The 55,804-nt window shown below is 72.9% G+C and carries 52 protein-coding genes (1 of these 52 running past the window's edge); 21 read left to right on the top strand and 31 right to left on the bottom strand.

Features of this window, described 5'->3' with window-relative positions:
• Nucleotides 1-139: 139 nt before the first annotated feature.
• The 5 genes from ACF061_RS06895 to ACF061_RS06915 form a co-directional block, all read right to left on the bottom strand.
• Complete coding sequence (locus ACF061_RS06895) at nt 140-793, bottom strand: hypothetical protein (protein WP_392265754.1); 654 nt, start codon at nt 791-793, stop codon at nt 140-142.
• 84 nt (nt 794-877) lie between these two features.
• Nucleotides 878-2,353: a GntP family permease gene (locus ACF061_RS06900; protein ID WP_392265755.1), complete on the bottom strand. Its 1,476-nt coding sequence runs from the start codon at nt 2,351-2,353 to the stop codon at nt 878-880.
• Nucleotides 2,354-2,482: 129 nt separating this feature from the next.
• On the bottom strand, nt 2,483-2,893 hold the full coding sequence (locus ACF061_RS06905; RefSeq protein ID WP_392265756.1) for a RidA family protein: 411 nt from the start codon (nt 2,891-2,893) through the stop codon (nt 2,483-2,485).
• Nucleotides 2,890-3,675, bottom strand: coding sequence for an IclR family transcriptional regulator (locus ACF061_RS06910; RefSeq protein ID WP_392265757.1), 786 nt, complete (start codon nt 3,673-3,675; stop codon nt 2,890-2,892). The genes ACF061_RS06905 and ACF061_RS06910 overlap by 4 nt, the downstream gene beginning before the upstream one ends.
• Complete coding sequence (locus ACF061_RS06915) at nt 3,672-4,793, bottom strand: sugar kinase (protein WP_392265758.1); 1,122 nt, start codon at nt 4,791-4,793, stop codon at nt 3,672-3,674. Before ACF061_RS06915 ends, ACF061_RS06910 begins: the two co-directional genes overlap by 4 nt.
• A gap of 133 nt (nt 4,794-4,926) precedes the next feature.
• Between ACF061_RS06915 and ACF061_RS06920 the strand changes: the two genes are divergently transcribed.
• Entirely contained in the window at nt 4,927-6,192 is a 1,266-nt protein-coding gene (locus ACF061_RS06920) for an amino acid deaminase (RefSeq protein WP_392265759.1), read from the top strand.
• A 22-nt stretch (nt 6,193-6,214) separates the two neighbouring features.
• Nucleotides 6,215-7,849, top strand: a complete 1,635-nt coding sequence (locus ACF061_RS06925) for an amidohydrolase family protein (protein ID WP_392265760.1) — start codon at nt 6,215-6,217, stop codon at nt 7,847-7,849.
• Between the two features lie 28 nt (nt 7,850-7,877).
• Here ACF061_RS06925 and ACF061_RS06930 read toward each other — a convergent pair whose 3' ends face one another.
• Nucleotides 7,878-8,750, bottom strand: a complete 873-nt coding sequence (locus ACF061_RS06930) for a serine protease (protein WP_392265761.1) — start codon at nt 8,748-8,750, stop codon at nt 7,878-7,880.
• Nucleotides 8,751-8,940: 190 nt separating this feature from the next.
• The gene (locus ACF061_RS06935) at nt 8,941-9,756 is read right to left on the bottom strand and encodes a hypothetical protein (RefSeq protein WP_392265762.1); all 816 of its coding nucleotides are present in this window, start codon (nt 9,754-9,756) and stop codon (nt 8,941-8,943) included.
• Between the two features lie 127 nt (nt 9,757-9,883).
• On the opposite strand from ACF061_RS06935, the gene ACF061_RS06940 reads away from it, so the two are divergent.
• Together ACF061_RS06940 and ACF061_RS06945 are read left to right on the top strand one after the other, a co-directional pair.
• The gene (locus ACF061_RS06940; protein ID WP_392265763.1) at nt 9,884-11,095 is read left to right on the top strand and encodes a pyridoxal phosphate-dependent aminotransferase; all 1,212 of its coding nucleotides are present in this window, start codon (nt 9,884-9,886) and stop codon (nt 11,093-11,095) included.
• 102 nt (nt 11,096-11,197) lie between these two features.
• A complete protein-coding gene (locus tag ACF061_RS06945; protein WP_392265764.1) occupies nt 11,198-11,638 on the top strand; it encodes a hypothetical protein in 441 nt (146 codons plus the stop codon).
• A 534-nt stretch (nt 11,639-12,172) separates the two neighbouring features.
• Here ACF061_RS06945 and ACF061_RS06950 read toward each other — a convergent pair.
• Nucleotides 12,173-12,349 carry a hypothetical protein gene (locus ACF061_RS06950; protein ID WP_392265765.1) on the bottom strand — a complete coding sequence of 59 codons (177 nt, stop codon included), beginning with the start codon at nt 12,347-12,349 and terminating at the stop codon, nt 12,173-12,175.
• A 228-nt stretch (nt 12,350-12,577) separates the two neighbouring features.
• On the bottom strand, nt 12,578-14,410 hold the full coding sequence (locus ACF061_RS06955; protein WP_392265766.1) for a phosphoenolpyruvate carboxykinase (GTP): 1,833 nt from the start codon (nt 14,408-14,410) through the stop codon (nt 12,578-12,580).
• Between the two features lie 297 nt (nt 14,411-14,707).
• Between ACF061_RS06955 and ACF061_RS06960 the strand changes: the two genes are divergently transcribed.
• The 3 genes from ACF061_RS06960 (at nt 14,708) to ACF061_RS06970 (ending at nt 17,070) form a co-directional block, all read left to right on the top strand.
• Nucleotides 14,708-15,421 carry a hemolysin III family protein gene (locus ACF061_RS06960; protein WP_392265767.1) on the top strand — a complete coding sequence of 238 codons (714 nt, stop codon included), beginning with the start codon at nt 14,708-14,710 and terminating at the stop codon, nt 15,419-15,421.
• Nucleotides 15,422-15,647: 226 nt separating this feature from the next.
• Entirely contained in the window at nt 15,648-16,334 is a 687-nt protein-coding gene (locus ACF061_RS06965; protein ID WP_392265768.1) for a TetR/AcrR family transcriptional regulator, read from the top strand.
• A 4-nt stretch (nt 16,335-16,338) separates the two neighbouring features.
• Nucleotides 16,339-17,070: a Mut7-C RNAse domain-containing protein gene (locus tag ACF061_RS06970; RefSeq protein WP_392265769.1), complete on the top strand. Its 732-nt coding sequence runs from the start codon at nt 16,339-16,341 to the stop codon at nt 17,068-17,070.
• A 26-nt stretch (nt 17,071-17,096) separates the two neighbouring features.
• Here the strand turns inward: ACF061_RS06970 and ACF061_RS06975 are convergent, their stop codons facing one another.
• From ACF061_RS06975 to mca, 3 genes are all read right to left on the bottom strand, one after another.
• A complete protein-coding gene (locus ACF061_RS06975) occupies nt 17,097-19,130 on the bottom strand; it encodes a thioredoxin domain-containing protein (RefSeq protein WP_392265770.1) in 2,034 nt (677 codons plus the stop codon).
• A gap of 530 nt (nt 19,131-19,660) precedes the next feature.
• Nucleotides 19,661-19,918: a hypothetical protein gene (locus tag ACF061_RS06980; RefSeq protein ID WP_392265771.1), complete on the bottom strand. Its 258-nt coding sequence runs from the start codon at nt 19,916-19,918 to the stop codon at nt 19,661-19,663.
• A 12-nt stretch (nt 19,919-19,930) separates the two neighbouring features.
• A complete protein-coding gene (gene mca, locus ACF061_RS06985; RefSeq protein WP_392266168.1) occupies nt 19,931-20,782 on the bottom strand; it encodes a mycothiol conjugate amidase Mca in 852 nt (283 codons plus the stop codon).
• A gap of 224 nt (nt 20,783-21,006) precedes the next feature.
• Here mca and ACF061_RS06990 point away from each other — a divergent pair, with 224 nt between their 5' ends.
• Nucleotides 21,007-21,405 (top strand): DUF4307 domain-containing protein, encoded by a 399-nt coding sequence (locus ACF061_RS06990; protein ID WP_392265772.1) that lies wholly within the window; start codon nt 21,007-21,009, stop codon nt 21,403-21,405.
• 177 nt (nt 21,406-21,582) lie between these two features.
• Nucleotides 21,583-22,083, top strand: a complete 501-nt coding sequence (gene greA / locus ACF061_RS06995; RefSeq protein ID WP_392265773.1) for a transcription elongation factor GreA — start codon at nt 21,583-21,585, stop codon at nt 22,081-22,083.
• Between the two features lie 89 nt (nt 22,084-22,172).
• On the opposite strand, the gene ACF061_RS07000 is transcribed toward greA, so the two are convergent.
• The 3 genes from ACF061_RS07000 to ilvA all read right to left on the bottom strand — a co-directional run bounded on the left by ACF061_RS07000 (nt 22,173) and on the right by ilvA (nt 25,685).
• The gene (locus ACF061_RS07000) at nt 22,173-23,054 is read right to left on the bottom strand and encodes an ABC transporter permease (protein WP_392265774.1); all 882 of its coding nucleotides are present in this window, start codon (nt 23,052-23,054) and stop codon (nt 22,173-22,175) included.
• Nucleotides 23,051-24,061: an ATP-binding cassette domain-containing protein gene (locus ACF061_RS07005; protein WP_392265775.1), complete on the bottom strand. Its 1,011-nt coding sequence runs from the start codon at nt 24,059-24,061 to the stop codon at nt 23,051-23,053. The genes ACF061_RS07000 and ACF061_RS07005 overlap by 4 nt, the downstream gene beginning before the upstream one ends.
• 394 nt (nt 24,062-24,455) lie before the next feature.
• A complete protein-coding gene (gene ilvA, locus ACF061_RS07010; RefSeq protein WP_392265776.1) occupies nt 24,456-25,685 on the bottom strand; it encodes a threonine ammonia-lyase in 1,230 nt (409 codons plus the stop codon).
• Between the two features lie 167 nt (nt 25,686-25,852).
• On the opposite strand from ilvA, the gene ACF061_RS07015 reads away from it, so the two are divergent.
• The 3 genes from ACF061_RS07015 to ACF061_RS07025 all read left to right on the top strand — a co-directional run bounded on the left by ACF061_RS07015 (nt 25,853) and on the right by ACF061_RS07025 (nt 27,377).
• Complete coding sequence (locus tag ACF061_RS07015) at nt 25,853-26,383, top strand: MarR family winged helix-turn-helix transcriptional regulator (protein ID WP_392266169.1); 531 nt, start codon at nt 25,853-25,855, stop codon at nt 26,381-26,383.
• Between the two features lie 134 nt (nt 26,384-26,517).
• Nucleotides 26,518-27,066, top strand: a complete 549-nt coding sequence (locus tag ACF061_RS07020; RefSeq protein WP_392265777.1) for a sigma factor-like helix-turn-helix DNA-binding protein — start codon at nt 26,518-26,520, stop codon at nt 27,064-27,066.
• Between the two features lie 62 nt (nt 27,067-27,128).
• Nucleotides 27,129-27,377 (top strand): hypothetical protein, encoded by a 249-nt coding sequence (locus tag ACF061_RS07025; RefSeq protein ID WP_392265778.1) that lies wholly within the window; start codon nt 27,129-27,131, stop codon nt 27,375-27,377.
• Nucleotides 27,378-27,420: 43 nt separating this feature from the next.
• Here the strand turns inward: ACF061_RS07025 and ACF061_RS07030 are convergent, their stop codons facing one another.
• Nucleotides 27,421-28,575: a cystathionine gamma-synthase gene (locus tag ACF061_RS07030; protein WP_392265779.1), complete on the bottom strand. Its 1,155-nt coding sequence runs from the start codon at nt 28,573-28,575 to the stop codon at nt 27,421-27,423.
• Between the two features lie 277 nt (nt 28,576-28,852).
• Here ACF061_RS07030 and ACF061_RS07035 point away from each other — a divergent pair, with 277 nt between their 5' ends.
• The gene (locus tag ACF061_RS07035; protein ID WP_392265780.1) at nt 28,853-29,971 is read left to right on the top strand and encodes a hypothetical protein; all 1,119 of its coding nucleotides are present in this window, start codon (nt 28,853-28,855) and stop codon (nt 29,969-29,971) included.
• Between the two features lie 201 nt (nt 29,972-30,172).
• On the opposite strand, the gene msrA is transcribed toward ACF061_RS07035, so the two are convergent.
• From msrA to ACF061_RS07050, 3 genes are all read right to left on the bottom strand, one after another.
• Nucleotides 30,173-30,685, bottom strand: a complete 513-nt coding sequence (msrA, locus tag ACF061_RS07040) for a peptide-methionine (S)-S-oxide reductase MsrA (protein WP_392265781.1) — start codon at nt 30,683-30,685, stop codon at nt 30,173-30,175.
• A gap of 613 nt (nt 30,686-31,298) precedes the next feature.
• A complete protein-coding gene (locus ACF061_RS07045) occupies nt 31,299-33,827 on the bottom strand; it encodes an FtsX-like permease family protein (RefSeq protein WP_392265782.1) in 2,529 nt (842 codons plus the stop codon).
• Complete coding sequence (locus tag ACF061_RS07050; protein WP_392265783.1) at nt 33,824-34,543, bottom strand: ArsR/SmtB family transcription factor; 720 nt, start codon at nt 34,541-34,543, stop codon at nt 33,824-33,826. The genes ACF061_RS07045 and ACF061_RS07050 overlap by 4 nt, the downstream gene beginning before the upstream one ends.
• Nucleotides 34,544-34,735: 192 nt before the next feature.
• On the opposite strand from ACF061_RS07050, the gene ACF061_RS07055 reads away from it, so the two are divergent.
• Complete coding sequence (locus ACF061_RS07055) at nt 34,736-35,230, top strand: hypothetical protein (RefSeq protein ID WP_392265784.1); 495 nt, start codon at nt 34,736-34,738, stop codon at nt 35,228-35,230.
• Here the strand turns inward: ACF061_RS07055 and ACF061_RS07060 are convergent.
• From ACF061_RS07060 to ACF061_RS07070, 3 genes are all read right to left on the bottom strand, one after another.
• The gene (locus ACF061_RS07060) at nt 35,209-36,084 is read right to left on the bottom strand and encodes a hypothetical protein (RefSeq protein WP_392265785.1); all 876 of its coding nucleotides are present in this window, start codon (nt 36,082-36,084) and stop codon (nt 35,209-35,211) included. The genes ACF061_RS07055 and ACF061_RS07060 overlap by 22 nt on opposite strands.
• Before the next feature lie 246 nt (nt 36,085-36,330).
• Nucleotides 36,331-36,831, bottom strand: a complete 501-nt coding sequence (locus ACF061_RS07065) for an SRPBCC family protein (RefSeq protein ID WP_392265786.1) — start codon at nt 36,829-36,831, stop codon at nt 36,331-36,333.
• Nucleotides 36,832-37,172: 341 nt separating this feature from the next.
• Nucleotides 37,173-38,213: an NAD(P)-dependent alcohol dehydrogenase gene (locus ACF061_RS07070; RefSeq protein ID WP_392265787.1), complete on the bottom strand. Its 1,041-nt coding sequence runs from the start codon at nt 38,211-38,213 to the stop codon at nt 37,173-37,175.
• Nucleotides 38,214-38,382: 169 nt separating this feature from the next.
• Between ACF061_RS07070 and ACF061_RS07075 the strand changes: the two genes are divergently transcribed.
• Nucleotides 38,383-39,300 (top strand): helix-turn-helix domain-containing protein, encoded by a 918-nt coding sequence (locus ACF061_RS07075; protein WP_392265788.1) that lies wholly within the window; start codon nt 38,383-38,385, stop codon nt 39,298-39,300.
• Between the two features lie 412 nt (nt 39,301-39,712).
• Here the strand turns inward: ACF061_RS07075 and ACF061_RS07080 are convergent, their stop codons facing one another.
• From ACF061_RS07080 to ACF061_RS07090, 3 genes are all read right to left on the bottom strand, one after another.
• Nucleotides 39,713-40,396, bottom strand: coding sequence for an ABC transporter ATP-binding protein (locus tag ACF061_RS07080; RefSeq protein ID WP_392265789.1), 684 nt, complete (start codon nt 40,394-40,396; stop codon nt 39,713-39,715).
• A 115-nt stretch (nt 40,397-40,511) separates the two neighbouring features.
• Nucleotides 40,512-41,981, bottom strand: a complete 1,470-nt coding sequence (locus tag ACF061_RS07085; protein ID WP_392265790.1) for an ABC transporter permease — start codon at nt 41,979-41,981, stop codon at nt 40,512-40,514.
• A 162-nt stretch (nt 41,982-42,143) separates the two neighbouring features.
• Nucleotides 42,144-43,391, bottom strand: coding sequence for an Ig-like domain-containing protein (locus ACF061_RS07090; protein WP_392265791.1), 1,248 nt, complete (start codon nt 43,389-43,391; stop codon nt 42,144-42,146).
• A 474-nt stretch (nt 43,392-43,865) separates the two neighbouring features.
• Here ACF061_RS07090 and ACF061_RS07095 point away from each other — a divergent pair, with 474 nt between their 5' ends.
• Nucleotides 43,866-44,261 carry a cell wall protein gene (locus tag ACF061_RS07095; protein WP_392265792.1) on the top strand — a complete coding sequence of 132 codons (396 nt, stop codon included), beginning with the start codon at nt 43,866-43,868 and terminating at the stop codon, nt 44,259-44,261.
• A 211-nt stretch (nt 44,262-44,472) separates the two neighbouring features.
• On the opposite strand, the gene hutH is transcribed toward ACF061_RS07095, so the two are convergent.
• The 5 genes from hutH to ACF061_RS07120 all read right to left on the bottom strand — a co-directional run bounded on the left by hutH (nt 44,473) and on the right by ACF061_RS07120 (nt 51,405).
• Complete coding sequence (hutH, locus tag ACF061_RS07100) at nt 44,473-46,011, bottom strand: histidine ammonia-lyase (protein WP_392266170.1); 1,539 nt, start codon at nt 46,009-46,011, stop codon at nt 44,473-44,475.
• 108 nt (nt 46,012-46,119) lie between these two features.
• Nucleotides 46,120-47,277, bottom strand: coding sequence for a diguanylate cyclase domain-containing protein (locus ACF061_RS07105; RefSeq protein WP_392265793.1), 1,158 nt, complete (start codon nt 47,275-47,277; stop codon nt 46,120-46,122).
• 59 nt (nt 47,278-47,336) lie between these two features.
• Nucleotides 47,337-48,131: an enoyl-CoA hydratase/isomerase family protein gene (locus tag ACF061_RS07110; protein ID WP_392265794.1), complete on the bottom strand. Its 795-nt coding sequence runs from the start codon at nt 48,129-48,131 to the stop codon at nt 47,337-47,339.
• Nucleotides 48,132-49,047: 916 nt separating this feature from the next.
• Nucleotides 49,048-50,178, bottom strand: a complete 1,131-nt coding sequence (locus ACF061_RS07115; protein ID WP_392265795.1) for an adenylate/guanylate cyclase domain-containing protein — start codon at nt 50,176-50,178, stop codon at nt 49,048-49,050.
• 333 nt (nt 50,179-50,511) lie between these two features.
• Nucleotides 50,512-51,405, bottom strand: coding sequence for a biotin--[acetyl-CoA-carboxylase] ligase (locus tag ACF061_RS07120; RefSeq protein WP_392265796.1), 894 nt, complete (start codon nt 51,403-51,405; stop codon nt 50,512-50,514).
• Between the two features lie 110 nt (nt 51,406-51,515).
• Between ACF061_RS07120 and ACF061_RS07125 the strand changes: the two genes are divergently transcribed.
• The 4 genes from ACF061_RS07125 to ACF061_RS07140 all read left to right on the top strand — a co-directional run bounded on the left by ACF061_RS07125 (nt 51,516) and on the right by ACF061_RS07140 (nt 54,278).
• A complete protein-coding gene (locus ACF061_RS07125) occupies nt 51,516-53,120 on the top strand; it encodes an acyl-CoA carboxylase subunit beta (RefSeq protein WP_392265797.1) in 1,605 nt (534 codons plus the stop codon).
• Between the two features lie 16 nt (nt 53,121-53,136).
• On the top strand, nt 53,137-53,346 hold the full coding sequence (locus ACF061_RS07130; protein WP_392265798.1) for an acyl-CoA carboxylase epsilon subunit: 210 nt from the start codon (nt 53,137-53,139) through the stop codon (nt 53,344-53,346).
• 95 nt (nt 53,347-53,441) lie between these two features.
• The gene (gene mmpB / locus ACF061_RS07135; RefSeq protein WP_392265799.1) at nt 53,442-53,570 is read left to right on the top strand and encodes a morphogenic membrane protein MmpB; all 129 of its coding nucleotides are present in this window, start codon (nt 53,442-53,444) and stop codon (nt 53,568-53,570) included.
• Between the two features lie 87 nt (nt 53,571-53,657).
• On the top strand, nt 53,658-54,278 hold the full coding sequence (locus ACF061_RS07140) for a Maf family protein (protein ID WP_392265800.1): 621 nt from the start codon (nt 53,658-53,660) through the stop codon (nt 54,276-54,278).
• 16 nt (nt 54,279-54,294) lie between these two features.
• Here the strand turns inward: ACF061_RS07140 and ACF061_RS07145 are convergent, their stop codons facing one another.
• On the bottom strand, nt 54,295-54,834 hold the full coding sequence (locus ACF061_RS07145) for a hypothetical protein (protein ID WP_392265801.1): 540 nt from the start codon (nt 54,832-54,834) through the stop codon (nt 54,295-54,297).
• A gap of 376 nt (nt 54,835-55,210) precedes the next feature.
• Between ACF061_RS07145 and ACF061_RS07150 the strand changes: the two genes are divergently transcribed.
• On the top strand, nt 55,211-55,804 hold the 5' portion of the coding sequence (locus ACF061_RS07150; RefSeq protein ID WP_392265802.1) for an acetyl/propionyl/methylcrotonyl-CoA carboxylase subunit alpha. Its footprint extends 1,182 nt past the window's final position; only the first 594 of its 1,776 coding nucleotides appear in the window; it begins with the start codon at nt 55,211-55,213; its stop codon lies off the right edge, out of view.

The following is a 55,804-nucleotide window of genomic DNA, read 5'->3' on the forward strand; positions in this document are numbered from 1 at the left end:
CGGGCGCCCCCCCCCCCCCCCCCCCCCCCCCCCCCCGGGGCGCCCCGGGGGGGCCCCCCCCCCCCCCCCCCCCCCCCGGCGGCGGGGCGACCTGGGCAAGCGGCCGTGCGGTCCGCTCGCGCGGCCGGCGGCGGCCGGGTCACTTCTCCGTAGACGGCTCTTCCCCGGCGGCCGGCTCGGCCTCGCCGGACGGAGACTCGGTGGCGGAGGCGTCGTCCGCCTCGTCCACGCCGTCGTCGCCGTCCGCCCCGTCGTCGAAGTAGGCGTCCAGGACCGCGTCCAGCCGTGTCTCCCACTCGCTGAAGCGGGACCGGGCCGGAGCCTCGATCTCGATGGGGTACCAGCGGCGGTCGGGGGTGTGGACGGTGACCGTGAACCGCTTGCCGAAGCGGGGGGTCTCCGTCTCCAGCGCGCCGATCTCGTCCCAGCGGAACTCGCATTCCTGGTCGTCGAGGGCGAGGCGTACGCCCCGGTGGTCGGCGACGATGCGGGCGCGGCGGTCGGCGGCCTCGAAGACCGGGCCGTCGGGGGCCCCGCCGTCCTCCCCGTCCCCGGTGGCCTGCTCGGGCGCGGCGGCCGGGACCGCGTCCTCGGCCGGGGCCGTCCTCGCCGGCTCCGCCCCGCTCCTCCCGCTCGCTGCGGCTTCCCCGGCCACCGGCGTCCTGGGCCCCGCGTCCGCCGGACCGGCCGGCGCGGGCGAGGTGAGGCCGGGGATGAAGGCCGGGTCGGACCCGGCCCCCTTCACGGGCTCGCTCTTCAGGGGCCGGCTGCTCGAACCTATGCGCTGCTCCACAGCGGGCAGTATGGTCGACGAACCTGTGCCGGGCACCGTCGGCCCCAACTTCGTTATCAGACGCCTACAATGCCCGTCCGGCGCCTATACGAACAGACTCACCACCGCCGCCACCGCGAACCCAGCCAGCGACAGCACGCTCTCCAGCACCGTCCAGGTCTTCAGCGTGTCCCGTTCGCTGATGCCGAAGTACTTCGCCACCATCCAGAAGCCGCCGTCGTTGACGTGCGAGGCGAAGATCGAGCCCGCGGAGATCGCCATGATGACCAGGGCGACGAATGCCTGGGAGTGGTGGCCCTCGGACAGGAGCGGGGCGACGATGCCCGCCGTCGTCACGATCGCCACCGTCGCCGAGCCCTGCGCCACGCGCAGTACCAGCGAGATCAGGTAGGACAGGACGATCACGGGCAGGCCGACGCCGTTGAACGTGTCGGACAGGGCCTGCGCGACCCCGCTCGCCTTCAGCACCGCGCCGAAGACCCCGCCCGCGCCGACCACCAGCAGGATGTTGCCGACCGGCTTCAGCGACGCCGTGGACACCGTCTCCAGCGACTTGCGGGACCAGCCCCGGCGGATGCCCAGCAGGTAGTACGCCAGCAGCAGCGCGATCGTCAGTGCGACGAACGGGTGGCCGAAGAATTCGATCACCGAGCGGCCGGTGGAGGGGTCCAGCGCGATGGAGGAGAAGGTGGCCGCCAGGATCAGCAGCAGCGGCGTGCCGATGATGCCCAGGACCGTGCCGAGCGCCACCGGCGTCTCCCGCGGCCGCACGCCCGAGGCCCGCTGCTCCTCCAGCACCGCGCGCTTGGCCTCGGCCGCCGCCTCGACCATGTCCTGCGGCACCTCGACGAAGATCCGCCTGCCGATCCACGCGGCGTACGCCCAGGCCGCCAGCACCGCCGGGACGCCGCACACCACGCCCATGAGGATGATCCAGCCGAGCTGCACGTGCAGCAGGCCGGCGGCGGCCACCGGGCCCGGGTGCGGCGGCAGGAAGGCGTGCGTCATGGACAGGCCCGCCAGCAGCGGCAGGCAGTACAGGACGATCGACTTGCCGCCGCGCTTGGCGGCGGCGTAGACGAGGGGCGCGAGCACGAAGATGCCCACGTCGAAGAAGACCGGGATGCCGAAGATCAGGCCGGTCAGGCCCATGGCCAAGGGCGCCCGCCGCTCGCCGAACAGGCCGAGCAGACGGCTCGCCAGCACCTCCGCGCCGCCGCTCACCTCGAGGATCGCGCCGAGCATGGTGCCCAGGCCGATGATGATGGCGACATGGCCGAGGATGCCGCCCATGCCGGACTCGATGGTGGAGACGGCGTCCGAGCGCTGGACGGTGCCGAAGAGTTCGGTGACCGACAGGCCGGCCAGCAGGCCGACGGCTATGGAGACGGCGAGCAGGGCCACGAACGGCTGGAGTCTGGCCTTGATGATCAGGAAGAGCAGTAGCGCGATGCCGATGCCGGCCACCAGGAGGAGTCCGGTGGTGCCGTCGACGAGGAGGAGCAGTCCGCCGGTGTGCGGTGGCGCGGCCGGGGCGGTGGCCGCGAGCGGGTGGGACATAGGGGGGTCCTCTGCGTGAGTACCGTAAGAACATGGAGCTTTCGGGCAGGCCGGATCGCGGCACGGCGCCCGAGGGGGTGGTGGGCGCCGTGCCGTGCGGTTTCGCGGGGTGTGGAGGGCGGGAGGACGTCAGCCGAGTACGGCGAGGGCGTCGATCTCGATGAGGAGTCCGGCCGGCAGACCGACGTAGACGGTCGTGCGGGCGGCGGGCGGCTGGGTGAGGCCCTGCTCCTCGAAGTACTGGTTGTAGATGTCGTTCATCTCGGCGAAGTGGTCCACGTCGGTGAGGTAGACGCGGATCATCATCACGTCGTCCCAGCCCGCGTCGCCCTCTTCCAGGATCGCCTTGACGTTGGCGAGGGTCTGCAGGGTCTGCTCTCGCAGGCCGGGGCCGACGGGCGTGGGGGGCTTGCCGTCCTCGGCGGGCAGGAAGCCGACCTGGCCGGCGACCTGGAGGATGTTGCCCTTCTTCACCCCGTGGGAGAACTTCGCGGGCGGGACGGTGTGGGTCTTGGGGGTGAGCGCGGTCTTCTCGGTCATTCGGTGTCCCTGTCTGGGGTGGTCGTGGGGGTGGCTACGGGGGTTCTCCCGGAGTACTCGCCGCTGATGGCGTCCGCGGTACGGCGCACCAGCGGGAGCAGGGTGAGGAGTTCGTCGGCGGTGACGACGACGTTCGGCGCGGAGACCGACATCGCGGCGACCACCCGGCCGTCGGCGCCGCGGATGGGCGCGGCGACGCAGTTGATGGACTCCTCGTGGCCACCGAGGTCGGTGGCCCAGCCCTGTTCGCGCACGGTCGCCAACTCCTTCAGGAAGGCGGCGGGGCCGGCTGTGGAACGGGCCGTGTACATGGGGTACTCGAGCTTCTCGGCGACCGCGCGCCGCTCGGCCTCGGGCAGATCGGCGAGCAGCAGTTTGGCCACGGCGGCGACGGTGATGGCGACCGGCTTGCCGATCCGGGAGTACATGCGCACCGGATAGCGGCTCTCCACCTTGTCGATGTAGAGCACCTCGCCCTCCTCGTGGACGGCGAGGTGGACGGTGTGGCCGCAGTTCTCGTTCAGCCGTGCCAGGTGCGGGTGGGCGATCTCGCGGATGTCGAGGTTCTCCATCGCCTCCTGGGCGAGGGCGAAGAGGCGGGCGCCGAGGCGGTAGCGCTGGTCGGACTGGCGGTAGACCAGGCCGTGCTCGTGGAGGGTGCGCAGCAGGCGCAGCGCGGTGGACTTGTGGACGCCGAGGCGGTCGGCGACCCGTCCGAGGTCGGCGGGTCCCTCCGCGAGCAGCGGCAGGATGCTCAGCGCGCGGTCGACGGTCTGGCTCATGGCGTGGGTTCCTCCTCCTCGGCCCCCTGGGCGGTGCGCGTCCAGCCGGGGCCGAGTCGAAGTGTCCCCCACTCCGCCTCGCCGAGGGCGGCGAGCCGGTCGGCGTGGCCGATCCAGGAGGGGCGCGGCGAGGTCTCGCCTTCGGGGGCGGTGGCCTGGCGGCGGACGGGCGGTGCGGCGAGGTCGCCCGGGACGGTGAGCGCGGCGGCGGCCATGAGGTGGCCGTGCCGGAGCCGGTCGCGGACGGGCAGGCCGCGCAGGGTGGCGGAGAGGAAGCCGGCGGCGAAGGCGTCGCCGGCGCCGACATGGGCGACGACGTCGACCTCGGGGGCCCGGACCGGCGTGGCGCGGCCGTCGCCGTCCGCCGGGTCCTCGGTGTTCCGCTCGAAGGCGGTCGCGCCCTCCGGCCCCTGCTTGACGACGACGGTCGCCGGCTCGGGCAGCGCCTGCCTGATGGCCCGGCCGCCGTCCAGGCCCCACGCCTCGCGGGCCTCGTCCTCGCCGACGAACACGAGGTCGGCGCGCCGCGCGAGTTCCAGCAGCACGCGCGCTCCGTCGGCGTCCCGCCACAGCGCGGGCCGGAAGTTGACGTCGAAGGAGACCAGCGGGCGTCCGGGGCGCGGCGCGGTCAGCTCGCGCATCAGCTCCAGGCAGTCGGCGGAGAGCGCCGCCGTGATGCCCGACAGGTGCAGTACGCGCCCGGCGTGCAGCGCGGCGGCGTCGACGTTGCCGACGGCCATGGCGGAGGCCGCCGAGCCGGCCCGGTAGTACGCCACCTCGTGGGCGTCGGTGGCCCGGTCGCCGGCGGTGCGGAAGTAGATGCCGGTGGGCCGGGCGGGGTCGCGCCGTACGGCGCTCACGTCGACGCCGTAGGACGCGATCGCCCCGACCAGGTGGTCGCCGAAGCCGTCCGCGCCGACCCGGCTCACCCAGCGCGTGGAGTGTCCGGCGGCGGCGAGCACGCAGAGCACGTTGGACTCGGCGCCGCCGATGCCGCGGACGAAGGACGGTACGTCGGCGAGGCGGCCGGGGCGGGTGGGCAGGAAGGTGACCATGGACTCGCCGAGCGCCACGACGTCCACGACGCCGGTGTCATTGCAGGGTCCGGTGGCGGTCACGATGCTCGTAGCTCCTCGGTGCGCTGGGGGGCGGGGTTTCGTTGACCTCGCGTGGCCGAGATGTTAGACAGCAGTGAGCGAAATATGCAATGAGCGTTGCAATATATGCAACGCCTCAGATCAGGGAGGTTCCGTGAGCAACGAGGCGCTCGCCCGCCTGGCCGAGGAACGCGTCGACCACCGCTTCAAGGGGCTCCCGCCGGACGCGGACGGGCTGACCGTCGGCGAGCTGGCCGCCCAGCGCCGCAACCTGTTCACCGGCGGCTTCACCACGCCCGTGCTGGCGCTGTCCGCCGAGCGGCTGGAGCACAACCTGAGGCTGATGGAGACGTACGCCGCCCGCCACGGCCTCGCCTTCGCCCCGCACGGCAAGACCTCCATGGCGCCCCAGCTCTTCCAGCGGCAGATCGAGCACGGCGCCTGGGGCATCACCCTCGCCGTGCCGCACCAGGTGCGGGTGGCGCGGGCGTTCGGCGTCCGGCGGATCTTCCTGGCCAACGAGGTGGTGGACCCGGCCGCGCTGCGCTGGTTCGCCGCCGAACTCGCCGCCGACGCCTCCTTCCGCCTCGTCTGCTACGTCGACTCGGTGCGCGCGGTGGAGCTGATGGACGCGGCGCTGCGCGGCGCCGCGCGTCCGCTCGACGTCGTGGTCGAACTGGCGGCCGGGGACGGCGCCCGCACCGGTGCGCGCACCGAGGCGGAGTGCGCCGCGGTCGCGGACGCGGTGGCCGCCGCCCCGGCCCTGCGGCTCGTCGGCGTCGCCGGGTACGAGGGCGAGGTCCCGCGGGCGGACCCGGAACGGGTGCGGGACTACCTGCGGCGGCTGGTGGGCCTGGCCGTGGACCTCGACCGGGCGGGACGGTTCGCCGAGGCGGAGGAGATCGTGGTGAGCGCGGGCGGCAGCGCCTGGTTCGACGCGGTGGCCGACGTCTTCGCCGGCATCCCCGAACTTTCCCTCCCGGTGCTGAAGCTGCTGCGCTCGGGCGCCTACGTCTCGCACGACGACGGCCACTACCGCGAGCTCACCCCGTTCAACCGCGTCCCCGAGGAGGGCGCCCTGGAGCCCGCCTTCCGGCTGTGGGCGCAGGTCGTCTCCCGGCCCTGCGGGGACCAGGCCTTCGCCAACGCGGGCAAGCGGGACGCGGCCCACGACCTGGATCTGCCGTTCGCGCAGGTGGTGCGCCGGGACGGCGCCGAGCGGCCGGCGACCGGGGTCACGGTCACCGCGCTGTCCGACCAGCACGCGTGGCTGCGCACCGGCCCCGAGGCGGACCTGCGGGTCGGCGACTGGGTCGGCCTCGGGCTGTCCCACCCGTGCACGTCCTTCGACAAGTGGCCGCTGATCCCGGTCGCCGAGGCCGACGGCACGGTCGTCGACTACATCCGTACGTTCTTCTAGGAACCGGCAGAAGGAGTCACCCATGGATCCGGTCGAGCTCGCCGACTTCGCCGATCTCGTCATCCGGGACGCGGACGTCGTGGACGGCACCGGCGCTCCCGCCTACCGCGCGGACGTGGCGGTCCGGGACGGCCGGATCGTCTCGATCGTCAAGGAGGCCGCCGCGGCGGGCTGCGCCCGTCCCCGTGCCCGCCGCCAACTGGACGCGGAGGGCCTGGTCCTGGCCCCCGGTTTCATCGACATGCACGCCCACAGCGACCTGGCGCTGCTGCGCGACCCGGACCACAGCGCGAAGGCCGCCCAGGGCGTCACCCTGGAGGTGATCGGCCAGGACGGCCTGTCGTACGCGCCGGTCGACGACCGCACGCTCGCGGAGGTGCGCCGGGCGATCACCGGCTGGAACGGGGACGGCGGCGACATCGACTTCACCTGGCGGTCGGTGGGCGAGTACCTGGACCGGCTGGACGAGGGCATCGCGGTGAACGCCGCGTACCTCGTCCCGCAGGGCACGGTCCGCGCGCTCGCCGTCGGCTGGGAGGACCGGCCGGCCACCGCCGGGGAGCTGAACCGGATGCGGCGGCTGGTCGCCGAGGGCCTGGAGCAGGGCGCCGTCGGCATGTCCTCCGGGCTCACCTACACGCCCGGGATGTACGCGCCGGACTCCGAACTCACCGAACTGTGCCGCGTGGTGGCCCGCTACGGTGGCTACTACTGCCCGCACCACCGCAGTTACGGGGCGGGCGCGCTCCGGGCGTACGAGGAGATGGTGGCGCTGACCCGTGCGGCCGGCTGTCCGCTGCACCTGGCGCACGCCACCATGAACTTCGGCCCGAACAAGGGCCGGGCGCCCGAGCTGCTGGCGCTGCTGGACGACGCGCTCGCCGCGGGCGCCGACATCACCCTCGACACCTACCCCTACACCCCCGGCTGCACCACCCTGGTCGCGCTGCTGCCGAGCTGGGCGAGCGAGGGCGGCCCGGAACGGATCCTGGAGCGGCTCGCCGACCCGGCCACCGCCGAACGGATCCGCCACCACCTGGAGGTCACCGGCTCGGACGGCTGCCACGGCGTGCCGGTGGAGTGGGAGACGATCGAGATCTCCGGGGTGACCGGGTCCGGGCTCGGCGAGTACGTCGGGCGTACGGTCCGGGAGTCGGCGGCCCGGCGCGGCGAGAGCCCGTGGACGGTCGCCCGCCGGCTGCTGGTGGAGGACCGGCTGGGCACGACGATCCTCCAGCACGTGGGCCACGAGGAGAACGTCCGGACGATCATGCGCCACCGGGTGCACACCGGCGGCTCCGACGGCATCCTCCAGGGCGCCAAGCCGCACCCGCGCGCCTACGGCACCTTCCCGCAGTATCTCGGACGGTACGTAAGGGAGTTGGGGGTGCTGTCGCTGGAGGAGTGCGTGGCGCACCTCACCGGGCGGCCGGCGGCCCGGCTGCGCCTGCCGGACCGGGGCGTCGTGCGCGAGGGGTACCGGGCCGACCTGGTCCTCTTCGACCCGGCCACGGTGGCGCCGGGCTCGACCTTCGAGCAGCCGCGCGCGCTGCCGACCGGGATCCCGTACGTCCTGATCGACGGCCGGTTCGTGATCGAGGACGGGCGGCGCACCGACGTGCTGGCGGGGCGGTCGGTCCGCCGCACCGCGGTGTGACCGCCCGCCCCGCCCCGCGCGCCCCGGGTTACGGCTTGGGCAGGACGCAGCCGCTCCGGCTCAGGTCCAGCCGGTTGCCGGTGGTGAAGCAGGCCGGTATCTGGTACGTCTCCTCGGCGTAGTTGATGCCCTGCCGGACGGTGACGTTGCCGTTCGCGTCGACCTCGCACGGGTTGTTCTCCGTGCAGCGCTGGCCGTCCTCGTTGCCGGTGTTGTTGACGGCGACGACCTTGCCGGTGGCGTTGTCGACGACGGGCGAGCCCGAGGTGCCGCCGATGGTGTTGCAGGCGGAGGTGTAGCGGACGGAGTCCTTCCAGGTCCAGTCGCCCTCCTTGAGGCGGTAGACGAAGCCGTCGATGTTGCAGCTGTAGATCCGCTTCCAGTACCCGGAGACCACCTTGATGGCGGTGCCGGCGACCGGGTGGGTGTCGCTCAGGGTCAGCGCGCCGATGCCGTACGAGCTCTTGATCTGGGCGTAGGTGCTGGTGAGCTGGTAGAGCGTGACGTCGGTGTCGGTCATGGTCGAGTAGACGACCTTGCTCGCGCGCAGCGTGGCGACGCGGGTGCCGGCCGAGTTGAGCAGGCCGAAGGTGCGGCTGGAGGCCTGGTTGACGATGACCTGGCCGGGTGACGGGAAGCCGGTCTCCAGGCAGTGGCCGTTGCTGAGCACGAGCGCCGGGTCGGAGTCCGCGGAGGCCGGCAGGCGGACGACCGAACCGGAGCAGTTGCTCAGCGCGACGGTGCCGGCGAAGTCGACGGCCTGGAGCGCGGGGGCCGCACCGGTCGTCTTCGTCGCGGGCGCGGGCGCCGCACCGCCGGTCTGCGTGGCGGCGGCCGCGGGTGCCATGCCCGCCCCAGTGATCACCAGGGTGGCGAGCGCGGCAAGGAGAGGCTTGTTCATGTGGGGGTCCCCTCTTCAGACGTGAGCGACCGGAGATCTTCCGGTCGCCCGTCTTGTCATGCGCATTGTGATGGTGCGCGGGGGGCTCCCACAAGAACGCGACGGGAACGGCCGGGGAAGCGGTCACCCGGCCCGGCCGTGCGGTCCGGGCCGTCCGCCGCGCCCGGCCGTCATCCGCGACCCCCGGCCGTCACCCGCCGTGCCAGTGACCGCCCCCGCCGTGCCGTCCGTGGCCCCAGCCGCCCGGACCGCCCGTGGCCGTGGGGGATCCGCTCGGAGCAGGCGTGGGAGCGGTGGCCTGCGGGGCGGAGGCGGAGGCCGGAGCCGAGGGGCGCGCACTGGTCCTGTCCGGGGCCGGGGCCGCGGGCGGGGCGGCGGTCGTGCTCGGCGCGGTGGAGGGGGACGCCGGGCCGGTGGGGACGGCCGACGGGGAGCCCGGGGGGCCGGCCGCCGGCCGGCGTGGGGCCGCGGGTGCCTCGGGTGCCACGGGGGCGGCCGTGGCACCGCCGGCCGTCGGGTCGGTGTCCGCGTCGGCGACTCCGGCCGTCGGCTCCGTACGCCCCTGTTCACCACGCGAGCCGTCCGCCGACGAGTCCAGGGCGGTGAGACCGGCGATCACGGCGGCCAGGGACACCACTCCCACCGCCCCGGCGGCGGCCACCGCGCGCCGGGAGCGACGGGCGCCCGGCCGCTCCCGGGACCGCCGCGCTCGCCGCCCGGCACCGCCCCCGCCGACGGCCTCGGCGACGCCCGATCCCCCGCCGGGTCCTCCGTCCCGCCCCGCGCCGTACCCCTGCGCGACCTGCGCCGGGAACCCGCAGGCGGCCGGCACCGGAGGCAGTTCACGCGTCTCGTCGTACGCGCTCTGCCACCCGTGGGCGGCGGCCGGGTCGGCGTACCCCTCGTACACCGGGGCCGCCGGGGCCTGCGGGTGGTACACGTTCGGCGGCTCCTGGGGCACATCACCCGGACGGGGGGCAGCGGGAACGTCGGAAGACATGGACATGGCCGGAAATCATAGGTATCGGAGCGACCGGTGGGACAGCCGCCGCCGTCAACACGGCGCGAGCGGCGTGTCCCACGTGGCGGAAAACACGAGCCATCGGGCGTTACCCGGCCGTAAGCTCGCGGATATGCAGGTGATCCAGTCGACCAAGCTCGCCAACGTCTGTTACGAGATCCGGGGGCCGGTGCTCGAGGAGGCGATGCGGCTGGAGGCTGCCGGTCACCGCATCCTGAAGCTGAACACCGGCAACCCGGCCGCGTTCGGCTTCGAGTGCCCCCCGGAGATCCTCGAGGACATCCTCCGCAACGTCTCGACGGCGCACGGCTACGGTGACGCCAAGGGCCTGCTGGCCGCCCGCCGCGCGGTGGTCATGCACAACCAGACCCTCGGCATCGAGACCGACGTCGAGCACGTCTTCATCGGCAACGGCGTCTCCGAGCTGATCGTGATGGCGATGCAGGGGCTGCTGGACGACGGCGACGAGGTGCTGGTGCCCGCGCCGGACTACCCGCTGTGGACCGCCGCCGTCTCCCTTTCCGGCGGCACGGCCGTCCACTACCGGTGCGACGAGCAGTCCGACTGGATGCCCGACCTCGCCGACGTGGAGCGCAAGGTCACCGACCGCACCAAGGCGATCGTCATCATCAACCCCAACAACCCCACCGGCGCCGTCTACGACCGGGCCGTGCTCAAGGGGCTGACCGACATCGCCCGCCGGCACAACCTGCTGGTCTGCTCCGACGAGATCTACGACAAGATCCTCTACGACGGCGCCACGCACACCCCGACCGCCTCGGTCGCGCCGGACCTGCTGACCCTGACGTTCAACGGCATGTCCAAGGCGTACCGGGTGGCCGGCTACCGGGTCGGCTGGATGTCGATCTCCGGTCCGCGCGCCCACGCCGACTCCTACATCGAGGGCCTGACCATCCTGGCGAACATGCGGCTGTGCGCCAACATGCCGGGACAGCACGGCGTGGTCGCGGCGCTCAGCGGACGGCAGACCATCAACGACCTGGTGCTGCCCGGCGGACGGCTCAAGGAGCAGATGGAGGTCGCCCACGAACTGCTCACCCGGATCCCGGGCGTCACCTGCGTACGCCCCAAGGGGGCGCTGTACCTCTTCCCGCGGCTGGACCCCAAGGTCTTCAAGATCAAGGACGACCGGCGGTTGGTCCTGGACCTGCTGCGCCGGGAGAAGATCATGGTCGTCCAGGGCACGGGCTTCAACTGGCCCGAACCGGACCACTTCCGGGTCGTGACCCTGCCCACGGTCGGGGACCTGCGCGACGCGGTGACCCGGATCGGTCACTTCCTGGACGGCTACGGACAGCTCTGACGCTCGCCCTCGGCACGGTCGTGGTCCAGCTCCGCGAACAGACTCAACTTTAGACGGATTCTAAGCTAGGATGTCTTCTGTCAAGGCACAGGAGGCCATCCCATGTACGAACCGATCCGCACCAAGTCGGTCCACACGATGGCCGGCACCACCTCCGACTTCCCCCACCGTTCCCGCGAGGAGGAGCTGGACATCCAGCTCGCCGGCCACCTCGCCGCGCTGCTCGCCGTCACGGACGAACTGCGCGCACTGGTCCCGTCCTCGGCCGATCTGGACGCGGCGGCCGAGCGGCTCGCCGGACAGGTGGCCAGGCTGCGCGACGGCCACCCGCCCGTCCGCGTCCCGGTGGCGGCCGCCCAGGTGACCGGCGAGGCTCCGGCGCTGCACGAGCGGGCGCACGCGCTCGCCGGGCGCGCGCTGGTCGTCGCCGCGTCCCGGGCCGACACGACGGCGGCGATCCTGGCGGCCGAGCGGATGGACGCGCACGCCGCCGCGCGGGGCGAGACCCGGAACTCCCCGGAGCTGAGCGGCGCCGCCCACTAGCCCGTCGCGCCCGCCCCCGGCCCTCGCACCCGCCGAGGGCTTCCCGCCCTCGCGTACGGCGAGGGCCCCCGTACGGCCCCGGTCCGCGTGCACCCGCAGCGACGCGCGGACCGGGCGCCACGCACTGCGTGGACTGCCTCCCCGCCGGTGGAACGACCGCCGTCCCCGTAGGCGGGAGGAGACGTGACCGCTCCCACCGCGGCCGTCCGGCCGCCTGGCCGGACGGCAGGCCGGTAGACCGGCAGGCCGCATCCCTCCCGCCGAAGTCGCCGCGCTCCACGAGCACCGCGTCCCGGACAGCGTCGCCGCCGCCGACGAGACGCCGTGCCCCCTCGCGGACCGGAAGCCGAACTCCGACGGCCTCGCACTCCGCCGGCCTCGCCGGGCACGGGCAGCCGTTCCTCGTGGTCGAGGAGGGCGGGCCTGGTCACCGGCTTCGCGAGGAGGTGGCGGACCCCCGCCGACGCGGCGGGCGCGGTGTGCCGCCGCTCCGGCGGGCACGGCCGGCGCGGCGGGCACAGTGACGAGTTCGCGTCAACCGAAGATCACAACGAACAGCACGAACAGGACCAGGATCACCAGGACGACCATCCAGACCGGCCAGTTGCCCCGGCCCTGCGGCTCCTCGGGACCACCGCCGCGCGGACGGTCCTCGGCCAGGTCCGGGTTCTCCGGGCGGTCGTGCTTGTAGAAGTCACCGTCTCCAGCCATGCCCTCATCACACTCCTTCAACGGGAGGGTCCCCGAGTACCCGGAGCGGGGCCGGCCATACGGCCGTGTGGGCCGGACGGGTGACCGCCCGGTGACCCGCGCACGCCGAGGAGGCCAGGTGCGCACGCCGTTGTGCGCCCCCGGCCTCCTGGGGTCGACGCCGCGGCCGGCCGGAGCGACGTCGCAGGTCAGGGCAAGTCGCGGCCGGCCGCGGAGTTCAGGCGGGAATCAGCCCAGGCGCTCGACGAGGGCGCGGTACTGGTCCCACAGCTCCTTGGGCGTGTGGTCACCGAAGGTGTCGAGGTGCTCGGGCACCAGGGCGGCCTCCTCACGCCACACGTCCTTGTCGACCGTGAGCAGGAACTCCAGGTCGGACTCCGGCAGGTCCAGGCCCTCGGTGTCCAGCGCGCCCTTGGCCGGCAGAATGCCGATCGGGGTCTCCACGCCCTCCGCCCGGCCGTCCAGTCGCTCGACGATCCACTTCAGCACACGGCTGTTCTCGCCGAAGCCGGGCCAGACGAACCGGCCCTCGTCGTTCTTGCGGAACCAGTTGACGTAGTAGATCTTCGGCAGCTTCGACTGGTCCTTGTCCTTGCCGACCTCGATCCAGTGGCCCATGTAGTCGCCCATGTTGTAGCCGCAGAACGGCAGCATGGCGAACGGGTCGCGGCGCAGCTCGCCGACCTTGCCCTCGGCCGCGGCGGTCTTCTCGGAGGCGACGTTCGCGCCGAGGAAGACGCCGTGGTTCCAGTCGAAGGACTCGGTCACCAGCGGCACCGCGCTGGCCCGGCGGCCGCCGAACAGGATCGCCGAGATCGGCACGCCCTTGGGGTCCTCCCACTCCGGCGCGATGATCGGGCACTGGGCGGCGGGGGTGGTGAAGCGGGCGTTGGGGTGGGCGGCGGGCGTACCGGACTCGGGGGTCCAGGAGTTGCCCTTCCAGTCGGTGAGGTGGGCCGGGGTCTCCTGCGTCATGCCCTCCCACCAGACGTCGTTGTCGTCGGTGAGGGCGACGTTGGTGAAGACCGAGTTGCCCCACAGCGTCTTCATCGCGTTGGCGTTGGTGTGCTCACCGGTGCCGGGCGCGACGCCGAAGAAGCCGGCCTCGGGGTTGATCGCGTAGAGCCGGCCGTCCTCGCCGAACCGCATCCAGGCGATGTCGTCGCCGATGGTCTCGACGGTCCAGCCGGAGATCGTCGGCTCCAGCATGGCGAGGTTGGTCTTGCCGCAGGCGCTGGGGAAGGCCGCGGCGACGTACTTGGACTCGCCGGTGGGCGGGGTGAGCTTGAGGATCAGCATGTGCTCGGCGAGCCAGCCCTCGTCGCGGGCCATGACGGAGGCGATGCGCAGGGCGTAGCACTTCTTGCCGAGCAGCGCGTTGCCGCCGTAGCCGGAGCCGTAGGACCAGATCTCGCGGTCCTCGGGGAAGTGCGAGATGTACTTGGTGGAGTTGCACGGCCAGGGGACGTCCTCCTGGCCCTGCTCCAGCGGGGCGCCGACGGTGTGCACGGCCTTGACGAAGAAGCCGTCGTCGCCGAGTTCGTCGAGGACCGGCCGTCCCATGCGGGTCATGGTGCGCATGGACACGGCGACGTAGGCGGAGTCGGTGATCTCGACGCCGATCGCGGACAGCGGCGAGCCGAGCGGGCCCATGCAGAACGGGACGACGTACATCGTCCGGCCCTTCATCGAGCCGCGGAAGATGCCGCCCTTTCCGTCCGTGCCCCGGAAGATCTCCCGCATCTCGGCGGGGGCCTTCCAGTGGTTGGTGGGGCCGGCGTCCTGCTCCTCGCGGGAGCAGATGAACGTCCGGTCCTCCACGCGGGCCACGTCGGACGGGTCGGAGGCCGCGTAGTAGGAGTTGGGGCGCTTGATCGGGTCGAGTTTCCGGAAGGTGCCCTTCCGGACGAGCTCCTCGCACAGTCGCTCGTACTCGGCCTCGGATCCGTCACACCAGACCACGTTGTCCGGCTGGGTCAGTTCTGCGATCTCGTCGACCCACGAGATCAGGTCCTGGTGGTTGGTGGGGATGACGGGGGGAGCCGCGATGTCGCGCGCCACGATTGCTCCTAAATGAGGGATTTTTGTCTGTGTCGCCCCGTGGGGGCCGCGACCCGGATGCTTCGTAGCCGCTCATCCGGTGCCGACCGCACTCATTTGATCATCCGAGTTTAGTGCCCATCTGTCCAGAGGGCATCACAGGTGAGCGACGTGAGGAACCCCACGGTTACCGCGGATTTTTGCGTCCGCATGGAGTTCGGCTGGAGGACTTTTTGCGTTCGGCCCCGCGCACGCGATCACTGTTCAAGAGTGTGCGCACTGACGTACGACTTACGATGTCGTCGGTACCATGCGCGCATGACTGCGTCCGCCTCCGACGCGCCCCTGGACACGCCGGCCGGTGGCCGCGGTCCGGCAGCGCTCTCCCTGCCGCATCCGGTCAAGCCCAAGCTGCGCGGCTGGCTGCACCTCGGCATGTTCCCGGCCGTGCTCATAGCGGGCCTGGTGCTCACCGCGCTCGCCGACTCCGCGCGCGGGCGCGTCGCCTGCGGGATCTACGTCCTCAGCGCCTGCCTGCTCTTCGGCGTCAGCGCCCTCTACCACCGGGGCAACTGGGGCCCCCGGATGGGCGGAGTGCTGCGCCGCCTCGACCACGCGAACATCTTCCTGATCATCGCGGGCACGTACACGCCGCTGACCCTGCTGCTCCTGCCCGGCGCCAAGGGCCAGTGGCTGCTGTGGGGCATCTGGGCCGCCGCACTGGCCGGCATCGCCTTCCGCGTCTTCTGGGTCGGCGCCCCGCGCTGGCTCTACACCCCGTGCTACCTCGCGATGGGCTGGGCGGCGGTCTTCTACCTGCCGGACTTCCTGCGCACCGGCGGCATCGCGGTCCTGGTCCTGGTGGTCGTCGGCGGACTGCTCTACAGCGCGGGCGGCGTCGTCTACGGCATCAAGCGGCCGAACCCCTCCCCGCGCTGGTTCGGCTTCCACGAGGTCTTCCACTCCTTCACGCTGGCCGCCTTCGTGGTGCACTACGTGGGGATCTCCCTGGTGGCGTACCAGCACGCCTGATTCGCGCCCGCCCCTCCCCCGTCCGTCCACATCCGGCCACGGCTCCCGCGAGCCGTGGCCGCTGTCGTCGGCCCGCCTGAGCCCGCGGCCGCTCCCGCCGGTCGCCGCCCGCCCCGCCGCGACCAGGGCGCACGACGCGCGCCCGGCCGCCGCCTCCGGGAGACGGGGCGGCGGGCGGAGCCCCCGGCCTTGGCCGCTCCGGGGGCGGATACCGGACAATGACCGCATGACGGCCGCACGCACCACGCCCCCCGCCGACCACCCCCGGCTGGGCCTCAGGGAACGGAAGAAGATAAAGACCCGGGAGGCGATCCGCGCGGCGACGTACGCGCTGGTCGAGGAGCAGGGGTACGACGCCACCACGATCGAGCAGATCGCCGAGCGGGCCGAGGTGTCGCCGTCGACCGTCTTCCGCTACTTCCCGGCCAAGGAGGACATCGTCCTCACCGACGAGTACGGCCCGGTCCTGGTGGCGGAGTTGCGGGCCCGGCCCGCCGACGAGCCGTGGCCGAAGTCCGTCCGTCAGGTGATGCGCAAGGCCATCGGCACGGGCGTGGAGGACCACCTGGAGGTGTCGCGGCTGCGCACCCGGCTGATGGTCGAGGTGCCCGCGGTGCGCTCGCGGATGATGGAGGGCATGTCGGCCACCGGCCGCATGCTGTGCTCCGTCATCGCCGAGCGCACCGGCCGCGACCCGGGGAGCCTGGAGGTGCGGGTCCAGGCCATGTCCCTGGTCGGCGGCCTGATGGAGACCACCCTGTTCTGGGCCGAGAACGGCCACCGGGACGACCTCGCGGACCTCGTCGACCGCACCCTCACCGTCCTCGAGCACGGCCTGCCTCCCGAAGAGCGCCCGAACCACGGCGGCCGTGGAAAACCCCCGCGGCACGAGCGGCCGTCCATGCCATCCTGACCGGGTGAACGGTCCCGAGATCCACGTCGACTTCGCCCCCGGCCTGCGCCTGTTCGTCCCGCACACCCGGCGCCGCGGCGCCACCCCCGTGGTCACCGACGGCGTCTCGACCCTCGGCCACGTCGTGGAATCCCTCGGCGTGCCGCTGACCGAGGTCGGCGCGCTGCTGGTCGACGGCCGCGAGGTGCCGGTCTCCCACGTCCCGCGTGCCGCGGAGACGGTGCAGGTGCGCGCCGTCGAACGCCCCCAGCAGGTCCCCGGCGCCCCGCTGCGGTTCCTGCTCGACGTGCACCTCGGCACCCTCGCCCGCCGGCTGCGCCTGCTCGGCGTCGACACCGCCTACGAGTCCACCGACATCGGCGACCCCGCCCTCGCCGCCCGCTCGGCCGCCGAGAAGCGGGTGCTGCTCAGCCGCGACCGGGGCCTGCTGCGCCGCCGCGAGCTGTGGGCGGGGGCGTTCGTCTACAGCACCCGCCCCGACGACCAGCTCCACGACGTCCTCGACCGCTTCCGCCCCGAGCTGCGCCCCTGGACCCGCTGCACCGCCTGCAACGGCCTGCTGAAGGAGGCCACCAAGGACGAGGTCGCCGGCCGGCTCCAGCACGGCACCCGGCGCACGTACGACGTCTTCGCCCAGTGCCCCGACTGCGGGCGCGCCTACTGGAAGGGCGCCCACCACGAGCAGCTGGAGGCGATCGTGGAACGCGCCCTGAGCATGCGCACGGGCGGCGGCTGAGCGCGTACCGCCCGCCGCGGCCGCCCCTACCCGCCCAGCGACGCGCGCAGCCGTTCCGGGTCGGTCGTCGGCGCGTCGCAGGTGAAGTTCCGGCAGACGTACGCGGTCGGCTCACCGCCCACCAGGGGCCGGTCGGCGAGCAGCGGGAACTCGTCGCCGCCCGGCGTGCCGTAGGCGACCACCGCGCCGGGTGCCGAGCTCAGCAGCGCCGTGCGGTACAGGGCCCTCGCCGTCTCGTCGGCGGGCGACGGTGCGACGACGGCGACCTCGCGCGGCCCGTCGAGGACGGCCTCGGCGACGGACAGCCCCCAGCCGACGAAGCGCGGAACGCGCGGGCCGAGCGCCCGGACGACGCCCAGCGCCTTCTCCGCGGCGGTGCGGTGGGCTTGGGAACCGGTGTGGGCGGCGTAGCCGAGCAGCGCGCCGGCCGCCGCCGACCAGCCGGAGGGAGTGGCGTTGTCGGTGGGGTCCTGCGGCCGGCGGATCAGCTTCTCGGCGTCCACGGCGGTGTCGTACAGCGCACCGGACTCCGGATCGGTGAACCGGGTGAGGACGTGGTCCAGGAGCAGCCCGGCGAAGTCGAGCCAGACCCCCTCCCCGGTGACGGACGCCAGCGCGAGGAAGCCCTCGGCGACGTCGGCGTAGTCCTCCAGTACCCCGGCGTTCGCCCCGGCGTGACCGTCCTTGCTGGTGCGCCACAGCCCGGCGTGCTCGTCCATGTGCAGGCGCACCAGGAGGTCGGCGGCGCCGAGCGCGGCCTCGACCAGGTCCGGGCGCTCGAAGTAGGCCCCGGTCTCGGCGAGGGCGGCGATCGCCAGGCCGTTCCAGGCGGCGACGACCTTGTCGTCGCGGCCGAGGGCGGGCCGCTCGGATCGCACGGCGAGCAGGCGGCGCCGGACGGAGGCGATCCGCTCCGCGTCGAACACACCCTCCTGCTGCGGCAGTTGGAGAACGGACGAGCCCTGCTCGAAGGTGCCCTCCTCGGTCACGCCGTAGTACTGGGCGGCGAGTTCGGCGTCCTCGGCGCCGAGGGCCTCGCGCAGCTGGTCCGGGGTCCAGACGTAGTACGCGCCCTCGACGTGCCGTCCACTGCCGTCGTCGCTGTCCGCGTCCAGCGCGGAGGCGAACCCGCCCTCGTCGGTGCGCAGTTCGCGGACCATGAAGTCGGCGGTCTCCAGGGCGACCCGGCGGGCGAGTTCGGAGCCGGTGCTGCGCCACAGATGGGCGTAGACGCGGCACAGCAGGGCGTTGTCGTACAGCATCTTCTCGAAGTGCGGCACCACCCAGTCACGGTCGACGGAGTAGCGGGCGAAGCCGCCGCCGAGCTGGTCGTAGATGCCGCCGCGGGCCATCCGCTCGCAGGTGTCCCGGGCCATCTGCAGGGCGCCCTCGGAGCCGGTGCGGGCCTGGTGGCGCAGCAGGAACTCCAGCACCATGGACGGAGGGAACTTGGGCGCCGCGCCGAATCCGCCGCGCTGCGGATCGTACTCACGGGTCAGCCCGAGCAGCGCCTGCGCGAGTTCCTCCTCGCCGGGGGTCTGCGTGCCGCCGTAGCCGATCTCCCGGTGGGCCAGGTCCCGCACGATCTTTCCGGCGACGTCGGTGACCTCTTCCCGCCGGGTGGCCCACGCCTGCTGGACGCCCTCCAGCACCTGCCGGAAGGACGGCATGCCGTGTCGGGGCGCGGGCGGGAAGTACGTGCCGAAGTAGAACGGCTCGGCGTCGGGTGTGAGGAACACGGTCATCGGCCAGCCGCCCTGCCCGGTGGCCGCCTGCACGGCCTCCATGTAGACGGCGTCGACGTCGGGCCGCTCCTCACGGTCGACCTTCACGCTGACGAAGTGCTCGTTGAGGTAGTCGGCGGTGGCCTGGTCCTCGAACGACTCGTGCGCCATGACATGGCACCAGTGGCAACTGCTGTAGCCGACGCTCAGCACCACCGGCACGTCCCGCTCACGGGCCTCCTCGAAGGCCCCGCCCGACCAGGGCCACCAGTCGACCGGGTTGTCGGAGTGCTGGAGCAGATACGGGGACGTCTCATGGGCCAGTCGGTTCGGCATACCCCCATCCTGCCTCACCCGCTCCGGGCGGGCACGGAACGTGACCACCGGACCACCGCTCCGCCCGTGTCCGCCCGCGTCCGGACGCTCATGCTCATGGGCACGGGCGGCGGTGGCGGACCAGGCGGCTCGTGGAACGGACCACGGGACGGTCACCCCCTGACCCGGTCCACGGGCCGGTCGCCCCAGGCCGGTCCACACAGCCCGCGGGCCGGACGGCCGGTCCACACAGCCGCGGCCGACCCGGGAGTCACGCCGCCGACCGCCGTCGAGCCGCCGACCGCCGCCAGGGTACGGACGCCGGCCGGGACGTCGGGCACGGACGCGGAGTGACGCCACCGGGCGCGACGGCAGGGTGCGGGTGCTGGTGCCAGGCCGCGGGTGCTGGTGCCAGGGTGCGGGTGCGGGTGCTGGTGCCAGGGTGCGGGTGCTGGTGCCAGGCCGCGGGTGCTGGTGCCAGGCCGCGGGTGCGGGCGCCGGCACCAGGCCGCAGGCGCGGGCGCTGGGCCAGGCCTGGGGTGCGGGGCCGGTCAGCCCTTGGAGGGCTGGACCTTGCCCGTTCCCGCGGCGCCCTTCCCGGGCGTGTTCGCCTCCGAGTCCGGGGCCTCCTTGAAGTCGACCTTGCCCATGTGGCGGCTCATGGACTTCATCAGTGCCCACACCGCCAGGGCCATCGCCGCGAAGACGACGAAGCCGAGGACGCCGGGGGTGACCTTGTTCTTGTCGAACTCGGCCAGGGTGACCAAGTGCGTCGTTGCCAGGCTCACGCTTGCGCTCATGTCAGGCATTGTCCCTCAGGGCTACCGGACGCCCGCAAAGAGGTCGTCCTCGGGGAGCGAGGTGTCCACGAGGGACTTCGCGAGCTCGTACTCCTCCGTGGGCCAGACCTCCTTCTGGACCTGCATCGGAACACGGAACCAGCCGCCGTCGGGGTCGATCTGCGTGGCGTGCGCGATCAGCGCCTTGTCCCGGATCTCGAAGAAGTCGGCGCACGGGACGTGCGTGGTGAGCGTGCGCTCCTTGTGGCCCGACTTCTCCCAGCGCTCGAGCCACTCGCCGTAGGGGGACTCCAGCCCGCGGTCCAGCAGGGCCCGGTGCAGCGCCTCGGTGCGCGGGCGGTTGAAGCCCTGGTTGTAGTACAGCTTCAGCGGCTGGTACGCGGAGCCGTACTCACCCTCCGGGTACTTCTCGGTGTCCGCCGCGCCCTCGAACGCCACCATCGAGATCTTGTGGGTCATGATGTGGTCGGGGTGCGGGTAGCCGCCGTTCTCGTCATAGGTGGTGATCACCTGGGGACGGAAGGCGCGGATCTGGCGCACCAGCTCGCCGGCCGCCTTGTCGACGTCCTCGAGGGCGAAACAGCCCTCGGGCAGCGGCGGCAGCGGGTCGCCCTCGGGCAGGCCGGAGTCGACGAAGCCGAGCCACTCCTGCTTGACGCCGAGGATCTCCCGGGCCTCGTCCATCTCCTTGCGGCGCACCTCGTGGATGTTCTCCTCGATGAACTTGTCGCCCTGGAGCTTGGGGTTGAGGATGGAGCCGCGCTCTCCGCCCGTGCAGGTCACCACCAGCACGTCCACCCCCTCGGACACGTACTTCGCCATGGTGGCCGCGCCCTTGCTCGACTCGTCGTCGGGATGCGCGTGCACGGCCATCAGTCGCAGCTGGTCAGTCAAGGCTCAATCCTCAAGGTCAAGTCGGTGCCCGCCGTCGGCGAGCGGTCAACGGGTGCCGCCCCGGTGGATCCTCGTTCCGGGGTGGCGGTCGGGCGGCGTGCCGCGGGCTTCTATAGTGACCGAATCGGGAGGCGAATAATTCCGGAGTACGGCTGCGGAAGCCCCCCGCGGGACCCCGTCCCGCCCCTGCCGAGAGGACGATCATGAGTACGGCGAGCACCAGGCTGCCCGAGGGCCGCTACGGCCGCTCCTCGGACGAGCGTGCCGACCGCAAGCTCAAGATCGCGGGTGTCGTCCTGGGCGCGGTCCTGCTGGCGCTGATCGGCTACTTCGCCTACCACTACGTCGCCAAGAGCGAGATCAGCGGTCAGGTCGTCTCGTTCCAGACCTCGGACAACGCCGTGCAGGTCCATCTGGAGGTCCACAAGGACGCCGACGCCCGCGGTTACTGCACCCTGCGTTCGCAGGCGGCCGACGGCGACGAGGTGGGCCGCGCGGACTTCCGGTTCGACGAGCGGACCAAGCGGATCGACAAGGTCGTCACGCTGCGCACGACGTCCCGGGGCACTACGGGCGAGCTGCTGGGCTGCCACACCGACTGACGCGCGGGCGTCCTCCGGAATAGGTAGACGCTGACCTGCGTTGACGTGAATTACATGGCTTATGTCCTCCCCCTTCGGCCCACGAATTGTTAGGCTCGTGGTTTCGCCCATCCAAGAGGGAACAGTCTTCTGGGTAGGGCGATGCTTTTGTATTCCCAGTACCGACGAGGAGCACCTGTGACCCAGACCAGCGAGAACGTCACCTGGCTGACCCAGGAGGCGTACAACAAGCTCAAGGACGAGCTTGAGTACCTTACTGGTCCTGCGCGCACGGAAATCGCCGCCAAGATCGCGGCCGCGCGCGAGGAGGGCGACCTGCGCGAGAACGGCGGGTACCACGCGGCCAAGGAGGAGCAGGGCAAGCAGGAGCTCCGGGTGCGCCAGCTGACCCAGCTCCTCGAGAACGCCAAGGTCGGCGAGGCTCCGGCCTCCACGGACGGCGCCGTCGCGCCGGGCATGGTCGTCACGATCGCCTTCGACGGTGACGAGGACGACACGCTGACCTTCCTGCTGGCCTCGCGCGAGTACGCGAGCGCCGACGTCGAGACCTACTCGCCGCAGTCTCCGCTGGGCTCCGGTGTGATCGGCCACAAGGTGGGCGAGGACGCCGAGTACGAGCTGCCGAACGGCAAGAAGGCCTCGGTGAAGATCCTGAAGGCCGAACCGTACACGGGCTGAGTGCCCGTACCGGCCCTTCCGTACGGCCGAGCCCCCGGCGCCCGCAGTCGAGCGCCGGGGGCTTCGTCATGCCCGTGCCTGTCGGTCGCTCATGCCGTGGCCGAGCGGTACTTCCGTACCGCCAGGGTGCGGAATATGAGGATGATCAGGGCCGAGTAGATCAGTGAGGCCCAGACCGGGTGCTGCATGGGCCAGGCCGCCGAGTGCGACTGGCCGGGGTTGCCGAACAGCACCCGGCACGCCTGGACGGTGGCGCTGAACGGATTCCACTCCGCGATGTGCCGCAGCCACGGCGTCATCCTGCCGGAGTCCACGAAGGCGTTCGAGATGAACGTCACAGGGAACAGCCAGACCAGTCCGCCGGAGGTGGCTGCCTCCGGCGTGCGCACCGACAGGCCGATCAGGGCGCCGATCCAGGTGAACGCGTAGCCGAGCAGGAGCAGCAGCCCGAAGCCGGCGGCCACCCGGCCGACGTTCGTGTCGTAGTCCGAGCCGACGCGCCAGCCGACCAGCAGGGCGACGACGGCGAGGACGAGCAGGGTCAGCGCCGTCTGCACCAGGTCGGCGAAGGTGCGGCCGGTCAGCACCGCGCCGCGCGCCATGGGCAGCGAGCGGAAACGGTCGATGAGGCCCTTGTGCATGTCGTCGGCGATACCGGCGCCGGAGCCGGCGGTGGCGAACGTGACGGTCTGCGCGAAGATGCCGGCCATCAGGAAGTTCTTGTACGTGGTGGAGTCGGTGGTGCCGCCGATCTGCATGGACCCGCCGAACACGTAGGTGAACAGCACCACGAACATGATGGGCTGGATCAGCCCGAAGATCACCATCTCGGGGATCCGGGTCATGCGGATCAGGTTGCGCTGGGCGACGACCAGGGAGTCGCGGAGGGACTGGGCCAGGGCGTTGCCGGGCGGGGCGGGCAGGGCGCCGCCGGGCGGGGTGGTCGAAGCGGTGTCGCTGGTGGCACTCACTTGGCGGTCTCCTTCTCGCGCCCGCTGTCCTCGGCGGCGCCGGACGCGCCACCCCTGTCGCTCCCGCCCTCGGCCGTGTGGCCCGTCAGGGAGAGGAAGACGTCGTCGAGGGTGGGACGGCGCAGCCCGACGTCGTCGATCTCGATGCCACGGGTGTCCAGTTCGCGGATGACCTCGGCCAGCAGCTTGGCTCCGCCGGTGACGGGCACCGTGAGCTTGCGGGTGTGCTCCTCGACGGTGGTGTCGCCCTTGCCGAAACCGCGCAGCACCTGCGAGGCGGTGGCGATGTGTTCCCGCTCGTGCACCACGACCTCGACCCGCTCGCCGCCGGTGCGGGCCTTGAGCTCGTCGGAGGTGCCGCGTGCGATGACCCGTCCCTGGTCGACGACCGCTATCTCGTGCGCGAGGTGGTCGGCCTCCTCCAGGTACTGCGTGGTCAGCAGCAGTGTCGTACCGCTGGACACCAGTTGTTTGATGACCTCCCACAACTGCTGGCGGTTGCGCGGGTCGAGGCCGGTCGTCGGCTCGTCCATGAACATCACCGGCGGGGCGACCACGAGCGCTGCCGCCAGGTCGAGCCGGCGGCGCATGCCTCCGGAGTAGGTCTTCGCGGGCCGGTCGGCGGCGTCGGCGAGGTTGAACTGCTCCAGCAGTTCCTGCGCCCGGGCCTTCGCCGCCCTGGCCCGCATCTGGTAGAGCCGGCCGACCATCCGGAGGTTCTCACGGCCGGTCAGGTACTCGTCGACCGCGGCGAACTGGCCGGACAGGCCGATGGAGCGGCGCACCTCGTTGGGCTGCCTGAGCACGTCGATGCCGGCGACGACGGCCTTGCCGCTGTCGGGCCGCAGCAGGGTGGTCAGACAGCGCACGGTGGTGGTCTTGCCCGCGCCGTTCGGCCCGAGCAGTCCCAGCACCGTGCCCTCGGGGACGTCGAGGTCGACGCCGTCCAGGGCCCTTACGTCGCCGAAGGTCTTCACCAGGCCTTCGGCATGGATGGCGCCTGGCATGTGAGTCTCCCGTCGTCGGGGGATTGTCGGAAAAGCCTAGGTTCGTGGTGGTGATTCGCCTGGACTTTCCCTGCGCGGACCGCGTCCGCCCAGGGATCGGCACGCGACACACCATAACGCGATGTATCGCGTTCGTCGACGGGTTTCCCCGAACGAGTGACGAAGAGCAACCGACCACCGTCGGGCCGGAGTTCGGGAGGCGAGCGCCGGCCGACGGCCGAAGTGCCGCGGGCGGCTCCGTGCCGACCGGCCGGAGCCCCGGAGGCGTCTTCGCACCGACGGCCCCGACGGCCCGGGTGCCACGGCCGGCTGCGCGCCGACGCGCTCGGGTCCCGGACGGACGGCCCCGAGTCGTCGGACGGCCGCGGGTTCCCGGCGAACCGCCCCGGCCGGCTCAGTCGATGACGGTGTACCCGGCGTCCCGCAGGGCCCGGCCGACCTCGGCGCAGTGCGCCGGGCCCTTCGTCTCCAGGTGCAGCTCCACCTCCGCCTCCGTGAGCCCGAGCCGCGGGTCGGTCCGTACGTGGCTCACGTCGAGAACGTTGGCGTCGGCCGCCGACAGCACCCCGAGCAGCGTGGCCAGCGCGCCCGGCCGGTCCGTCAGCCGCAGGCTGACCGCCAGATAGCGGCCCTGCGCCGCCATCCCGTGCCGCAGGACGCGTTGCAGCAGCACCGGGTCGACGTTGCCGCCGGACAGCACCGCCACGACCGGGCCCTCGAGACCGGCGCCCCCGTCCAGCAGCGCGGCGACGGGGCTCGCCCCGGCCGGCTCCACGACCAGCTTGGCCCGTTCGAGGCACAGCAGCAGCGCGGCGGACAGCGCGTCCTCGCCGACCGTGCGCACCTCGTCCACCAGCTCGCCGACGATGTCGAACGGCATGTCCCCGGGCCGGCCCACCCTGATCCCGTCGGCCATCGTGGTCGGGTTCTCGATCGCCACCGGGTGCCCGGCCGCCAGCGAGGGCGGATAAGCCGCCGAACCCTCCGCCTGCACCCCGATGATCCGCACCTCGGGCCGCGACGCCTTCACCGCGACCGCGATGCCGGCCGCGAGTCCGCCGCCGCCGACGCCGACGACGATCGTGCGCACCTCCGGGCACTGCTCCAGGATCTCCAGCCCGACCGTGCCCTGACCCGCGATGACGTCGGGATGGTCGAACGGGTGGATGAACACCGCGCCGGTCCGCGCCGCGTACTCCTGCGCGGCGGCCAGCGTCTCGTCGACCACCTGGCCGTACAGGCGCACCTCGGCGCCGTAGTCCTCGGTCGCGCTGATCTTCGGCAGTGGGGCGCCCTTCGGCATGAACACCGTGGCGTGCACCCCGAGCAGCGCCGACGCCAGCGCGACGCCCTGCGCGTGATTGCCCGCGCTCGCGGCCACCACACCGGCGGCGCGCTCCTCGGGCAGCAGGCCGGCGATGCGGACGTAGGCGCCGCGCAGCTTGAACGAACCGGTCCGCTGGAGGTTCTCGCACTTCAGGAGCACCGGCGCGCCCACCAGCTGGGACAGGTGCCTGCTGCTCTCCATCGCGGTCATCCGCGCCACCCCCGAGAGCATCTTCTGGGCGCCGCGCACGTCGTCCGGGGTGACGTGCGGGAAGAGGTCGGCCGTGCGGTGGTTCATGTCTCAAGTGTCGCAGTCCACGGGTCCGCGGCGCTTGTGTGACCAAGCTCTGGGACCGGTTCGCGAAGCGCCGGTACGACCTGCCGCCCGGCCGCGTACCCTGTCCCCCAACCCAGCACCCCTTCAGAAGTGAGCCCCCGGCCATGCCCACAACACCTGAAATGTCGATGGACATGACGACCGTCGGTGACCCCGGTCTTCTCGACACGCTCCAGCACGAGGTGGCCCTGTTCGCCCGCCGTGCGGAACAGACCCGTCTCGGCGGGGTCGGGCAGGTGCGCAACTCCATGGACCGTGCCGCGTACCTGCTGCTCAACCGGCTGGACCAGGAGGGACCGATGGGCGTGAAGGCGCTCGCCGCGAGCATGGGCATCGACTCCTCCACCGTCACCCGGCAGGTGGCCCCGCTGGTCGACACCGGGCTCGTCAAGCGCACCTCGCACCCCGAGGACGGGCGGGCCGTGGTACTCCAACTGTCCCCGCGCGGACTGTCGAGGCTGGCGGAGGTGCGCTCGTCCAGGCGCCGGCTGATGGCCGAACTGACGCACGACTGGGCGCCGGCCGAGCGGGAGGCCTTCTGCTCCCTCCTGACCCGCTTCAACCACGCCTTGTCGGCCCGCCAGACGTCCCCGGGCGGGCCGGTGGCGGAGACCGGACCGGGGACGGAGCCGGCGACCGGGACGGGCCGGGCGTCCTGAGCCGCGTACCCGACCCTTGACCGGCGGGCCGCCGCTGCCCTGATATGGGAGCGGGCCCGCGCCGCACTCGGCTCCGCACCGCGTACGCGGTGCGGGTCCCGCTCCCTCAACGATCGCCCCCGGCGGGAGGCGCGGTGCGAGAACGGCAGGCGTCCGAAGGCGCCCGCCGGGCCCCGGAGTTCGAGTCGTTCGTCGCGGGCGCGGCCGGGCGGCTGCTGCACGCCGCGACACTGCTCACCGCTGAGGCACCGGACGACAACCCGCGCGCGCGGCGCCTGCTGACCCTGGCCCTCGCGCACACCTACGCCTGCTGGGACCGGCTGCGCGGCGACGACCCCTACGAGCGGGCACGGCGGCACCTGGCCGTCCGCTTCGCCCGCGAGGCCTGGCGCAGCCGCGCGGTCCCGGGCCGCGCCCGACCCCTGCTTCCCGGCGCCCTGGCCGCCCTCACCCCCCAGGAGCGTCTGATCGTCGTCCTCGGGTTGTACGAGGGAGTGGCCGAGGAACAGGCGGCGGCCCTGCTCGGACTGCCCGCGGAACGCGTCCGCGTCATCAGCGACCGCGCGGTCGCCGCGCTCACGCACCATCCGCCGCGAGGACCGGCCCGGACGACGTCCGCCGCGATCGGCCGCGGCGGGGACGGCCGGACGAGCGGAGACGCTGATGGACGGGGCGGGGCGTGAGTCGGCCGGGCGGAGACGCTGATGGACGGGGCGGGGCGTGAGTCGGCCGGGCGGAGGCGCGGATGAACAGGGCGGCACGTGAGTCGGCGGCGCGGCGGCTCCTGGCGCAGCCGCCGCCGCGGGTGCCCGCCGAGCTGTACGGCGACGCGGTGCGCCACGGGAACCGGATGCGGCGCCGCCGCGCGCTGGCCCGCCGCACGCTGTGGCTGGTGCTGCTCACCGCGGTCGCCGCGTTCGCCGTGTGGGCACTGACCGTACGGCCCTGGGCGGAGCCGCCGTCGCAGACGACTCCGCCCGTGAGCGGCTGGTGAGGCCGCCCTCGCCCCGCGGGACCAAGGGCCCCGGACAGAACAGCTAGCCGAGGGCCTGCTTCAGGTCCTCCAGCAGGTCGTCGACGTTCTCGATGCCGACGGAGAGGCGGACCAGGTCGGCGGGGACCTCCAGGGCGGAACCCGCCGCGGAGGCGTGCGTCATGCGGCCGGGGTGCTCGATCAGGGACTCGACGCCGCCCAGCGACTCACCGAGCGTGAACACCTTGGCGCGGTTGCAGACCTCGACGGCCGCCTCCTCGCCGCCCTCGACGCGGAAGGAGACCATGCCGCCGAACGCCTTCATCTGCTTGGCCGCGACCTCGTGTCCGGGGTGGTCCGGCAGCCCCGGGTAGAGCACGCTCGTCACACGCGCGTGCCGGGTCAGCATGTCGGCGACCTTCGTGGCGTTCTCGCTGTGCCGGTCCATGCGCACCGCGAGGGTCTTGCTGCCGCGCAGCACCAGCCAGGAGTCGAAGGGGCCGGCGACGGCGCCCATGGCGTTCTGGTGGTACGCCAGTTCGTCGCCCAGCGCGGCGTCGCTCACGATCAGCGCGCCGCCGACGACGTCCGAGTGGCCGCCCATGTACTTGGTCAGCGAGTGCACGACGATGTCGGCGCCGAGCGCGAGCGGCTGCTGCAGGTACGGCGTGGCGAAGGTGTTGTCGACGACGAGCCGTGCGCCGGCGTCCCGGGCGACCTGGGCGACGGCGGCGATGTCGGTGATGCCGAGCAGCGGGTTGGAGGGGGTCTCCACCCACACCAGCTTGGTCTTGGGCGTGATCGCGTCCCGTACGGCGGACGGGTCGGCGGTGTCGGCGACCGACCAGTCCACGCCCCACCGGGAGACGACCTTGGCGAACAGGCGGAACGTGCCGCCGTAGGCGTCGTTGGGGATGACGACGTGGTCGCCGGGAACGAGCAGCGTACGCAACAGGCAGTCCTCGGCCGCCAGTCCGGACGCGAACGCGAGCCCGCGGCGGCCGCCCTCCAGGGCGGCGAGGTTCTCTTCCAGTGCGGTCCGGGTCGGGTTGGCGCTGCGGCTGTACTCGTAGCCGCCGCGCAGACCGCCCACGCCGTCCTGCTTGTAGGTCGAGACCTGGTAGATCGGCGGGACGACCGCGCCGGTGAGCGGATCGGCGGTGTTGCCCGCGTGGATCGCGAGGGTCTCGAAGTGCTGACTGATATGCCTGTCACTCATGCGCCCGAGCGTAGTGCGCCGAGGGGGCCCGCGGCGGACGACTGACCGTGCCGATCCGGTGGCAGCGGTTCCGGTGCCGGTGCGGTCGCCGACGCCGGTGCGGTCGCCGGCCACGAGCGCCCGCCGCGGTCGCGGGCGGGTGCGGACCGCGGCGCGGGCGCCGGGGTGGGTGCCCGCGCCTGCCGACGCGGTGGCCGAGCCGCCCGCGGTGCCGGGTTGTCCACAGGCCGGCGGCACGGGTTGGCCAATTGTCGGCGCGGTCTGGTTCGCTTGAGGCATGGAGATTCTCTGGGTCCTGATGGCGCTGGTCATGCTGGGCTTCGTGCTGCTTCCGTTCCTGAGGCGCAGGCGTGGTGCCATCGAGCAGGTACCGCCCGGGCACCCGGACGCCGCGGACCCGGCGGACTACGGATTCGCCCAGGAGGAAGAGCTGGACGTCCGCATGCCCGGCCCCGACCAGGACCTGCTGGATGTGCTCGACCTGGTGCAGCGCACGCAGGACTACCGCGCGGCCTCGCAACTGCTGGCGGGCACCGAGACGAAGGGTGAGCTGCGCTGGCAGCGCGTGCAGGCCTTCGCCGGCGCCGCGTCGCTGGAGCTCCAGCAGCGGCCGGGCGGCATACACGAGACACCCGGTGGCCAGTGGCTGCGGGTGTGGCGGGCCGAGGCGCCCAAGGACCCGGGCGGCGCGGCGGTGCACGCCGAGTTCCTGGTCCAGCAGGCGTGGCGGACGTCGACGCCGGGGACGGACGAGTTCCGGATCATCATGGAGGAGGCCAGGGAGACGTGCGGCCAGGCCGCCCTGCTGGCGCCCGGCGACCCGATCCCGTACATCGTCGAACTGTCGGTGGCACGCGGACTGGCGTACTCGCGGGAGGAGTTCGAGCAGCTCTGGCTGAAGGTCCTCGACCGGGCGCCGGCCCACATGGGGGCGCACCTGGCGGCCCTGCACTACTGGTGCGAGAAGTGGCACGGCTCGCGTGAGCTCGCGATGGCCTTCGCGGAGGCCGCGGCCGCCCGGGGGCCCCGGGGCTCGCTGCTGGCGGCCATGCCGCTGTTCGCGGTCTTCGAGCACCTTCCCGAGGTCAACCTGGTCCGCGGCTTCTACCAGAGCGAGGTCGTCTCCAAGGCGGTGCACGGCGCGCTCTTCGCGGTGCACTCGGCCCGCCCCGGCGACCCGATGCTGGCGCACGTCCGCCACCTGCTGGTCTTCTTCCTGGTCCGCTCCGAGCGCTGGGCCGAGGCGATGAACCAGCTCGTGCACGTCGACGGCCACGTGGGTGCCCTGCCCTGGACGCTGGCCGCTGACCCGGCGGCGGAGTTCGCCGTCTACCGGGCCCTGGCGGTGGCGGGCTACGAGGCGAACGGCGGCAGCCCGGCGACCCTGCCGCACTGACGATTCCGGCCGACGGGGGTCGGCGAGGGCTCCGGGGGGCCGGGGAGACGACCGGAATCGAACGCGGCCTCCGGGCCGGGGGCACGGCGCCGTCGGCCGAGGCGCACGCTTCCCGACGTCGTCTTCGCCCCGCGGCGAGGACGCCGGGACCGCCGGGCACCTCGGCTAACCGGCTCCACCTTCCGCCGGCCCGCCTCGTGGTCAGCCCTCCGTACGGGCGGGCAGCCGCCATCCCGGACGCGGGAAGTGGCAGGTGTAGCCGTTCGGGTAGCGCTGGAGGTAGTCCTGGTGCTCGGGCTCGGCCTCCCAGAAGGGGCCGACCGGCTCCACCTCGGTGACGACCTTGCCGGGCCACAGTCCGGAGGCGTCCACATCGGCGATCGTGTCCTCGGCGATCCGCTTCTGCTCGTCGTCCACGTAGTAGATCGCCGAGCGGTAGCTGAGGCCGATGTCATTGCCCTGGCGGTTCTTGGTGCTCGGGTCGTGGATCTGGAAGAAGAACTCCAGGATCGCGCGGAAGTCCGTCTTCGTGGGGTCGAAGAGGATCTCGATGGCCTCCGCGTGCGTGCCGTGGTTACGGTACGTCGCGTTGGGCACGTCACCCCCCGTGTATCCGACCCGGGTCGCCGTCACGCCCGGGAGTCGGCGGATCAGCTCCTCCATCCCCCAGAAGCATCCCCCAGCCAGCACGGCCCTCTGCGTCTGCGCAGCCATTACGGCCCCTCCAATTCTGTCAGCTCGGCCATTCGGGCTGCTCGGCTCACACACCACCGGCATCCCATGCCCAGTGTCCTCAACACGGGAGGGCGCCGGACGATTCCGCGCCGCCCGGCCCGCCCCGCGGTCGATACTCCCTGCCACCACGAGGAACGGCACCCCTGTGAGACGACCCCCAGGGGGCGTCCTGGCCCGCCGGGTACCGCCGCGGCACCGGAGGCCACGGGCAGGCAGGCCGTGGGTACGCCTGAGGAGGAGGGCGGGCCGCTACCCGAGCGGAACCTGAAGATCCGGGGCGTCCTGAGAGACGCACTCCACGGGGTCGGTCGAACGCCACGACCGGGTGGACACCGTCATCAACCGAGCGGCCCGCCAGAGCCTCCACCAGAAGCTGACCGCGGATGTTCTCCGACTCCAGCCGATGACCGAGGGTGAGAACGTGCCGCTCGCCGGAAGCGAGCGTGGCCACGGGAGGCGACCGCGCTCGTAGGGGATCCCTCCGACTCGCGAGCCGACCATGCGTGTGCGCCGACGAGCACCCCTCGGCGTACCACCTCGTGGCACGCCGAGGACCATGCGTGCGCGGTGTCCGCCCGTCAGCTTCCCGGCGCTAGTCCTTGGCGGTGGCCACCGTCACCGCGCGTACCCGGAGTGCCGCGCGTCCTGGCAGGGCGGTGGCGACGAGGGCGAGGAGTCCGGCGACGGCCACGACGGCGACGTACAGCAGCGGAGTGACGGCCGGGGCAGCGCGGCCGGTCATGCCGACGCTGAACGCGGTCAGGACCGCGAGGGCGATGCCGCTGCCGAGCACGGTGGCGAGGAGCAGCACCGACAGCGCCTCGGTGCGCAGCATGCGCAGCACCTGTCGGCGTGTGGCCCCCGCGAGTCGGAGCAGCGCGAACTCACGGACTCGTTCGGAGACCGACATGGCGAGCGTGTTGACGACGGCGATGGCGGTGAAGGCCAGGACCAGTCCCATGGCGAGGTAGTTGACCTCCGCGTTCGCCTGCTGCTGCTCTGCCTGGAGGTGGTCGGCGGTCTGCGGGGAGACGACACGGACGCCGGGGACGTCACGGAGCGCCATCGCGATCTGCGTCCGCGTACGGGTCGTGCTGAGGAGGACGGAGGTGGCGAGGGGATTGTCGACGTGGCGGGCGACCAGGTCGTGCGTGAGGGTGAGGTCTCCGAAGCCGAGCCCCTTGGCGTAGACGGCGGCGACGGTCAGCGTGGCCGGCGTGCCGTCGCCGAGCGTGAGCTTCAGGGTGCTGCCGGGCTTCAGGTGGAGCTGGTCGGCGGCCAGTTCGCTCACGGCCACGGTGCGGTCGGTGAGCCGGTCGAGCGAGCCCGCGGTGACGCCCGGGTCCCAGGTGCGGGTGAGCCCGACGGGGGTGACGCCCTGCGCCGCGTACTTGTCGAGGCCGACCCGGACGGTCGTGCGCACCACCTCGGTGGCCACGTCGTGGTGCGCGCGGAGCTCCCGGGCAGCCTCGGCCGGGACGCCCGGTCCGGCCGGGACGACGACCCAGTCGGCGCGCACGCCCTCGCGGGCCTGGGCGCGGGCGGCGTCGCCGAGGGTGGGCTGGACGAACAGGACGGTGCAGGTCATGCCGACGAGGAGGGTGAGAGGGGTGACGACGGAAGCCATACGGGCGGCGTTGCCGCGCAGGTTGGCCGTGGCCAGCCGGCTGCCCGGTCCGGTGAGTCGCAGCGGACCGCCGAGCAGCAGCATGGCCGCCTTCACCAGGAGCGGCCCCAGCAGGGCGACGGAGGTGGAAAGGACGACGACAGCCAGGAAGGTGACGGGGGTCGAGGCCGGCTCGGTACGCAGGGAGGTGAGTACGAGGACGAGGACCGTGCCGCCGGCCAGCAGGAGGAGCCCCGCGAGGACACGTCCCCACGGAGGCCGCGCGGGCTCGGTGTGGGACTCGGCGAGCGCCTCGGCCGGACGTATCCGGGCGACCCGGCGGGAAGCGACCCGGGCGGAGGCCCAGGCTCCGGCCAGGGTCGCGATGACGCCGGCGAACGCGGGGAAGACGCCGACGCTGTGCTGGAGTGTCGCGGGGACGGCTCCCATGGAGACGAACCTGCTGTGCAGCCAGCCGCCCAGGGGCAGACCGAGCAGGGCGCCCGCGATGCCGGCGACCGCGCCGACGATCAGCGCCTCACGGCCCAGGAGACCACGGATCTGTCCTGAGTCGGCGGCGATGGCGCGGAGCAGGGCGAGTTCACGGTACCGCTGCCGCGCGGTCAGGGCGAAGGTGCCGACGACCACGAGCACCGCCACGAGCAGCGAGGTGCCGCCCATGGCACCGCCGATGCTGACCAGCTTGGTGCGGGCCGCGGCGGCGTCCGGGAACTCCGCGGTCCCGCGGGCGTCCCCGCTGCCGACCTGCGCGTCGGTGCCACGCAGCGCCTCCGCCACGGCTTGGCGCAGCCGTCCGGTGTCCGTGCCCCGCTCGGGGAGCACGCCGAACGCGGTGACCTTGCCGGGGTGCGCGGCCAGCCTGCGTGCTTCCGCCGTGGAGAAGAACAGCGACGTCTGGTGCCGTACGTCCGCGGGAGGCGTGGCGATCCCGGAGATGCGGTAGCCGCGCGGTGCCTGCGTCGACTGGACGGTGAGCCGATCGCCGACCTCCAGGTGCGCCCGCCCGGCGAGCCAGGAGTCCACGACGAGGTCGGTCGCGGCCTTCGGTGCGCTGCCCGCGGTCAGCCTGTAGGGCGTGAGGGCGGCGGAGTCCCAGGCATGCCCGTAGGCGGTACGGTCGCCCGTCCCACCCGGCGCCAACGGCTGTGCGAGGAAGGTAAGTTCGGGCACGACCCGGGCGACGCCCGGGACGTGCGCGAGGGTGCCTCGCAGACTCCGCGGGAGCCAGGCGCGCTCGGCGAGGGGCTTCGCCTTGTGCTTGGTCTTGGTCTTGCCCTTCTTGTGTTCGACGGTGGTCCGGTGGACGCTCTGGTCGGCCGAGACCACGACGGGGGCGGCGGCGTAGCGCTCGGTGCGGATGGTCCCGCGCAGGCCCGTCTCCAAGAGGGTGCCGCAGGCGGTGATCAGCGCCGCCGCGCACATCAGAGCGAGGAAGGCACCGAGGAATCCGGCCTTGCGGGCACGGACCGACTTCAGGGCGTAGCGCAGCATCATGAGGGTTCGGTCCTCTTCGCGGTGGGCGGATTCGTGGTGTGCGCGGCACGGGGGTCTCGGCCGTCGCGGCCGTCGACGGCGGGCGCGGGGAAGGCGAGCATTCGGGTGAGCACGGTGCGCGCGCCGGACGGGGTGTCGTCCTCGGGGCGCTTGTAGCGGTTGAGCAGGGCGATGTACTCCTCGAAGAACGCGCGCAGTTCGGGCAGCGTCAGCCGCATGCTGCCGCGTGAGTACGGGAAGGCGTCCGCCCAGGGATCGTCGTCGGCGGTGTCCCGCTGAACCTGCTCGAAGAGTTGCAGGTCGGCCGCGTAGGCGTGGCGGGTGAGCTCGTCCATGACGAGCCGAGTCCCAGGGCTCTGCCGGCTGCGCGGCGGGAACCGCCGGTCACCCGGGACCGCCCGCCACCACCGCTCCCGGCCGGTGGCCCCGCCCGCCTCCTTCGTACCCCGCGCCTCCGCCGTCTCCTCGACGAAGCCGTGTCGCGCGAGTTCCCGCAGGTGGTAGCTGGTGGAGCCGGTGTTCAGCCCCAGCGCCCGGGCGAGCGTCGCGGAGGTCGCGGGGCCTCGCAGGGTGAGGTGCTGCAGCACGCGCTGCCGACGCGGATGCGCGAGCGCCTTCAGGGTGGCGAGGTCGGAGAGTTCGACCGGGTCGGGCGGCAGCGCCGGGGCCTGCCCGGCGGGCGCGTGTGGTCCGGGAGTGCCGGGTTCCTGTGGCATGCGTACACAGTCGTCTGTGCACAGGGGCCTGTGCACTGCGGTGGACCGGCGTCTTCGACGGGGGTTGGCCCCACCTGGCGTCGGCCGCGGCCGCGGTAGTGGGCGGCCGGCGGCTTGGTGCATCCTGGCGACGGCCACGGAAGCGCGGGAGGCGGGCACAGGCGTCGTGCCGCCGGGGAGGGGTGCTCGCCGATGGATCTCGAAGACTTCGCCGCGCGGTTCCGTGCGGACATCCGGGCGCGGCTCGACTGGAGGCGCCTGGCCGAAGTCCGGGCGGGCGTCCGGGTGGAGACCCTGAGCCGGGACACGGCCGGGCAGCGGCTGGCGGAGCTGTTCACCGTCTGGTACGTCGACCCCGCGGGCGGCGAGGGCAGTTGGGGTGCTCCCGGCAGCCGGCCGTTGCGGGTCGAAGCGGCGGACCGGGCGCTGCCCGACTGGCCCGGGGAGCGCGAGGGCGCCGTCTCCGCGCTGGCTCGGGCCTTCGCGGAAGGAGCCGGCCCCTTGCCGCTCACGCTCCCCGCCTACAGGGTGGACGAGGCCCGGTACCTCCTGCTCGACGGGAACCACCGCGCGGTGGCCGCCCACCGGGCCGGCCGGGCCCTCCGCCTGACGCTGTGGTCACTGGCCGGGCCGGTGTGCGAGGGCATCCTGCCCGATCTGCGGCACTACGCCGCGCCGCTCGCCTGAGCCTCGCCGGACCCCGGGGAATCCCCGGGGCCACCGGCGCCGGCGGTGAAGGGGGTGACCGGCAGACGCGCGACGGCCAGGCGCATCTCGTGGTCCTCCAGGAGGTTGCGCAGCGCCTCCCAGCATTCGGTCCGGCGCAGGCGTACCACCTGGGCGAAGGTCAGGACCGAGACGGCCGCCGCGACGATCGCCGTCACTGTCGCGGCCACGGTGCCCAGGGGTGCGACGGCGATCAGGGCCCAGGTGCCGAGGATGCCGGGCAGGAGCGTGGACAGCAGGACGTTGATCTCCGCCTCGGTCGCGTCCGGGGCGAGTGAGGGGCTGTGCTCGCGCAGCCAGAACTTGGCGTACACGAACGCCTCGTAGGCGTTGCCGGCACGCAGCGCGCCGCCCGGCTGCCGCATGGTCTGGAAGCGCCTGGAGGCGTTGCCGGCCGTGCCCAGGAGGCGTCCCAGCAGGGGATGCGTGGCGAGGCAGCGGCCCAGCGCCTCCGGCCCGTAGGCGGCCTCCAGTTCTCTGTACAACGTGTCCGGCGAGGACCGGCGCGCGCCGAGCCACTCGACCAGGCCGAGCAGACGGAACGCCAGTTCCCGGCCGACGTATCCGAGTACGTAGGCGGCGGCCAGCCAGGAGACGTCGACGACGATCAAGGCCGGACCGTGCAGGGCACGCGCCGCGTCGCCGAGGGCCGGGCCGAGGTCGCGGGGGTGCCGGGCGTGCAGCATGAGCACGGCCAGGCTGGTCACGGCGACGAGGCCGGGCACCATGACCGAGCACAGCTGTACGGAGATGTAGAAGGCGAACCGCCTTCCGGCCGCGGCTCTGCCCGCGCCGACCACTGCCAACGGATCCATGGTCCCCCCGGAAGATCCGAAATACCGGCTCTCCAGTCGCCGAGCCCGTGCGCAACGGTATCCGGCAGCCGTGCGGGCTGCCAGAGCACTCTGGCAGCCAGAGCACTCGTGGGACCCGTCGACAGCGAGGTCCCCGACGGGTCGTCCACCGACTGCCGTCGGCGCGCCGGGCACCGCGGAACCGCGCGGTGCTCGGCGGACCGGTCACGGCATGGCCGACGCGGGCACCGCGGAACTACGCCGGGATCACTCCTCCGCCAGGGTCCTGATCCCCTTCAGGGTGGCCTCGATGTTGGTACGGAGTTCGCCGACCCGGAAGGCGACGATCGCCTCCTCCCGGTCGGGCATCCGGTCGATCACCAGGCTGAGCCCGGAGCGGCCGGGCCCGATCCGGACGGACTGCCGCAGCCGGGTCCCGGTCCGCTCCGGATCCAGTTCGAAACGCCAGGTGGCCAGCGGCCTGGCGGGGTCCGGGGCGTCGTCCCCGTACCGGCCGTCCGGATCGACGACGGCCCATCCGAAGACCCGCCGTTCCTCCAGTTCGACGATGTGCGAGACGGTGCGCCACTCGCCGTTCATCGGATGGCTGTTGTAGCCGACGAAGCTCGCGCCCAGCGCGGGCGCGACCGCGCCGGCGAGCCACTCCGCGCGCTGGAGTTCGGGGCTGAGCCGAGCGGGCAGGCCGATGTCGGTGACCAGGTCCCAGACCAGTGCCGGAGCCGCCTCGACGTACACGTCACAGCTCACCCGCGGTCCTTCGGCATAGCGCACGGCGCCCCCATGGTTGCTCGCCCGTCGCTCTCGCCCCTCGGCGGTCGCGCGTCGACGGGCGTACGTCGTGCGCCCGCGTCGCCGGGGCCGGACGGATACGGTCCTGCTCGGCCACGTGTGATCGTAGGTCCAGGACGGTGACCGGTCGTGTGACGGTAGTCACGCCCGCCGGGCGCCGGCGGCCGGGCCGGGGCCCGTGGGCGGACCGGGTCGGGGCGGACCCGGGCCGTGGGCGAGGGCCGGGGCCGTGGGCGAGGGCCGGGGCCGTGGTCGGCGCCGGCCGACGAGGGCGGGCCGGGGCGGGCCGTCTGGCGGGGTCAGATCGTCGCCGCGTCGATCACGAAGCGGTAGCGCACGTCGCTGGCCAGGACCCGCTCGTACGCCTCGTTGATCCGGTCCGCGTCGATCAGCTCGATCTCGGCGCCGAGGCCGTGCTCGGCGCAGAAGTCCAGCATCTCCTGCGTCTCGGCGATACCGCCGATGTTGGAGCTGGTCAGGCTGCGGCGGTTGCCGAACACCGAGGAGAGCGGGATCTGGATCGGCTCCTCGGGGAGGCCGACGTTCACCATCGCTCCGCCCGTGCGCAGCAGGGACAGGAACGCGGTGAAGTCGAGCGGGGCGGAGACCGTGTTGAGGATGATGTCGAAGGTGTCCCGCAGGTCCTCGAAGGTCTTCGGGTCGCTGGTCGCGTAGTAGTGGTCGGCGCCCAGGCGCAGGCCGTCGTCGCGCTTGCGAAGGGACTGGGAGAGAACGGTCACCTCCGCGCCGAGCGCGTGCGCGATCTTGACGCCCATGTGGCCGAGGCCGCCGAAGCCCACGACGGCGACCTTCTTGCCGGGGCCGGCGTTCCAGTACTTGAGCGGGGAGTAGGTGGTGATGCCGGCGCAGAGCAGCGGGGCGGCCACGTCCAGGGCCAGGCCGTCGGGGATGCGGACGACGTAGTTCTCGTCGACGACGATCTTCTGGGAGTAGCCGCCGTGGGTCGGCTCGCCGTCCTTGCCGACGGAGTTGTACGTCCAGGTCGGACGCCGTTCGCAGTACTGCTCCAGGCCGTCCTTGCAGTTGCCGCACTCGCGGCAGGAGTCGACCATGCAGCCGACGCCCACCCGGTCGCCGACGGCGTACTTGGTGACGCCGGCGCCGACCTCGGAGACGACACCCGCGATCTCGTGGCCGGGGACCATCGGGAACATCGCCCGCCCCCAGCCCTCGCGGGCCTGGTGGATGTCGGAGTGGCAGATGCCGGCGTACTTGACGTCGATCAGCACGTCGAATTCGCCGACCTCGCGGCGCTCGATGGTGGTGCGCTCCAGCGGAGCCTTCGCGGCCGGTGCGGCGTAGGCGGCGACGGTGGTCATGCCGGGGATCTCCTAGCGGTTGGTCGTGCCCGCCCGCCGTTCGGCCGGGCATGTTGTCCAGCGTGCCCCGCCGGACGGCATCCACCCAGGTCACGCTTTTGCGTACGTTCGCCGGTCCTACCACTGCGGGGGTCAGGCTGCTGTGCGTAGGACCGTGCACACTGGAAGTATGGACACACCGCCCGACAGCGCCCCGCAGGGCGCCGCACAGGACGTCGGCGCCGGGCTGGACCGGCGGACCGAACTCAGCGAGTTCCTGCGCACCCGGCGCGCCCGGCTGCGGCCGGAGGACGTCGGGCTCGCCCACTACGGACGCCAGCGCCGGGTGCCGGGGCTGCGCCGCGAGGAGCTGGCGCAGTTGGCCGGGGTGTCGGTGGCGTACTACACGCGCCTGGAGCAGGGCAACGGGCGAAATGTCTCGGCCGAGGTCCTGGACTCCATCGCGCGTGCCCTGCGTCTCACCGACGCCGAGCACGCGCACCTCACCCACCTGGCCAAGCCCAAGCACAAGAAGAAGCAAGCGGCGCGGACCCAGCAGGTGCGGGCGCCGCTGCGGCAGTTGCTGGAGACGATGGACACGGTGCCCGCGTACGTCGTCGGACGGCGCGCGGAGCTGCTGGCGTGGAACCGGATGGCCGCGGCGGTCTTCGGCGACTGGTCCCGGTTGCCCGCCCAGGAGCGGAACTGGGCGCGGCTGGTCTTCCTGGACCCCGGCTACCGGGACCTCTACCTGGAGTGGGAGCAGAAGGCGATCGACGTGGTGTGCACCCTGCGCATGGAGGCGGGCTGCTACCCGGAGGATCCCCGGCTGGCGGCACTGGTGGGCGAGCTGTCGGTCAAGAGCGACGACTTCCGGCGGCTGTGGGCGGCTCACGACGTCAAGGAGAAGAGCCACGGCGTCAAACGGCTGCGCCACCCGCTGGTCGGCGAACTGGCCCTGCACTACCAGTCGTTCAAGATCGCCGACGACGCCGAGCAGTCCATGGTCGTCTACCACGCCGAGCCGGACTCCGCCTCGGCGGACGCCCTGCGCCTGCTGGCGAGCTGGGGCGTGGACGCGACCCGGGCGGGCGCGAGGAACCAGTGACGCGGCAGGCGGCGTCCGCCCGTGAAGGAGCGGCGTCCGGGGCGCGCTCTCCGCGGCCCCTGCCCGAAGGGCTCGGGGCGGCGCCGGCCGGAAGCCCTCGTGCTGGACGTACTTGGGCTTCCGGCCGGTGCGGCGGGTAAGGGGCCCCTGCTCGAAGAGCTCGGGGGATGCGTCCCGGGCGTCCCGGGCGTCCCGGGCGTTCCGGGCGTCGCGGCGGGGCCCGTCGGGTGTCCGTACGGGCCGCGGGTGCGGCGGGGCTGCCCGTCACCTGGCCGTCATGGAGGTGCGCCTGCCTTCCGGACGGCTGGGCTCTCCGGCGTAGGAGTGAGCCTGCCTTCCGGCGGCAGGGTTTTTCTGCGCACAAACGTGCGGACAGGCGGTGCCGCGGGCCTCTTCGCGCGGTGCGCGGCCGCTACGCCTGCGCGTTCTCCTTGACGGTGATGCGGCCCTTGCGGATGGTCGCCAGTCGCGGGGCCTTCTTCGCGATGGCGGAGTCGTGGGTGACCATGACGAACGTCAGCCCGCGCTCCTTCCACAGGCCTTCGAGCACGTCCATGATCTCGTCGCGCGTCGACTCGTCCAGGTTGCCGGTGGGTTCGTCGGCGAGCAGCACCTTGGGCTGTTTGACCAGGGCGCGGGCGATGGCGACCCGCTGCTGCTGGCCGCCGGACATCTCGCCGGGCAGGTGGCCGAGCCGTTCGCCGAGCCCGACCGACTTCAGTGCCTCGGCGGCCCGTTCGCGCCGGTCGGCGGTCTTGACGCCGAGGGGGACGAGGGCGGTCTCGACGTTCTCCTGCGCCGTCAGCGTCGGGATCAGGTTGAAGGACTGGAAGACGAAGCCGATGTTCTCGCTGCGCACCTTGGTGAGCCTGGCCTCGGAGAGTTTCGCCAGGTCGGTGCCGTCGAGGACGATCTCGCCGGAGCTGGGCCGGTCCAGACCGCCGAGCATCTGCAGCAGCGTGGACTTGCCGCCGCCGGTGGGGCCCTGGATGACCAGCCGGTCGCCGTCCCCGATGGTCAGGTCGATGCCGTCCAGCGCGTGGACGGCCTCCTTGCCCCTGGTGTAGCGCTTGGTGACGCCTCTGAGTTCGTACATGGGTGAAGCAGCTCCTGGGATGCGTGAGGGGGTAGGGCCGTGCGGGCGCGGGTCTGGCGGGCGGACGCGCCGGACGGGCGCGGGTCCGCCGGCCCGCCGGGCTCGTCGGCGGCCGCTACTCGACGCGGCGCAGCGCGTCCGCCGGCCGCAGCCGGGACGCGCGCCAGCCGCCGAAGGCGCCCGCGACCAGTCCGCCGGCCACGGCGAGGCCGACCGCGACGGCGATGGTGGTGAGGCTGACCGGCGCGGTGAGCGCGACCTCCAGGGACTTCGCCGCCTGCCGGCCGGGGCCGCCGAAGCCACCGCCGCCACCGCCGAAGCCGCCGCCGGGGCCGCCCGCCGCGCTGCCGGAGCTGCCGACCTGCGCCTGCAGCGTCGGGCTGATCGCGCTCACCGCGTAGGCGCCCGCCAGGCCGAGCGCGATGCCGAGGACACCGCCGACCAGGCCGTTGACGACGGCTTCACCGACCACCTGCCGGGTCACCCGGCCCGACTTCCAGCCCAGCGCCTTCAGCGTGCCGAACTCGCGCACCCGGCGCGAGACAGCCGAGGAGGTGAGCAGTCCGGCGACCAGGAACGCTGCCACCAGCACCGCGATCGACAGCCACTTGCCGACGTTGGTGGCCAGGCTGGAGGCGGTGGACAGCGAACCGGAGACGGTCTTCGCCAGGTCGGCGGAGGTGGTGACCGTGGTGCCCGAGACGTTCTTCTGGATGGCGCTCTTGACGGTGTCGATCTGCTGGGAGCCGGCCGCCTTGACGTAGATCGTGGTGACCTTGTCCTTGTTGTCGCTGAGCGTCTGCGCCTGCTTCAGCGGGACGTAGAGGTTGGCCGCCGCGTCACCGCTGTTCGCCGTCGCGATGCCGATCACCTGGAACTTGACGCTCTTGATGGTGACCGTGCTGCCGGTCTTGAGCTTCTTCTCCTTGGCGTAGGCGGAGTCGGCGACGGCGACCTCGGCGTTGGTCTCGGTCGTCCTGAAGGTACGGCCGCTGGTGATCTCCGAAGAGGTCAGCGGGCCGAGCGCGGGCTTGGTGACGTCGGTGCCGTAGACGGTGTACTGGTTGACGTCGAAGTTCGCGCCGCCGCCCTGGACGCTGCCCTGCGGGGCGGACGGGGCGCCGGGTCCCCGGCCCTCCCCGCCGCTGCCGCCGTTCTGCTGCTGGAACTGGCCGCGGGTGAACTGGCCGCTGACCTTCACCACGCTGAGGCTGAGCCCGCCGACGGCCGAGGAGACGCCCTTCTGGCCCGCGACCTCGGTGACCGTCCCGGCGGACAGGGTGGTGAAGCCCTGCACCCGGACGCGGTCGGTGCTCTGGGTCGACTTGTCGTCGCTTCCCCGTGCGTCGAACTGGAAGCGCGGGCGCTGCGACTCGCCGGACGTCGGCGTGGCTGCCTTGGTGACGGTCATGTCCGTGCCCAGCCCGTACAGCGACTGGAGGACCTTGTCCTGCGCCTTGCCCATGCCGTTGGACACGGAGGTGACCACGATGACCAGGGCGATGCCCAGCGCGAGTCCGGAGGCGACGACGAGGGCCGCCTTTCTACGGCGGCGCAGTTCGCGCCTCAGGTAGGTGAAGAACATGCGCCGCAAGTTAGGGACGAACCGTGATGAAGGAATAAGGCCGGCATAAAAGAAGCATGAGAAGGCCCGGGGGGCCGGGAAGGCGGCGGCCGTCGTGCGCCGGAGAACACCGATGCCGCCCCGAGGGGCGGCATCGGCGCGGTGGTTGGGCGGTGGGCGGGATCAGACGGCGGAGCCGGCCTTCCACTGCGCCCAGCTCATGTTCCAGCCGTTGAGGCCGTTGTCCGGGGTCACGGTCCTGTCACCGGTGTGCTGCACGACCACGACGTCGCCGATCAGCGAGTGGTCGTAGAACCACGAGGCCGGTGTGCTCGGGTCGTTCGCGCCCTTCTTGTCCTGCAGGCCCACGCAGCCGTGGCTGGTGTTGACGTTGCCGAAGACGGACGGCGAGCCCCAGTAGTTGCCGTGGATGAAGGTGCCGGACGTGGTGAGGCGCATGGCGTGCGGCACGTCCTTGATGTCGTACTCGCCCTTGCCGTCGGAGTCCTTGAAGCCGACCGTCGCGCCGTTCATCCGGGTCTGGGTGAACTTCTCGGAGATCACCATCTGGCCCTCGTACGTGGTGTGGTCGGGGGAGCCGGCGGAGATCGGGATGGTCTTGACGGTCCTGCCGTCCTGCGTGACCTTCATCTGCTTGGTCTTCGCGTCGACGTAGGAGACCTGGTTGCGGCCGACGTGGAAGGTGACCGTCTTCTGCTGGACGCCGGAGATCCCCGGGGCGCCCTGCACCCCGTCGAGGTCGAGCTTCAGCGTGACGGTGGAGTTCTCCTTCCAGTACTGCTCGGGCCGGAAGTCGAGGCGGTTGGCGCCGAACCAGTGGCCGACGATCTGCTGGCCGCTGGAGGAGGTGACGGTGATGCCCTTCTGGACGGCCGCCTTGTTGCTGATCGCCTTGTCGAAGTTGATCGACACCGGCATGCCCACGCCGACCGTGGTGCCGTTGTCCGGCGTGAACGAGCCGATGAAGCTGTGCGCCGGGGCGACCGTGGTGAACGAGGCGTTCTCGTGCGCGGCGAGCCCCTTGGCGTCGGTGGCGGTCGCGGCGACCTTGTAGGTGGTGGCGCGGTCGAGCTGGGCGCTGGGCTTCCAGCTCTTCTTGTCCGCGGATATCCGCCCCTGGACCGCCTTGCCGTCGGTCGTGGTCATGGTGACGTCCGTCAGCGTGCCCTTGGCGACGGTGACGGCGGCCGAGTTGTTGATCGACGCGTCGGTGGAGCCGTCGCCTGGCGTGATCTTGATCTGGGCTTCCGACGACTCCTGCGCCGCGGCCTGGTCCGTCTTGGCCTGCGAGGTCTCGCCCTTGTTCCCGTCGGCGGCGTTGCCACTGCCGGAACAGGCCGTGAGCACCAGCACACCGCCGAGCAGTGCGGACGAGGCCGTCAGGGCCCTGCGCCGCCTACTGTTCGTCATCACACGCTTCTCCATCGTCGCCGACTTCCCCAGGACCCCTCGCGCGCCCCGTCACGAACCTTCAACGCTACGACCGATTCGTCCCGTTCCCCAGGACGCGCGGATGTGGGCCTCACCACGTCCACCTGGGTGGGTGCGCGCGAACACCGGTCGGTGCGCCGTGCCGTTCACCGTCATTCTCGCCGAGTACCCGGCCCGGCCGGACGGATGGCGTCCGTTCTCCGCTACCGGAACGCGGGACGAGCGCCTTCTGATTCCCCGGACCCGTCGGGCAGTGCGAACGAAAAAGTCCGGAACGCCGGGAAAGCGAGGGTGTGTTCCGAACCGCGGCACGGTCACGGCGTCCCCTCTCCGGGACGGTCACCGCCGTCGCGCGCGGACCGGATCGCCCGTGACTTTCCCGTGACCCTCGACTTTCACTACCATCGGCCCACACGGCCAATTCGCCAGCGCCACAAGGGGGATCGATATTCCGTGTCATCCGCTCGCCGTACGTTGCTGACCGCCACCGCCGCGGGCACCCTGCTGGGGGCCCTGTGGTTCGTCCCGTCCGCGAGCGCGACCGGGGGCGCGCCGGCGAGAGAGACGGCCGACGCGGCGTCGGCGGCGCGCGTCACGCAGCCGGTACAGGGGCGGGCCGCCGCCACCTCCATGGCGGGCTACCGGGCCGCCTCCGCCGACCAGGCGGGAACGCGGGCGGCCGGATCGCGAGTCGGCGCGCAGGCCGGGTCCGTCTCCGCCGAGGACACCCAACTCGCCGACACGGGAAGCCCCGACACCACCCCGTACGTGGTCGGCGGCACCCTCTTCCTCGCGCTCGGCGCGGGCTTCGTGGTGTATTCGGTACGCCGGGAACGTCTCGGCTTCTGAACTCCGCCGCACTGGTGACGACTTGCGTCCGGCGGTCGCGCGTCCGGCCGGCCGGCCGCGGCCGGCGGCGTCCGGGGTCGCCGCGTCGGATCCTCTGTCCGTATCGTGCCGGGCCCGCGGGCCCCGGGCACCGCTCCCCGATCCGGCCCGATCCGGGCGAGGGTCCTGGACGACGTGCGGGGCCCCGCCGTCGAGGCGGGGCCCCGGCGGTTCACAGCAGCGGGCCGGTGACGGTCTCGGCCGCCGCGACGAGCCGGCCGTCGCGCACGAAGGCGTCGGCGGCGGCCAGGTCGGGCGCCAGGAACCGGTCGGGGCCGGGACCGCCCACCCCCGCCCCGCGCGCGGCGTCGATGACCGCCCGGCTCGCCGGAGCCGGGGTCAGCCCCTCGCGCAACTCGACGGCGCGGGCGGCGGCGTACAGCTCGATCGCGATGATCCGGGTCAGGTTGCCGACGGCCGTGCGCAGCTTGCGCGCCGCCGACCAGCCCATGGAGACGTGGTCCTCCTGCATCGCGGAGGACGGGATGGAGTCCGCCGAGGCGGGCACGGCGAGCCGCTTCATCTCGCTGACCAGCGCGGCCTGCGTGTACTGGGCGATCATCAGCCCCGAGTCGACGCCGGCGTCGTCGGCGAGGAACGGGGGCAGGCCGTGGCTGCGGTTCTTGTCGAGCAGACGGTCGGTGCGGCGCTCGGCGATGGAGCCGAGGTCGGCGGCGGCGATGGCGAGGAAGTCCAGGACGTAGGCGACCGGGGCGCCGTGGAAGTTGCCGTTGGACTCCACCCGGCCGTCGGGCAGGACGACGGGGTTGTCGACGGCTGAGGCGAGTTCCCGCTCGGCCACGAGCCGGGCGTGCGCGAGGGTGTCGCGGCCGGCGCCCGCGACCTGCGGGGCGCAGCGCACGGAGTAGGCGTCCTGCACACGGGGCGCGCCGTCCTGGTGGTGCCCGGTGAGTCCGGAGCCCTTGAGCACGGCCAGCATGTTGGCGGCGGAGGCGCCCTGTCCGGGGTGCGGGCGGACGGCGTGCAACTCGGGGGCGAGGACCTTGTCCGTGCCGAGGAGCGCCTCCAGGCTGAGGGCCGCGGTGACGTCGGCGGACTTGTAGAGGGTGTCGAGGTCGTCGAGGGCCATGATCAGCATGCCGAGCATGCCGTCGGTGCCGTTGAGCAGGGCCAGGCCCTCCTTCTCACGCAGCTCGACGGGGTGGATGCCGTGCTCGGCGAGGAGGTCGGCGGCGGGGCGCACGACCCCGTCGGGGCCCTCGGCGTCACCCTCGCCCATGAGCGTGAGGGCGCAGTGCGAGAGCGGGGCCAGGTCGCCGGAGCAGCCGAGGGAGCCGTACTCGTGCACGACCGGGGTGATGCCGGCGTTGAGGACGTCGGCCATGGTCCGCGCGACCTCGGGGCGCACGCCGGTGTGTCCGGAGCAGACGGTCTTCAGGCGCAGGAACATCAGGGCCCGCACGACCTCGCGCTCGACCCGCGGGCCCATGCCGGCCGCGTGCGAGCGGACGATGTTGCGCTGTAGCTGGGCGCGCAGCTCCGCGCTGATGTGCCGGGTCGCCAGGGCGCCGAAGCCGGTGCTGACGCCGTAGACGGGCTCGGGCTTGGCGGCCAGCGCCTCCACGATCTCCCGGGCCGCCGCCAGGGCCGCCACCGCCTCGTCGGAGAGTTCGACCCGGGCGCCGCCGCGCGCCACGGCGATCACGTCGGACGCGGTGACACCGGACGTCCCCACCACCACAGTGTGCATATCCATATTCAGGAGCGTACGCAGTGAATGTGGAGATGTCACTAGTGGGGCGGGGGCGCGCCCCTTACCGCGGGCCCGGCCGGCACGGCGGGCGCACGAGTCGACGGCTCACGGCCGGCGGCCCCGGAAGCGGCGCCGCTCGGCCGGCGGCTTCGGCAGGGGGGACGGTCCGTCGGCCAGGCGGACCACCGGGTCGTCGGGACCCTCCCGGCCGGCCACGACCGGCCGCACGGCGCGCAGCGCCTTCGCCCGGTACTGGGCGGCGTCGGCCAGCCGGAACAGCCGGCGGGCCGACGACACCGGTTCCGGCACGTCCTCGGTCGACGCCACGCCGCAGGCGACCCCCTCCCCCAGTTCCAGCTCCGCCGCCCGCCCGCACAGCTCGTCGGCCGCCTTGACCACCTCGTCGGCGGACGGCCCCACCGCGAGCAGGCAGAACTCGTCCCCGCCGAGCCGTGCCGCGAGCGCCCCCGGCACCATGGCGCCGCACAGTGACAGCACCGACCCGAAGCGCTCCAGCAGCCGGTCGCCGACCGCGTGGCCGAGGGTGTCGTTGACCCGCTTGAGCCCGTTGAGGTCGCAGACGACGAGACTGACGACGGTTCCGTCCTCCCGGTGCCGTTCGATGGCCTCCTCCAGCCGTACGTCGACGGCGCGGCGGTTGGCGAGCCCGGTGAGCGAGTCGGTGAACGCCAGCCTGCGGGCCTCCTCCAGCCGCTCGGTCTGTGCCAGCCCGGCGGCCACGACCGCGGCGAGCACGGTGGCGAAGTCGGCGTCGGCCCGGTCGAGCAGGGGGTCGCCGGCCGCGCGGGCCACGTAGAGCTCGCCCCAGGCGCGCCCGTGCTGCACGATCGGCGCGACCACGCAGCAGCCGCGCCCGCGCCGCCGCAGTGCCGCGACCCGCTGGTGGCAGTAGCCGGGCCGCCCCGCGGCGGGACCCTCGGCGGTCTCGACCCAGGCGTCCGGCTCGCCGCCGGAGGCCCACCGTTCGTGCAGGAACTCGGTGATCTCCGGGAACTGGTGGACCGGGTAGGTCTCGTCCTCGGGGAACTCCTCCTCCTCCGGCGCGCGGTCGCCCACGTTCGCCAGGACCCGCAGCCGGCCGCGCTCGCGCTCCCACACCGACAGCGCGGCGAAACTGCCCTCCAGCGCCCGGCACGCCCCGAGCGCCGCCGCCCGCCACGACTCGTGCGGCGTGTGCGCCGCGGCCATGCCCTGCGCCAACGCCACGACGGCGGCCAGCCGTCTGTTCTCACCCTCACCCATCACCCCAGGCTAGGTATGTTTTACCCGGACGGGGACATCGGTGGGGCTGACAGTGGCCGCTACTCGCCCGGCCAGTTCGGGGTGCGCTTCTCGTTGAAGGCCGCCACCCCCTCCGCGCGGTCGCCCGAGAAGGCCACCGAGCGCCAGGCGGCGTCCTCGACCTCCAGGCCGGCCCGCAGGTCCAGGCCGTGGCCGAGCCGCATCGCCCGCTTGGCCGCGCGCAGTCCGACCGGCGAGTTCGCCGCCATCCGGGCGCCCAGTCCCAGGGCCTCCGTCCGGTCCCGGCCCTCGTCCACCAGCTGGTCCACCAGCCCCAGCCCGTGCGCCTCGGCGGCCTCCAGGCGGCGCGCCGTGAAGATCAGCTCGGCCGCCCGCGCCGCGCCCACCCGCCGGGGCAGCAGCTGCGTGCCGCCGCCGCCGGGGATCACCCCGACGGACACCTCCGGCAGTCCCACCACGGCCGTACGGTCGGCCACGATCACATCGCAGGACAGGGCCAGTTCGAACCCTCCGCCGAGCGCGAATCCGTGCACCGCGGCGATCGTCGGCATCGGCAGTTCGAGCACGCCGGTGTACGCCCCGCGCGCGACCGGCCGCTGCCGCCTCAGGTCGGCGTCGGTGAAGGAGTTGCGCTCCTTCAGGTCCGCCCCGACGCAGAAGGCCCGCTCGTGCGACGAGGTCAGCACGACCACCCGCGCCCCCGGGTCGGCGGCGAGTGCCGCGCACGCCCCGGCGATCGACCGGGCCATGCCGGTCGACACGGCGTTCATGGCCTTCGGCCGGTCCAGTACGAGCTCCGCCACGTGGCCGTGCCGTCGCACCAGCACGAACTCACCGAACCGCTCCTCGCTCATGACACCCTCCCGGTTAACGGTTGTTAACAAGACGACCGCACCGATCATCGCAGCCGCGCCCGGACAAGGAAAGAGCGGCCGGCCCCGGCGCGCTCCCCTTGTCGAGATCCGGCACCCCGTTCAAGTGACATCCCGCCCAACTCGCGCGTAACCCGCGCGTCGGCGCATAACGTGCGTCCGCCACTGCGCATGGGGGCGCGAGCGCACCGGGAGGACCGCGATGACGACGGACACGACCACAGGGCGGCGGGAACGCGACCGCATAGGCGCCGACGCACGCCCGCGCGGACGGCACCGCCGACCCCGGCGGCGCCGGGCGCTGCTCGCCGCGGGCGGTCTGGCACTGGCGGCCGGCGTGCTCGGACTGGTAAGGCTGGCGCCCGAGTACCCGGGCGGCGGTCTCGGCACGGCCGAGGCGGAGCCGCACGCGCGCACGGACGCGGGCGCGCACGCGGACGGGGACGCGAACGCGGGCGGTGGAACCGGCCGGGCCGCCCGTGCCTCCGTCCCCGCCGGAGCCGGTCCGGCGCCCCTGCCCCCGGCGACCGCCGCCGCGGCCGGAGCCGGGGCCGCGCCGGCCCCGGGCGGGACACCCGCGCCGTCGGCGTCGCCCGCCGCGGCAGCCGCCCGCCCGCCGGCCGCGCCGCAGGACGGCCCGGCGGCCGTCCCCACGACGATCCCCGAGGCCCCGAACCCGCCGGATCACGCGAACCGGCCGGGCCCCCCGGAAGCGCCCCGGCCCTCCACCGGCTCGGAGCACGCGCCCGCACCGCGACCGACACCGGCCCCGAGCCGGGCCCCGCTGCCCCCGGCGGGCCCCGCCCCGACGAGCCCCGCCCCGTCGTCCGGCGGCGGCGGACTGTGCCTCCCGATCATCCGGCTGTGCGTCGGCGCCCGCTGAGCCGGACGGGACCGGTCACGGCACCGCGTCCTCCCGCCGGCGCAGCAGCCAGGGCTCGACCACGCCCAGACCGCGGACCGGTCGCTGCCAGGTCGGCTGCAGGGCGAAGCGGTACGCCGGCGGCTGCTCGCCCTCCTTCTCCGCGGCCGCGGCGGCCTCGGCCGCCTCCGCCTCGGACGCCGGCGCGTCGCCCGTACGGATCAGTTCCTCGGCGAAGGCGCTGTCGACCAGCACGGCGTCGCGCGGGGCTATCGAGGTCAGCCGGGAGGCCAGGTTGACGGTCGTGCCGAACACATCGCCCATCCGGGTGGTCACCGTGCCGAACGCCATCCCGACCCTCAGCTCCGGCATCGTCTCGTCGTTGCCCAGCGTCTCCACCAGGCGCACCGCGATGTCGGCCGCCGTACCGGCGTCGTCGGCCGCGTACAGCACCTCGTCGCCGAGCGTCTTGATCAGCCGGCCGCCGCGCGCGGCCACCAGGTCGGCGGCGGTCGTCTCGAACGCCTCGACCAGCTCGCCCAGCTCCTCCTCCTCCATCCGGCGGGTGAGCCTGGTGAAGCCGACGAGGTCCGCGAACCCGACCGCCAGCCGCCGGTCGACCATCTCCTCGTCGTCGGCGGCCTGCATGACCCGGCCGGCCGAGGCGGCGAGCTGGCGGCGCCAGACGTAGACCAGGAACTCCTCCAGCTCGGGCAGCAGCAGCTCGACGATCGGGTACGTCACCTCGTTGCGCGTCATGCCCGGCTCGGGCGGCTCGGTCAGCCCCTCCAGGAAGGAGTCGATCTGCCACTCGGCCAGCCGGGCGGTGGTCTGCCCGGTGGACCTGGCCACCTGCACCGCCATGGCCTCGCTGAGCAGCCCCGACTCGACCAGACCGGCGAGCCGCCGCAGAGCCAGGACGTCGGCCTCCGTGAGCGCCTTCACCTGGTTGATGTCGGCGAAGCCCATGGCACGCCAGAACCGGGTGGCCAGTTCCATGGAGACACCGGCGCTGCGGGCCGCCTGGAAAGGGGTGTAGCGCCGCTCGGCGCCCAGGATGAGCTGTTCCAGACGCAGCGCGAGCGGGTTCTCACCGGGGTCGTCGGCCTCCGGGACCACCCGGCCGGCCGCGTCGTCCGCGCCGGAGCCCGTGTCGTCGACGGTCACGCCTGCTGCCCTTTCCATCCGCCGCGGTCAGGTATCGACCGGCCTCAACTCTACGGCAGGTGTGCGCCAGCTCACTCCGCCAGGTGGGGCCGTGGGGTGAGCTGACCGGCGACTTCCCGGCGCCCGGCCGTCCCCGCGGCGATCCGGGCGGCCGGGTCCTTGGCGCCGGACCGGGCCGCAGGCCGGGGCTGGGGGGTCGGGGACTGGGGGCGGGGCCGGAAGCCGGGGAAGGGCCGGAAGCCGGAGGCCCGGGCCGGGGCCGCGGTGACACGGCCGGGCGGGCGGAGCCGGGGCCCGCCGGCCCGGGCCGGGTCCGGACAGCGGGCCGGGGGGTCAGGCCGGCCGCAGGTGCACGATGTCTCCCGCCCCCACCGGCTCCCGCAGTCCGGTCGGCGTGGCGAGGACCAGCCGGCCGTCGCCGTCCACCGCGACCGCTTCGCCGACCACCGACCGGTCGCCCGGCAGCTCGGCGCGCACCATGCGGCCCAGCGTGGCGCAGCCCGCCGTGTACGCCTCCTGCAGGCCGATGGCGGCCGGGTCGCCCCCGGCGGCCCGCCACCGCCCGTACCAGTCCTCCAGCGAGCGCAGCACCGCCCGCAGGAGCGGGTCGCGGTCCGTGCTCACCGCTCCGGCCAGGGCGAGCGACCCGGCCTGCGGGACCGGCAGCTCGTCGGCGCGGAGGGTGACGTTGACGCCCACGCCGATGACCACGCCGTCGTCGCCGGCCCGCTCGGCGAGGATGCCGCCGGCCTTGCGTTCCTCGCCGCCGACGGTGACCAGCAGGTCGTTGGGCCACTTCAGCGCCGTGTCGACCCCGGCGGCACGGGCCAGTCCGGTGGCCACCGCGACCCCGGTGAGCAGCGGCAGCCAGCCCCAGCGGGCCACCGGTGCCTCACGCGGGCTCAGCAGCACGGAGAAGAAGAGGCCGGAACGGGCCGGAGCGGTCCACCGGCGGTCCAGGCGGCCCCGCCCCGCGGTCTGCTCCTCGGCGACCAGGACGGCGCCCTCGGCCGCCTTGCCGGCCCCGGCGGCGGCCACCAGGTCGGCGTTGGTGGAGCCGGTGCTCCGCACCACCTCCAGCCCGGTCCACAGACCGCCCGGGCGCACCAGTGCGCGCCGCAGCGCCGCGGCGTTCAAAGGCGGGCGGTCGAGGTCGGACCAGCGGTTGTTCCCGGCGGAGCCGCCGGCCTCGCCGGTGTTGTCGTCTGCTGCATCTCGCGGCGTCATGCAAGCCACCCTAGGTGTGTGAAACACCGCACTGCCGAACGGTGAGGCCCCCACTACTCTACGGATGAGTAACCGTCCCCCCTTTTGAGCAGGCAGGGAGCCGCATCCCGATGTCCGAGCCGGAAGAGCGTCCAGAGATCGAAGAGATCGACATCCACACGACCGCGGGGAAGCTCGCGGATCTGCGGCGGCGCATCCAGGAAGCGACGCACGCCGGCTCCGCACGCGCCGTCGAGAAGCAGCACGCCAAGGGCAAGCTGACGGCCCGTGAGCGGATCGAACTGCTGCTTGACGAAGGCTCCTTCGTCGAGCTCGACGAATTCGCCCGGCACCGCTCCACCAACTTCGGGCTGGACGCCAACCGCCCCTACGGCGACGGCGTCGTCACCGGCTACGGCACCGTCGACGGCCGCCCCGTCGCCGTCTTCTCGCAGGACTTCACCGTCTTCGGCGGCGCGCTCGGCGAGGTCTACGGCCAGAAGATCGCCAAGGTGATGGACTTCGCCCTCAAGACCGGCTGCCCGGTCATCGGCATCAACGACTCCGGTGGCGCCCGCATCCAGGAGGGCGTCGCCTCGCTCGGCGCGTACGGCGAGATCTTCCGCCGCAACACCCACGCCTCCGGCGTCATCCCGCAGATCAGCCTGGTCGTGGGCCCGTGCGCGGGCGGCGCGGTCTACTCCCCCGCCATCACCGACTTCACGGTCATGGTCGACCAGACCTCGCACATGTTCATCACCGGCCCGGACGTCATCAAGACGGTCACCGGCGAGGACGTCGGCTTCGAGGAACTGGGCGGCGCCCGCACCCACAACTCCGCCTCCGGCGTGGCCCACCACCTGGCCGGCGACGAGAAGGACGCCATCGAGTACGTCAAGCAGCTGCTGTCGTACCTGCCGTCCAACAACCTCTCCGAGCCGCCGGTCTTCCCGGAGGAGGCCGACCTCGCCGTCAGCGAGGAGGACCTCGAGCTGGACACCCTCGTCCCGGACAGCGCGAACCAGCCCTACGACATCCGCACGGTCGTCGAGCACGTCCTGGACGACGCCGAGTTCTTCGAGACGCAGGCGATGTTCGCGCCGAACATCGTCACCGGCTTCGGACGGGTCGAGGGCCACCCGGTCGGCGTGGTCGCCAACCAGCCGATGCAGTTCGCCGGCTGCCTGGACATCGACGCCTCCGAGAAGGCGGCCCGCTTCGTGCGGACCTGCGACGCCTTCAACGTGCCCGTGCTGACCTTCGTGGACGTGCCCGGCTTCCTGCCCGGCGTCGGACAGGAGCACGAGGGCATCATCCGGCGCGGCGCCAAGCTGATCTTCGCCTACGCCGAGGCGACCGTCCCGCTGATCACCGTGATCACCCGCAAGGCCTTCGGCGGGGCCTACGACGTCATGGGCTCCAAGCACCTGGGCGCCGACCTCAACCTGGCCTGGCCGACCGCGCAGATCGCCGTCATGGGCGCCCAGGGCGCGGTCAACATTCTGCACCGCCGCACCATCGCCGAGGCCGGCGACGACGCCGAGGCCACCCGCGCCCGCCTCATCCAGGAGTACGAGGACACCCTCCTCAACCCCTACGTCGCGGCCGAACGCGGCTACGTCGACGCCGTCGTCATGCCCTCCGACACCCGCGCCCACATCGTCCGCGGTCTGCGTCAACTGCGCACCAAGCGGGAATCCCTCCCTCCGAAGAAGCACGGCAACATCCCCCTCTAGGCCCGCTGGAGCGGACATGACGATCAAGGTCGTACGAGGCAATCCGACCCCGGAGGAGCTCGCCGCCGCCATGGCGGTGGTCAGGGCCCGCGCCGCGGCGGCAGCCACCCTGCCGTCCGGCGCGCCCGGCCCGCGGGACTCCTGGGCCGACCCGTCCCGCGTCGCCGCCCACGGCGTCCCGCGCCCGGGCCCCTCGGCCTGGACCCGCACCTACTGGCCCGCCTGAGCCCACGGTCCGGGCGGGCGGAGCGGAACCGGGCCCGGTCAACTTGAGTACGCGTACTCAGGCGCCGGGCCCGGTCGCCGCCGCACGATCGGGGAATGCTGTGGTCCGACCCCGAGAACGAGCCGCCGGAAGAACTGCGCGCCACGCAGGCGATGCTCCGGCGGCTGGGCTTTCTCATGGCGTCGGCCATGGTCCTCGCGATGTTCGTGATCGGACTGAGGTGAGACCGGCCCGGTGACCGGGACGGACCGGGCCGCCCCGGCCACCGGACCGAGGTGAGCCGCACGGGTCCGCGCCGATACTCTGGCCGCATGACTGACCAGCCGCGCCGCCGCCTCGTGCTCGCCTCCCAGTCCCCCGCCCGGCTCGGGCTGCTCCGGCAGGCCGGACTGGACCCCGAGGTGATCGTCAGCGGCGTCGACGAGGACGCGGTCACCGCGCCCACCCCCGCCGAACTGGCGCTCGCGCTCGCCGAGGCGAAGGCCTCCGTGGTGGCGGCCCGTCCGGAGGTCCACGGCGCCCTGGTGATCGGCTGCGACTCGGTGCTCGACCTCGACGGCCGCGCGCTCGGCAAGCCCGCCGACGCCGAGGAGGCCACCGCACGCTGGAAGGCGATGCGCGGCCGGGCCGGGACCCTGCAGACCGGGCACTGCGTGTGGGACACGGTGAGCGGTCGGCACGCCTCGGCCACCGCCTCCACCGTGGTCCGCTTCGGCGAACCCTCGGACGAGGAGATCGCCGCCTACGTGGCCTCCGGCGAGCCCCTCTACGTCGCCGGCGCCTTCACCCTGGACGGCCGCTCCGCGCCCTTCATCGACGGCATCGACGGCGACCACGGCAACGTCATCGGCATCAGCCTCCCCCTGATCCGCCGGCTGCTGGCCGGGCTGGGCGTGGGGATCACCGAACTGTGGGCTCCTGCCCGCGGCTGACCGGCCCGGCCGCCGTTCAGGAGGCGCTGGGCTCGGCCGGGGGAACGACCGGGGCGGTGGCAGGCCCGCCGCCCTCCACGCCGACGCCCGATCCGGCCTCCTGGGCTCCCCCGCCCGGACCGGCGCCCGGGGAGCCGGGGTCCGCCGTCCGGCCCGCGGGCCCCTCCTCGCGGTCGTACGTCATCAGCAGCAAGACGATCAGCCCGAGCACGACGATCATGAACAGGAACGCCGGCCGGCCCACCGGGCCCCACGCGAAGGCGCCCAGCAGCCCGTGCACCACGGCCGCGCTGATCAGCAGGATGCGCCCGAGACCGGCCGGGCGGCGGCCCCGTATCGCGACGATCACGGCGACCAGGCCGCACAGCGCGAAGTAGAGGCCGAAGACCACACCGCCGATCTTCGCTGAGGTCGACATCACGTCCGGGTCCGTGCCGGCCAGGGACATCCGCTGCCGGTGGAGGACCTCCCCGAGGAGCCAGTTCAGCGCCACGACGCCGAGCGCCTCGGCGAACAGCACGACCGCCACGATCAACGCCACCGGTCTGCGCACCACCGGCCCCCACCCACTTCCGACCGCCGCTCCGGTCCGGAGCGTTGTTACCGCGAGTACAGACAAGACATCGCGAACGCTACTAACGGGTAAACCTGGGGACAAGGGTTCGGCGGGCGGCAAAGAATCATTGGGCCATTCGTAGGGACTCCACAAAGAAACGAAGTGGGCCGCAGCACGCTCGCACAGAGACCTTGACCACATCCGAGGGCTAGGGTTTTCCGGAGGAGTCCTGCGTACGGCGACGTGACAAGGGATTTCACGGGTCGAGCAAGCCCCGAATCACGCTCCGTGTGGGCAAGCTCACCATTGGGAACGGGTCGATGTGCCGTGTCGGCAGTCCCTAAACTCGGCTTGTTTCAAGGAGGGAGCCTCAATCGTGCGCAAGGTGCTCATCGCCAACCGTGGCGAAATCGCTGTCCGGGTGGCCCGGGCCTGCCGGGACGCCGGGATCGCGAGCGTGGCCGTGTACGCCGATCCGGACCGGGACGCTCTGCATGTCCGCGCCGCGGATGAGGCGTTCGCCCTGGGCGGTGACACCCCGGCCACCAGCTACCTGGACATCGACAAGGTGCTGAAGGCCGCGAAGGAGTCCGGCGCGGACGCCATCCACCCCGGCTACGGCTTCCTCTCGGAGAACGCCGAGTTCGCCCAGGCGGTGCTGGATGCCGGTCTGGTCTGGATCGGACCGCCGCCGCAGGCCATCCGCGACCTGGGCGACAAGGTCGCCGCCCGCCACATCGCCCAGCGCGCCGGCGCGCCGCTGGTGGCCGGCACCCCCGACCCGGTCTCCGGCGCCGAGGAGGTCGTGGAGTTCGCCGCCGAGCACGGCCTGCCCATCGCGATCAAGGCGGCCTTCGGCGGTGGCGGCCGGGGCCTGAAGGTCGCCCGGTCCCTGGAGGAGGTCCCCGAGCTGTACGACTCCGCCGTCCGCGAGGCGGTCGCCGCCTTCGGCCGCGGCGAGTGCTTCGTC

This window comes from Streptomyces sp. NPDC015220 (assembly GCF_043079345.1).
Taxonomy (GTDB): Bacteria; Actinomycetota; Actinomycetes; order Streptomycetales; family Streptomycetaceae; genus Streptomyces.

Excerpts from the sequence above, each read along its gene's own strand:
- ACF061_RS06905 (WP_392265756.1), bottom strand. The coding sequence starts at position 2,893 with ATGACCGAGAAGACCGCGCTCACCCCCAAGACCCACACCGTCCCGCCC.
- ACF061_RS07140 (WP_392265800.1), top strand. The coding sequence starts at position 53,658 with ATGACTGACCAGCCGCGCCGCCGCCTCGTGCTCGCCTCCCAGTCCCCC.
- ACF061_RS06940 (WP_392265763.1), top strand. The coding sequence starts at position 9,884 with ATGCAGGTGATCCAGTCGACCAAGCTCGCCAACGTCTGTTACGAGATC.
- ACF061_RS07125 (WP_392265797.1), top strand. The coding sequence starts at position 51,516 with ATGTCCGAGCCGGAAGAGCGTCCAGAGATCGAAGAGATCGACATCCAC.
- ACF061_RS07050 (WP_392265783.1), bottom strand. The coding sequence starts at position 34,543 with ATGCCACAGGAACCCGGCACTCCCGGACCACACGCGCCCGCCGGGCAG.
- ACF061_RS06935 (WP_392265762.1), bottom strand. The coding sequence starts at position 9,756 with ATGTCCATGTCTTCCGACGTTCCCGCTGCCCCCCGTCCGGGTGATGTG.
- ACF061_RS07085 (WP_392265790.1), bottom strand. The coding sequence starts at position 41,981 with ATGTTCTTCACCTACCTGAGGCGCGAACTGCGCCGCCGTAGAAAGGCG.
- ACF061_RS06945 (WP_392265764.1), top strand. The coding sequence starts at position 11,198 with ATGTACGAACCGATCCGCACCAAGTCGGTCCACACGATGGCCGGCACC.
- ACF061_RS06950 (WP_392265765.1), bottom strand. The coding sequence starts at position 12,349 with ATGGCTGGAGACGGTGACTTCTACAAGCACGACCGCCCGGAGAACCCG.
- ACF061_RS07030 (WP_392265779.1), bottom strand. The coding sequence starts at position 28,575 with ATGAGTGACAGGCATATCAGTCAGCACTTCGAGACCCTCGCGATCCAC.
- ACF061_RS06930 (WP_392265761.1), bottom strand. The coding sequence starts at position 8,750 with ATGAACAAGCCTCTCCTTGCCGCGCTCGCCACCCTGGTGATCACTGGG.
- ACF061_RS06980 (WP_392265771.1), bottom strand. The coding sequence starts at position 19,918 with ATGCCTGACATGAGCGCAAGCGTGAGCCTGGCAACGACGCACTTGGTC.
- ACF061_RS07110 (WP_392265794.1), bottom strand. The coding sequence starts at position 48,131 with ATGAGCGAGGAGCGGTTCGGTGAGTTCGTGCTGGTGCGACGGCACGGC.
- ACF061_RS07045 (WP_392265782.1), bottom strand. The coding sequence starts at position 33,827 with ATGATGCTGCGCTACGCCCTGAAGTCGGTCCGTGCCCGCAAGGCCGGA.
- ACF061_RS06900 (WP_392265755.1), bottom strand. The coding sequence starts at position 2,353 with ATGTCCCACCCGCTCGCGGCCACCGCCCCGGCCGCGCCACCGCACACC.
- ACF061_RS07070 (WP_392265787.1), bottom strand. The coding sequence starts at position 38,213 with ATGACCACCGTCGCCGCCTACGCCGCACCGGCCGCGAAGGCTCCGCTG.
- ACF061_RS07035 (WP_392265780.1), top strand. The coding sequence starts at position 28,853 with ATGGAGATTCTCTGGGTCCTGATGGCGCTGGTCATGCTGGGCTTCGTG.
- ACF061_RS07105 (WP_392265793.1), bottom strand. The coding sequence starts at position 47,277 with ATGGGTGAGGGTGAGAACAGACGGCTGGCCGCCGTCGTGGCGTTGGCG.
- ACF061_RS06975 (WP_392265770.1), bottom strand. The coding sequence starts at position 19,130 with ATGCCGAACCGACTGGCCCATGAGACGTCCCCGTATCTGCTCCAGCAC.
- mca (WP_392266168.1), bottom strand. The coding sequence starts at position 20,782 with ATGGCCGTGCACGCGCATCCCGACGACGAGTCGAGCAAGGGCGCGGCC.
- msrA (WP_392265781.1), bottom strand. The coding sequence starts at position 30,685 with ATGGCTGCGCAGACGCAGAGGGCCGTGCTGGCTGGGGGATGCTTCTGG.
- ACF061_RS07080 (WP_392265789.1), bottom strand. The coding sequence starts at position 40,396 with ATGTACGAACTCAGAGGCGTCACCAAGCGCTACACCAGGGGCAAGGAG.
- ACF061_RS07090 (WP_392265791.1), bottom strand. The coding sequence starts at position 43,391 with ATGACGAACAGTAGGCGGCGCAGGGCCCTGACGGCCTCGTCCGCACTG.
- ACF061_RS07075 (WP_392265788.1), top strand. The coding sequence starts at position 38,383 with ATGGACACACCGCCCGACAGCGCCCCGCAGGGCGCCGCACAGGACGTC.
- ACF061_RS06965 (WP_392265768.1), top strand. The coding sequence starts at position 15,648 with ATGACGGCCGCACGCACCACGCCCCCCGCCGACCACCCCCGGCTGGGC.
- ACF061_RS07120 (WP_392265796.1), bottom strand. The coding sequence starts at position 51,405 with ATGACGCCGCGAGATGCAGCAGACGACAACACCGGCGAGGCCGGCGGC.
- ACF061_RS07060 (WP_392265785.1), bottom strand. The coding sequence starts at position 36,084 with ATGGATCCGTTGGCAGTGGTCGGCGCGGGCAGAGCCGCGGCCGGAAGG.
- ilvA (WP_392265776.1), bottom strand. The coding sequence starts at position 25,685 with ATGAACCACCGCACGGCCGACCTCTTCCCGCACGTCACCCCGGACGAC.
- ACF061_RS07005 (WP_392265775.1), bottom strand. The coding sequence starts at position 24,061 with ATGCCAGGCGCCATCCATGCCGAAGGCCTGGTGAAGACCTTCGGCGAC.
- ACF061_RS07055 (WP_392265784.1), top strand. The coding sequence starts at position 34,736 with ATGGATCTCGAAGACTTCGCCGCGCGGTTCCGTGCGGACATCCGGGCG.
- ACF061_RS06990 (WP_392265772.1), top strand. The coding sequence starts at position 21,007 with ATGAGTACGGCGAGCACCAGGCTGCCCGAGGGCCGCTACGGCCGCTCC.
- ACF061_RS07130 (WP_392265798.1), top strand. The coding sequence starts at position 53,137 with ATGACGATCAAGGTCGTACGAGGCAATCCGACCCCGGAGGAGCTCGCC.
- hutH (WP_392266170.1), bottom strand. The coding sequence starts at position 46,011 with ATGCACACTGTGGTGGTGGGGACGTCCGGTGTCACCGCGTCCGACGTG.
- ACF061_RS06960 (WP_392265767.1), top strand. The coding sequence starts at position 14,708 with ATGACTGCGTCCGCCTCCGACGCGCCCCTGGACACGCCGGCCGGTGGC.
- mmpB (WP_392265799.1), top strand. The coding sequence starts at position 53,442 with ATGCTGTGGTCCGACCCCGAGAACGAGCCGCCGGAAGAACTGCGCGCC.
- ACF061_RS06910 (WP_392265757.1), bottom strand. The coding sequence starts at position 3,675 with ATGAGCCAGACCGTCGACCGCGCGCTGAGCATCCTGCCGCTGCTCGCG.
- ACF061_RS06925 (WP_392265760.1), top strand. The coding sequence starts at position 6,215 with ATGGATCCGGTCGAGCTCGCCGACTTCGCCGATCTCGTCATCCGGGAC.
- ACF061_RS07025 (WP_392265778.1), top strand. The coding sequence starts at position 27,129 with ATGAACAGGGCGGCACGTGAGTCGGCGGCGCGGCGGCTCCTGGCGCAG.
- ACF061_RS07015 (WP_392266169.1), top strand. The coding sequence starts at position 25,853 with ATGGACATGACGACCGTCGGTGACCCCGGTCTTCTCGACACGCTCCAG.